The 56,887-nt window shown below is 65.2% G+C and carries 52 protein-coding genes and 3 pseudogenes (2 of these 55 cut by a window edge); 40 read left to right on the top strand and 15 right to left on the bottom strand.

Features of this window, described 5'->3' with window-relative positions; all coding sequences use genetic code 11:
- Both G3N61_RS02265 and G3N61_RS02260 read right to left on the bottom strand, forming a co-directional pair.
- Positions 1-672, bottom strand: the 5' portion of a protein-coding gene (locus G3N61_RS02265; RefSeq protein WP_043183972.1) for a branched-chain amino acid ABC transporter substrate-binding protein. It extends 483 nt beyond the left edge of the window; the window shows 672 of its 1,155 coding nt (coding positions 1-672); its start codon is at positions 670-672; the stop codon falls past the left edge of the window.
- 641 nt (positions 673-1,313) lie between these two features.
- Complete coding sequence (locus G3N61_RS02260; RefSeq protein WP_043183973.1) at positions 1,314-2,213, bottom strand: EamA family transporter; 900 nt, start codon at positions 2,211-2,213, stop codon at positions 1,314-1,316.
- Between the two features lie 57 nt (positions 2,214-2,270).
- Here G3N61_RS02260 and G3N61_RS02255 point away from each other — a divergent pair, with 57 nt between their 5' ends.
- From G3N61_RS02255 to G3N61_RS02240, 4 genes are all read left to right on the top strand, one after another.
- Positions 2,271-3,257, top strand: a complete 987-nt coding sequence (locus G3N61_RS02255) for a LysR substrate-binding domain-containing protein (protein WP_043183974.1) — start codon at positions 2,271-2,273, stop codon at positions 3,255-3,257.
- A 180-nt stretch (positions 3,258-3,437) separates the two neighbouring features.
- Positions 3,438-4,115: a hypothetical protein gene (locus G3N61_RS02250; protein ID WP_043183975.1), complete on the top strand. Its 678-nt coding sequence runs from the start codon at positions 3,438-3,440 to the stop codon at positions 4,113-4,115.
- Positions 4,116-4,227: 112 nt separating this feature from the next.
- Positions 4,228-4,683, top strand: coding sequence for a sodium:proline symporter (locus G3N61_RS02245; RefSeq protein WP_205821308.1), 456 nt, complete (start codon positions 4,228-4,230; stop codon positions 4,681-4,683).
- A gap of 209 nt (positions 4,684-4,892) precedes the next feature.
- On the top strand, positions 4,893-5,405 hold the full coding sequence (locus G3N61_RS02240; protein WP_205821362.1) for a hypothetical protein: 513 nt from the start codon (positions 4,893-4,895) through the stop codon (positions 5,403-5,405).
- 80 nt (positions 5,406-5,485) lie between these two features.
- Here G3N61_RS02240 and G3N61_RS02235 read toward each other — a convergent pair whose 3' ends face one another.
- The 3 genes from G3N61_RS02235 to G3N61_RS02225 form a co-directional block, all read right to left on the bottom strand.
- Positions 5,486-5,770 (bottom strand): transposase, encoded by a 285-nt coding sequence (locus tag G3N61_RS02235; protein ID WP_043183977.1) that lies wholly within the window; start codon positions 5,768-5,770, stop codon positions 5,486-5,488.
- Between the two features lie 70 nt (positions 5,771-5,840).
- Positions 5,841-7,478, bottom strand: coding sequence for a GMC family oxidoreductase N-terminal domain-containing protein (locus G3N61_RS02230; RefSeq protein WP_205821306.1), 1,638 nt, complete (start codon positions 7,476-7,478; stop codon positions 5,841-5,843).
- Positions 7,479-7,518: 40 nt separating this feature from the next.
- Positions 7,519-8,949, bottom strand: a complete 1,431-nt coding sequence (locus G3N61_RS02225; RefSeq protein ID WP_205821361.1) for an aldehyde dehydrogenase family protein — start codon at positions 8,947-8,949, stop codon at positions 7,519-7,521.
- Between the two features lie 206 nt (positions 8,950-9,155).
- Between G3N61_RS02225 and G3N61_RS02220 the strand changes: the two genes are divergently transcribed.
- Positions 9,156-10,088: a LysR family transcriptional regulator gene (locus G3N61_RS02220; protein ID WP_205821304.1), complete on the top strand. Its 933-nt coding sequence runs from the start codon at positions 9,156-9,158 to the stop codon at positions 10,086-10,088.
- Between the two features lie 127 nt (positions 10,089-10,215).
- On the opposite strand, the gene G3N61_RS02215 is transcribed toward G3N61_RS02220, so the two are convergent.
- The 3 genes from G3N61_RS02215 to G3N61_RS02205 form a co-directional block, all read right to left on the bottom strand.
- Positions 10,216-10,860, bottom strand: a complete 645-nt coding sequence (locus G3N61_RS02215; RefSeq protein WP_089454584.1) for a glutathione S-transferase — start codon at positions 10,858-10,860, stop codon at positions 10,216-10,218.
- Positions 10,861-10,972: 112 nt separating this feature from the next.
- A complete protein-coding gene (locus tag G3N61_RS02210) occupies positions 10,973-12,145 on the bottom strand; it encodes a porin (RefSeq protein ID WP_089454583.1) in 1,173 nt (390 codons plus the stop codon).
- A gap of 152 nt (positions 12,146-12,297) precedes the next feature.
- Positions 12,298-13,131 carry a helix-turn-helix transcriptional regulator gene (locus tag G3N61_RS02205; protein ID WP_089454582.1) on the bottom strand — a complete coding sequence of 278 codons (834 nt, stop codon included), beginning with the start codon at positions 13,129-13,131 and terminating at the stop codon, positions 12,298-12,300.
- Positions 13,132-13,417: 286 nt separating this feature from the next.
- Between G3N61_RS02205 and G3N61_RS02200 the strand changes: the two genes are divergently transcribed.
- The 9 genes and pseudogenes from G3N61_RS02200 (at position 13,418) to G3N61_RS02160 (ending at position 23,937) form a co-directional block, all read left to right on the top strand.
- Positions 13,418-14,491: a polyamine ABC transporter substrate-binding protein gene (locus tag G3N61_RS02200; RefSeq protein ID WP_230624399.1), complete on the top strand. Its 1,074-nt coding sequence runs from the start codon at positions 13,418-13,420 to the stop codon at positions 14,489-14,491.
- 73 nt (positions 14,492-14,564) lie between these two features.
- Positions 14,565-15,644 (top strand): annotated as a pseudogene (gene potA / locus G3N61_RS02195) (polyamine ABC transporter ATP-binding protein); the annotation flags it as partial.
- 10 nt (positions 15,645-15,654) lie between these two features.
- Positions 15,655-16,638: an ABC transporter permease subunit gene (locus G3N61_RS02190; RefSeq protein ID WP_089454578.1), complete on the top strand. Its 984-nt coding sequence runs from the start codon at positions 15,655-15,657 to the stop codon at positions 16,636-16,638.
- Positions 16,635-17,576, top strand: a complete 942-nt coding sequence (locus G3N61_RS02185) for an ABC transporter permease subunit (RefSeq protein WP_205821301.1) — start codon at positions 16,635-16,637, stop codon at positions 17,574-17,576. The genes G3N61_RS02190 and G3N61_RS02185 overlap by 4 nt, the downstream gene beginning before the upstream one ends.
- A 31-nt stretch (positions 17,577-17,607) precedes the next feature.
- Positions 17,608-19,188 (top strand): DUF3138 family protein, encoded by a 1,581-nt coding sequence (locus G3N61_RS02180; RefSeq protein ID WP_205821300.1) that lies wholly within the window; start codon positions 17,608-17,610, stop codon positions 19,186-19,188.
- A 26-nt stretch (positions 19,189-19,214) separates the two neighbouring features.
- A complete protein-coding gene (locus G3N61_RS02175; RefSeq protein WP_205821299.1) occupies positions 19,215-20,507 on the top strand; it encodes an FAD-binding oxidoreductase in 1,293 nt (430 codons plus the stop codon).
- 70 nt (positions 20,508-20,577) lie between these two features.
- Complete coding sequence (locus tag G3N61_RS02170) at positions 20,578-20,958, top strand: cupin domain-containing protein (RefSeq protein ID WP_089454574.1); 381 nt, start codon at positions 20,578-20,580, stop codon at positions 20,956-20,958.
- 47 nt (positions 20,959-21,005) lie between these two features.
- Positions 21,006-22,421 carry an amidase family protein gene (locus G3N61_RS02165; protein WP_205821298.1) on the top strand — a complete coding sequence of 472 codons (1,416 nt, stop codon included), beginning with the start codon at positions 21,006-21,008 and terminating at the stop codon, positions 22,419-22,421.
- Positions 22,422-22,446: 25 nt separating this feature from the next.
- Positions 22,447-23,937, top strand: coding sequence for an aldehyde dehydrogenase (locus G3N61_RS02160; protein ID WP_205821297.1), 1,491 nt, complete (start codon positions 22,447-22,449; stop codon positions 23,935-23,937).
- A 63-nt stretch (positions 23,938-24,000) separates the two neighbouring features.
- Here the strand turns inward: G3N61_RS02160 and G3N61_RS02155 are convergent, their stop codons facing one another.
- Both G3N61_RS02155 and G3N61_RS02150 read right to left on the bottom strand, forming a co-directional pair.
- Entirely contained in the window at positions 24,001-25,854 is a 1,854-nt protein-coding gene (locus tag G3N61_RS02155; protein WP_205821296.1) for an ABC transporter ATP-binding protein, read from the bottom strand.
- A 98-nt stretch (positions 25,855-25,952) separates the two neighbouring features.
- On the bottom strand, positions 25,953-26,972 hold the full coding sequence (locus G3N61_RS02150; protein WP_205821295.1) for an alpha/beta hydrolase: 1,020 nt from the start codon (positions 26,970-26,972) through the stop codon (positions 25,953-25,955).
- A gap of 148 nt (positions 26,973-27,120) precedes the next feature.
- Here G3N61_RS02150 and G3N61_RS02145 point away from each other — a divergent pair, with 148 nt between their 5' ends.
- From G3N61_RS02145 to G3N61_RS02115, 7 genes are all read left to right on the top strand, one after another.
- Entirely contained in the window at positions 27,121-27,717 is a 597-nt protein-coding gene (locus G3N61_RS02145) for a TetR/AcrR family transcriptional regulator (RefSeq protein ID WP_089454569.1), read from the top strand.
- A 117-nt stretch (positions 27,718-27,834) separates the two neighbouring features.
- The gene (locus tag G3N61_RS02140; RefSeq protein ID WP_205821293.1) at positions 27,835-28,401 is read left to right on the top strand and encodes a TetR/AcrR family transcriptional regulator; all 567 of its coding nucleotides are present in this window, start codon (positions 27,835-27,837) and stop codon (positions 28,399-28,401) included.
- 224 nt (positions 28,402-28,625) lie between these two features.
- Positions 28,626-29,051, top strand: a complete 426-nt coding sequence (locus tag G3N61_RS02135) for an organic hydroperoxide resistance protein (RefSeq protein WP_089454567.1) — start codon at positions 28,626-28,628, stop codon at positions 29,049-29,051.
- A 65-nt stretch (positions 29,052-29,116) separates the two neighbouring features.
- The gene (locus tag G3N61_RS02130) at positions 29,117-30,151 is read left to right on the top strand and encodes an alpha/beta hydrolase (RefSeq protein ID WP_205821292.1); all 1,035 of its coding nucleotides are present in this window, start codon (positions 29,117-29,119) and stop codon (positions 30,149-30,151) included.
- Positions 30,152-30,637: 486 nt separating this feature from the next.
- Positions 30,638-31,009, top strand: a complete 372-nt coding sequence (locus G3N61_RS02125) for a CidA/LrgA family protein (protein ID WP_043183999.1) — start codon at positions 30,638-30,640, stop codon at positions 31,007-31,009.
- Entirely contained in the window at positions 31,006-31,740 is a 735-nt protein-coding gene (locus tag G3N61_RS02120; protein WP_089454563.1) for an LrgB family protein, read from the top strand. Before G3N61_RS02125 ends, G3N61_RS02120 begins: the two co-directional genes overlap by 4 nt.
- 230 nt (positions 31,741-31,970) lie before the next feature.
- Positions 31,971-32,285 (top strand): hypothetical protein, encoded by a 315-nt coding sequence (locus tag G3N61_RS02115; RefSeq protein ID WP_043184001.1) that lies wholly within the window; start codon positions 31,971-31,973, stop codon positions 32,283-32,285.
- 96 nt (positions 32,286-32,381) lie between these two features.
- Here the strand turns inward: G3N61_RS02115 and wrbA are convergent, their stop codons facing one another.
- Together wrbA and G3N61_RS02105 are read right to left on the bottom strand one after the other, a co-directional pair.
- Complete coding sequence (gene wrbA, locus G3N61_RS02110) at positions 32,382-32,984, bottom strand: NAD(P)H:quinone oxidoreductase (RefSeq protein ID WP_043184002.1); 603 nt, start codon at positions 32,982-32,984, stop codon at positions 32,382-32,384.
- A 61-nt stretch (positions 32,985-33,045) separates the two neighbouring features.
- Complete coding sequence (locus tag G3N61_RS02105; RefSeq protein ID WP_205821291.1) at positions 33,046-33,771, bottom strand: pirin family protein; 726 nt, start codon at positions 33,769-33,771, stop codon at positions 33,046-33,048.
- A 128-nt stretch (positions 33,772-33,899) separates the two neighbouring features.
- Here G3N61_RS02105 and G3N61_RS02100 point away from each other — a divergent pair, with 128 nt between their 5' ends.
- The 14 genes from G3N61_RS02100 to G3N61_RS02035 all read left to right on the top strand — a co-directional run bounded on the left by G3N61_RS02100 (position 33,900) and on the right by G3N61_RS02035 (position 50,933).
- On the top strand, positions 33,900-34,817 hold the full coding sequence (locus G3N61_RS02100) for a LysR family transcriptional regulator (RefSeq protein ID WP_205821290.1): 918 nt from the start codon (positions 33,900-33,902) through the stop codon (positions 34,815-34,817).
- Between the two features lie 94 nt (positions 34,818-34,911).
- Positions 34,912-36,033: a Fic family protein gene (locus tag G3N61_RS02095; RefSeq protein WP_205821289.1), complete on the top strand. Its 1,122-nt coding sequence runs from the start codon at positions 34,912-34,914 to the stop codon at positions 36,031-36,033.
- Between the two features lie 238 nt (positions 36,034-36,271).
- Complete coding sequence (locus G3N61_RS02090; RefSeq protein WP_205821288.1) at positions 36,272-36,469, top strand: DUF3311 domain-containing protein; 198 nt, start codon at positions 36,272-36,274, stop codon at positions 36,467-36,469.
- 83 nt (positions 36,470-36,552) lie between these two features.
- Positions 36,553-37,947 carry a sodium:solute symporter family protein gene (locus G3N61_RS02085; RefSeq protein ID WP_043184007.1) on the top strand — a complete coding sequence of 465 codons (1,395 nt, stop codon included), beginning with the start codon at positions 36,553-36,555 and terminating at the stop codon, positions 37,945-37,947.
- Between the two features lie 36 nt (positions 37,948-37,983).
- Positions 37,984-39,651: an amidohydrolase gene (locus G3N61_RS02080; protein ID WP_205821287.1), complete on the top strand. Its 1,668-nt coding sequence runs from the start codon at positions 37,984-37,986 to the stop codon at positions 39,649-39,651.
- Positions 39,652-39,653: 2 nt separating this feature from the next.
- Positions 39,654-40,679: a GTP-binding protein gene (locus G3N61_RS02075; protein ID WP_205821286.1), complete on the top strand. Its 1,026-nt coding sequence runs from the start codon at positions 39,654-39,656 to the stop codon at positions 40,677-40,679.
- Between the two features lie 222 nt (positions 40,680-40,901).
- On the top strand, positions 40,902-43,373 hold the full coding sequence (locus G3N61_RS02070; protein WP_205821284.1) for a type VI secretion system Vgr family protein: 2,472 nt from the start codon (positions 40,902-40,904) through the stop codon (positions 43,371-43,373).
- 9 nt (positions 43,374-43,382) lie between these two features.
- Positions 43,383-44,129 (top strand): DUF4123 domain-containing protein, encoded by a 747-nt coding sequence (locus G3N61_RS02065; RefSeq protein WP_205821281.1) that lies wholly within the window; start codon positions 43,383-43,385, stop codon positions 44,127-44,129.
- A gap of 39 nt (positions 44,130-44,168) precedes the next feature.
- Positions 44,169-46,778 (top strand): T6SS effector BTH_I2691 family protein, encoded by a 2,610-nt coding sequence (locus tag G3N61_RS02060; protein WP_205821279.1) that lies wholly within the window; start codon positions 44,169-44,171, stop codon positions 46,776-46,778.
- 17 nt (positions 46,779-46,795) lie between these two features.
- The gene (locus G3N61_RS02055) at positions 46,796-47,845 is read left to right on the top strand and encodes a DUF6708 domain-containing protein (RefSeq protein WP_230624371.1); all 1,050 of its coding nucleotides are present in this window, start codon (positions 46,796-46,798) and stop codon (positions 47,843-47,845) included.
- 15 nt (positions 47,846-47,860) lie between these two features.
- Entirely contained in the window at positions 47,861-48,121 is a 261-nt protein-coding gene (locus tag G3N61_RS02050; protein ID WP_205821277.1) for a PAAR domain-containing protein, read from the top strand.
- Positions 48,122-48,132: 11 nt separating this feature from the next.
- Entirely contained in the window at positions 48,133-48,462 is a 330-nt protein-coding gene (locus G3N61_RS02045) for a hypothetical protein (protein ID WP_205821276.1), read from the top strand.
- A 352-nt stretch (positions 48,463-48,814) separates the two neighbouring features.
- Positions 48,815-49,819 (top strand): lysozyme inhibitor LprI family protein, encoded by a 1,005-nt coding sequence (locus G3N61_RS02040; protein WP_205821358.1) that lies wholly within the window; start codon positions 48,815-48,817, stop codon positions 49,817-49,819.
- A 466-nt stretch (positions 49,820-50,285) separates the two neighbouring features.
- Positions 50,286-50,933, top strand: a complete 648-nt coding sequence (locus G3N61_RS02035) for a hypothetical protein (protein WP_043184016.1) — start codon at positions 50,286-50,288, stop codon at positions 50,931-50,933.
- Between the two features lie 192 nt (positions 50,934-51,125).
- On the opposite strand, the gene fliD is transcribed toward G3N61_RS02035, so the two are convergent.
- On the bottom strand, positions 51,126-52,631 hold the full coding sequence (fliD, locus tag G3N61_RS02030) for a flagellar filament capping protein FliD (RefSeq protein ID WP_205821275.1): 1,506 nt from the start codon (positions 52,629-52,631) through the stop codon (positions 51,126-51,128).
- Between the two features lie 144 nt (positions 52,632-52,775).
- Positions 52,776-53,111, bottom strand: a complete 336-nt coding sequence (locus G3N61_RS02025; RefSeq protein WP_205821274.1) for a hypothetical protein — start codon at positions 53,109-53,111, stop codon at positions 52,776-52,778.
- A gap of 179 nt (positions 53,112-53,290) precedes the next feature.
- Here G3N61_RS02025 and G3N61_RS39370 point away from each other — a divergent pair.
- From G3N61_RS39370 to G3N61_RS02005, 5 genes and pseudogenes are all read left to right on the top strand, one after another.
- Positions 53,291-53,530: pseudogene (locus tag G3N61_RS39370) on the top strand (aminotransferase); the annotation flags it as partial.
- Positions 53,531-53,760: 230 nt separating this feature from the next.
- Entirely contained in the window at positions 53,761-54,510 is a 750-nt protein-coding gene (locus G3N61_RS02020) for an electron transfer flavoprotein subunit beta/FixA family protein (protein WP_205821273.1), read from the top strand.
- A 16-nt stretch (positions 54,511-54,526) separates the two neighbouring features.
- Complete coding sequence (locus G3N61_RS02015; RefSeq protein ID WP_205821272.1) at positions 54,527-55,474, top strand: FAD-binding protein; 948 nt, start codon at positions 54,527-54,529, stop codon at positions 55,472-55,474.
- 45 nt (positions 55,475-55,519) lie between these two features.
- Positions 55,520-56,383: a CoA ester lyase gene (locus G3N61_RS02010; protein ID WP_205821270.1), complete on the top strand. Its 864-nt coding sequence runs from the start codon at positions 55,520-55,522 to the stop codon at positions 56,381-56,383.
- Positions 56,343-56,534, top strand: a pseudogene (locus tag G3N61_RS02005) (4Fe-4S dicluster domain-containing protein); the annotation flags it as partial. The gene G3N61_RS02010 and the pseudogene G3N61_RS02005, both read left to right, overlap by 41 nt.
- Before the next feature lie 170 nt (positions 56,535-56,704).
- On the opposite strand, the gene G3N61_RS02000 reads toward G3N61_RS02005, so the two are convergent.
- Positions 56,705-56,887, bottom strand: the 3' portion of a protein-coding gene (locus G3N61_RS02000; protein ID WP_205821268.1) for an MFS family transporter. 1,140 nt of this gene lie beyond the right edge of the window; only the last 183 of its 1,323 coding nucleotides appear in the window; its start codon lies beyond the right edge, outside the window; the stop codon is at positions 56,705-56,707.

Here is a 56,887-nt window from a genome sequence, read left to right as displayed (position 1 = left end):
CTTGACCTTCGTCAGAATCGCGCGGAAGTCGACGGCCTTGTCGTTGGTCGCGTCGTGCGACAGCACCTTCAGGCCGAGCGCCTTCGCCTTCTTCTCGAACTCGTTCGCGAGGCCCTGGCCGTATGCGGTCGAATCGTCGATCACCGCGACGCTCTTCACGCCCTTCGACTGCGCATAGCTCGCGAGTGCCGGACCCTGCTGCGCGTCGGTCGCGACGACGCGGTAGGTCGTCTTGAAGCCCTGCTGCGTGTAGGTCGGGTTGGTGGCCGACGGCGAGATCTGCACGATGCCCGCGTCGCTGTAGATCTTCGAGGCCGGGATCGACGTGCCCGAGTTCAAGTGGCCGATGACGGCGACGACCTTGTCGTCGACGAGCTTCTGCGCGACCTGCGTGGCCTGGCGCGGGTCGGCCGCGTCATCCTGCGCGTCGAGTTGCAGCGTGATCTTCTTGCCGCCGATCGTGAGCCCCTTCGCATTGATTTCCTCGACCGCGAGGCGCGCGCCGTTCTCGTTGTCCTTGCCGAGGTGCGAGATGCCGCCCGTCGTCGGCTCGACGCTACCGATCTTGACGACCTGGTCGGCCATGGCGGTCGACGCGGCCGCAAACGCGGCGGCAGCCAGTGCAACGGTGATCAGGGGTTTGCAGCGCATGCCGACAGTGCTTCGTTCCATCTGCCATCTCCGAATTGAATGATCTTTCTATTGACGTCTCGACCGGCCGACGGCGAGGTCGGGGCGATCGGACGAGTCTCCATACCCATCATGGGCTTCACTTGCATCGCGTCCTGACCTGCGACGTGCCGCCCGGCTGAGCGGTCGAATCGGGGCCTGATACGGTGCAATTCGTACGAATATATATGAAGCCGATTTTGCGCGCTGCGGCGAATCGCATGGCGGGGCGGGCGCGGCACGGCCGGCGCCCGGATTTCGAAGGTGCCGGATGCCGGAAATCGTGCGCCGCAGCAGGCCGCAGGCTGCGATTCGCTGTCGACGGCCTTACGGCCGCATCCATTATTCGGCCGGCGGCCGGGACGAAGCCATGGACACTGATGCGCGGTCAATCCGGAACTGTTCGGTCGATTTGTCTGCACAGTTTGGACGGTTTCGATTGCGCATCCGGTTGCATGACCATGCTTCATCGGGATCGATGCCCTCATCTAACGCAACTAACGGTCAAGGCCGGCAACCTCGGCGAACTGGCGCGACGGCGACAGCCCGCGCCACGCATTCGGTTTCGCAGATGCCGGGGGCGTCCCGACCGGCTCGCTTGCGGATCGCCGGGGCGATCGTGCCGGCCCGATGACGCTGCGATCCTAGGAACGTCCGCGCAACGCCACGAAGATCACGCCGGCAATCGCCAGCAGGCCGCCGCACACCGTCTCGATACCGGGCCGCTCGCCCGTCAGCGCCATCGACAGGATCGTCGCGACCGCCGGCGTCAGATAGAGGAAGTTGGCGGCGCGTGCCGCGCCGAAGTAGCCGAGTGCGAACGTCCAGGTCGCATAACCCAGCGCGGCGGGGAAGATGCCGAGCATCAGGACGGCCAGCGTCGTGTCGCGCGACCCGCTGCCCAGCGCCACGAGCGCGCCCGGCAGCCAAGGCGAGAGCAGCAGCGCGCCGGCCAGCAGCGTGTAAGCGGTGCAGGCCAGCGCGCCGTACACCGGAATCAGCCGCCGCTGCAGCACGAAATAGCTGGCCGAACACAGGGCCGCGCCGAGGATCAGCGTGCTGCCTGCGCCGAGGACGAGGCCGCCCGGCTGTCCGCGCGCGATCACCGCGATGCCGGCGAGGCTGACCAGCGAGCCGAGCCAGCCCCAGCGATTGAAGCGCTCGCCCAGAAACACGGCGGCCAGCAGCGCCGTGAAGATCGGCAGGGTGTTCACGATGAAGCTTGCCGCGCCGGCCGATACGGTCTGCTCGCCGGTATTGAGCAGCGCGTTATAGAGCGCGATGCCGAGAAAGCCGCACAGCAGGAAGCGCAGCGCGTCGCCCCGTGTCGGCACGCGCGGCCGTCGCGCGATCAGCCACGCGACGATCAGCACGGCCGCGGTGGCGAAGCGCGCCGCCGCGAGCTGCAGCGGGGTCAGGCCATGCAGGCCGATCCGGATGAACGGGAAAGCGGACGCCCACGAAACGATCGTGAAAGCGACCGCGCCGGCCGCGATCAGCGGCTGCCGCGCAGGGCGCGACGACGGGGTGGAGAGCGTGTTCATGCGGCAATGATGCGGCGTGGCAAGATGTTAAGCTAGCGCACAGATCAGCACGCAGATATGACCATGATTCACAGCTCGGGCCGGCGGCCGGCCGGTGCTTCAACCCGCGCGAAGCGCGCGCCGGCGGCGTCGCCCGCCGCCGTGCCGGCGCCAGGTTCGCGGCCGCCGCTCGCGAGCCTGGAGACGGTGTGCACGGTCGCGCGCGAGGGTTCGTTCCTGGCTGCGGCCGACGTCTCCGGCGTGACGCACGGCGCGATCAGCCGGCGGGTGGCCGCCGTTGAAAACTGGCTCGGCCTGAGGTTGTTCGAACGTCATGCGCGCGGCGTGCGCCTGACGCCGGACGGGCAGCGCTTCGTCGGCCGGATCGAGCAGGCGTTCGCGATCATCGACAGTGCGGCTGATCAGTGGCGCTCGCCGCGTACGCCGCGGCTGGTCAGGATGAGCGTGGTGCCGGCCTTCGCGCAGCTCTGGCTGCTCGAGCGCCAGCATGCGCTCGAGAGCGAGGCGCCGGCGTTGCGGATCGAGCTCGGCATCGAGCTTCGCAACGTGGATATCGCCGGCGGCGAAGCGGATCTGTCGATTCGCTACGGGCGCGGCAACTGGCGTCAGCTCGAAACCCGTGCGTTCATGCCGGAGCGGCTTTATCCGGTCGCGCATCCGCGGCTCGCCGCGCAGCTGGCCACGGAGCGCCGCCGGCGCGGCGATGCCGCGCTGCTCGACCTGCCGTTGCTGCACGATTCCGACGTGACAGGCTGGCGCACGTGGTTCGATGCATTGGGCGTGCCGTTCAAGCCGCGCGCGCAGGATCGCCGTTTCGAGGATTACAACCTGGTGCTGGCCGCGGCCGAGGCCGGGCTCGGCGTGGCGCTGGCGCGCGTGCCGCTCGCCGACGCCTATCTGAAGCGCAGCGACCTCGTGCGCGTGAGCCCGCACGAGGTCGATTCGGTGCTCAGGTATTACTTCGTGCACGCGAAGGGGGAGAATCGGCCGGAGGTGCTCGCGTTGATGGAGCGGATGCGGGCGGCAGTGGGCGAAGGCCGCTAGCCGGCCCGCCGTGACGACCCGCCACGGGGGCCGATGGCGCCGAAGGAGGCGGTACGCGATTCGCGGCACTAGGCTCGGGCCGCCGGATCGACGACAATGCGACCGCGAAAAACGATGAGGTGGAGAGATGAACGAAAATCGAAAATGTGTACAGCCGTGCCGATGGAAAGGAGGTCAGCGATGAACAGGCCAGACAAGTCGTCGAAAGCGCGTGCGGCGCTCGACCAGCTGTTTTCGGGTATGGCGCCCGCGGATGAGACGCGCGCGTCGCGTCCGGGCAATCCGTTCAATCCGTTCGAAGCGGCGGGCGATGAAGCGTCCGCGGGTTCCGGCGGGCGCGGCGGTGTCGAAGTCACGCTGTCGACCCGGATCCAGTTGCGCGGCTATCCGAATGCGGACGCATTCATGAAGCGCATGGCCGAAGCCTGGGGGCTGGAGTGGGGGATGTACGACAGCGTCAAGGCCATCGCGACGCTGCCCGCCGGATGGCGAGCGCGCCGGCTGCCGGAAGTCACGCAGATCGTCGACGGACACGACGTGCTGCGCGCGGAGAGCAGCTTGCAGGGCGGCGAGATGTCGTACCTGAAGGTGCATCCGCGGTACTACATCGACGCACGCAAGGGGTTCGGCTGGGGCAAGTCGTCGAAGGCGTCCGACGATCCGGATCTGGACGGCCCCGACTGGAACTGCTTCGTGGTCGATCGCGAAAAGTCCGTCGAAGTGCATGAACTGACGACCTCGTCGCTGAAAGCCGACATGGACAATGCGCGGGCGACGTTGCTGAAATGGCTCGACGAGAATTATCCGAAACATCGTGATCCTTTCGCGTACTGGTCGGATTGCGAAGGGGCGTCGTAATTTTGCGTGGCCGCCCGGTTCGGTATCGCGGGCACATGTCGGCCGACCGGCGCCGGAGCGGGTGGGGCGCACGCCGCTTCGATGCATCGGCCGGTTGCGAAGGGAGCGCCCATTGAAGCGAGCCAGTCTCGTCCCGGTGCTCTGGGCCGCATTCGGTGCGGCGGTCGGCTCGACCGTCGTCGAGCTGCTGCTCTGGCCGATCGTCGGCGACGACGCCATCGGGAACCTGTTGCGCGACGCGCGCCTCACGGCGGCCATCGTGATGGGGCGCCGCGTGCTCGGCGCGCCCGGCGGCTTCGATCCGCTGGTGATGGCGGTGGCGACCCTCGTGCATCTGGTGCTGTCGCTGGCCTACGCGGCCGTGCTGGCGAAGGTGATTCGCACCCTGTCGCTCGCGGCCGCGCTACTCGCAGGCGGCGCGTTCGGCCTCATCCTGTACGGCGTCAACCTGTACGCCTTTACCACGATCTTCCCGTGGTTCATCCCGGTTCGCGGCGCGATCACGCTGGTGGCTCATCTGGTATTCGGGATCACCGCAGCGGCTGCCTATCGCTTCGCGAGACGCTAGGCCGGACGTCAAACGCGACAACGATTCATTCGAACCAGACCCCTGGAATAAGCAGGCGCGCTGCATCGTTTAGCCGGCAGGAGACCCTGTATGAAGCGGCGGCATGCGAGCGCCGCGTGATGAAGCGTGTGCAAGCAATCCGATCTGCCGGGCGCCGCCAGCGGCGCCACGCGATCGAGTGGTCGGGGGCAATCTGGCAGGAGCCGATCATGTGCAACTGGTTTCGATCCGGGATAGGTATCGTCTGTCTCGGCTGTTCCGCGGCGGTCTTTGCGCAAACGTACGACGATCAGGCGGACGCCGGTACGAACTGCCGTGCGGTCGTCGCGCAGGCGAACATCGACGGCACGGAGCAGCAAATCGTGGGGCGTGCGTGCCTGCAAGACGATGGCACATGGCAGTTCGTGCAGAGCCCCGACGGTAGCGTTCTATGGTATCCGGCGGCGGACTATCCGTATGCCGACCTGTGGTACTGGGGGCCGCCGCTTTTCATCGGCGCGGGCGTGGGCTTCGTCTTCGTCGATCGCTTCCACCACTTTCACCATTTCCACCACTTCGATCACGTCGTCCACTTCAACGGGATGGAACATCACCGCTTCGGCGTGCCGATCGGCGCCGGTTTTCACCATGGCGCGTTTCCGGTGGGTGCCGCCGGCCACGGATTCGGCGGCATGCATCAGTTCGGCGGCGCGAGCGGATTCGGTGGAATGCGGCGACATTAGGCGGAGTTTGCGGGCGGATCTGCCGCGCCAGGACATCCGCTCATCGAGCCGCCCGCGCAAGGCGTCGAACGGAACGGCCTTCAGTCAGCATCAGATTGCAGGTTCTTCCCGCTGACGACTTCCCAGAGCAGCTTGATATCGAGCGCCTGGTCCGCAACGAGCAGCTTCAGACGAGTGTTCTCGTCCTCCAGCTGTCTGACGCGTCTCGCTTCAGCGGTATTCCCGCTGCCGAGCCTGGCACGCCACGCGTCGAGGCCGTCGTCGGCGATGCCGTGCTTGCGATACAGCTTGCTGGCAGTCGGGCCGGCCTCGGCGTGGTCGGGCATTGCGTTGATCCGTTCGGCGTTGCTTTCATGCTTGCTCATGTTCGCTCAGGCTCCACGACATTCCGATTCATCTTTCAGCGACGTCTCTCAAGGACGCAAGGTGTCGCGCTCAGGCCGTATCGATCGAGAACGCATTGCGCTGCGCCGAACCGGCTTGCCCGGATTGCCGGAGAATCGACGCGGCAATCTTCTCTGCCAGCATGGTGACCGGTGAGTTGAGGTTGGCGGACGGGATGGTCGGAAAAATTGAAGCATCGACTACCCGGACGCGTTCGACGCCAAACACCCGGCCCTCCGAATCCGTCACCGTCCCCATGCGCAACGTGCAGGACGGGTGGTAATTGGATTCCGCCGTGGCTTTCGCCCACGCCAGAATGTCCGCGTCGCTGCGCGCTTGCGCAACGTCGTCTGCCTCCCCCTGAACGTACCTGGCCATGGCGGATTGGCTCATGATCTCGCGTACGGACTTGATCGCCTTGATCGCCAGTTTTTGGTCGTATTCGGTCGTCAGATAATTGAAGCTGAACGCGGGGGCTGCCAGTGGGTCGGCGGAACGCAACCATACCCGCCCGGTGCTCGTGGGCCGCTGCAGACTCAATGAGCAGTGGTAGCCGGGATTGATGCGTATGGCGTCGTGCCCGAAGTACGGTCGAAAAGCCACGCACTCCATCTGGACATCCGGTCGCCCCGAGCCGTCGGTGGAAATCATCGCGCCGGCTTCAAAGAGATTGGAGGCGCCAATGCCTCGGCGTGTCAGGAGCCATTGCGCGCCGATCAGCGGGCGGCGCGGCACGGACAACTCGCGGGCCATCGAATCGCGCTCGTTTCTGACATGCCAGTCGACGACGAGCGCCGTGTGATCGGATAAGCCACGTCCCACCTCCGGTTGGTGGACAACCGGCGCAATGCCATGGCTGCGGAGCGCGTCCGCCTCTCCGATGCCCGACAGCATCAGCAGGTGCGGGGACATCAAGGCACCCGCACAAAGAATCGCCTCGCGCCCTACGGCGATACGATGATTCCTGCCCTGGCGGCTGGCCTGGACGGCTACACAGGTCGTGCCCGAAAACAGCAGTCGCGTCACCCGTGTATGCAACATGACATCGAGGTTGCGCATGGGCTTTTGCCGCAAATAGGCATACGAAGCGTTGATGCGCCGGCCGTCGCAGATGTTGCGCTGGATTCGATGCATGCCTGCTTGCTTCTCCCCGTTGTGATCCGGATTCAGCGCATGCCCGGCTTGCTGCCCGGCCTCGAGGAATGCCTCGAACAGCCGGTTCCTGCAGGGTGCTCGCTCGACCTTGATCGGGCCGCTGCCCCCTCTCCAGCGATTCTCGCCATCTTCGAATGTTTCCATCTTCTTGAAGTAGGGAAGGACGTCCTGGTAATCCCACCCTGCCACCCCGAAATCGGACCAGGCATCGTAGTCCTCGGCGTTGCCGCGCATCCAGTTCATGCCGTTGACTGATGACGAACCGCCCAGCACGCGGCCTCGCGGCTCGTAAATGGGCCCCGGTCCATCATCCGAAAACAGCTTCCAGTTCGTCTTGTTGCTGAGCAACGGCAGCCCCATCGCACCTGGCATGACGATGCCGATATTGAGATCGGATCCGCCCGCCTCGATCAGAAGGATGCGCAACGAAGTGTCTTCTGCCAGTCGGCCGGCGATCGTGCTTCCAGCGGATCCGGACCCGATGACGACATAGTCGTAGCCATCGGCTGCTGGCTCCGAAACGATATTCAGCATGGCGCCTCCCGTGTATCGGAACTCACGTTTCATTCAAGGATCAACGCGCGCTTGCGGGCAGTTGCAAGCTCTTCAGTTCGAAGAACTCATGCATGCCGAAATCGCCGCACTCGCGGCCGTTGCCTGATTGCTTGTAGCCGCCCAATGGCGCTTCATAGCTGAATTCGCCGCCGTTGATCGAGCAGGCGCCCGCCCGGATCTTCCTGGCGATGTCGATTGCGTCCGTGACGGTTCCGGACCAGACCGCCGACGATAGTCCGTAAGGCGTGTCATTGGCCATGAAGATGGCATCCTCGATCCGGTCGTACGAAATCATGCAGATGACCGGTCCGAATATTTCTTCCTGTGCGATCGTCATCCTGTTGTGCACGTCACGAAAGATCGTCGGTCTGACAAAGGCCCCCTTGTCGATGTCTTCGGGAAGATCGGGGCCGCCGGTCACCAATCTGGCACCTTCCTCCAGCCCCTTGTTGATGTACGCGATGACGGTCTCTCGCTGGGATCGGGAGCTCATCGGGCCCATGTCGGTCGTTTCATCCGCCGGGTTGCCGATCCTGATGCGCTCGGCGATATGCTTGGCGATGGTGACCGCCTCTTCGTACCGGGAAGTCGGAATCAGCATGCGAGACAGGCAGACGCAGGTCTGGCCGGAGTTGATCATCACGTCTTCGACACCGAACCTGATTGCGGCCTCGAGATCCGCGCTTTCCGTGATGATGAAAGGACTCTTGCCGCCGAGTTCCAGGCAGACCCGCTTGATCGACCGGGCAGCAAGTTCCTGGATGCGGGCGCCATTGACCGTCGATCCGGTGAACGACACCATGTCCGCGGCCGGGTGGGTGACCAGCAGGTCGCCGAGCACGCTCCCCCTGCCGGTCAACAGGTTGAAGACGCCTTTGGGAAGGCCGATCGAGTCGACAATCTCCGCCAGTATCAGGCCTTGCAGCGGCGTGACCGACGATTCCTTGATCACGACCGTACATCCTGCGGCCAGCGCGGAGCCGACTTTGGTCAGCAACTGGAACAGCGGATAGTTCCACGGCGTGATGAGCACGCATACACCGACGGGCTCCCGGATGACCACGACATTGTCGACCTCCGTCGTCTCGTCGAGCATCGCGCTGCGCGCAGCAAAATTCCGGAAGGCACCGAGACAGGACGTCTGTATCTGTCGTGTCACTTCGATCGGGCAACCCATCGATGCCGAGATGGCGTTCTCCAGATCCTCGCGGCGGCTTTCCAGCGCATCGTGGATTTTCACGATCCAGTCATGACGCTCGCTGGATGGGGTTTTCGACCATGTGCCGAATGCTTGTCTGGCAGCACGGAATGCTTTATCCACATCTTCGGCGCTTGCATTGCATATCTCGGCGATGACTTCGTCGGTAGCCGGATTGATGACCGGACTGAAATCGCTGCCATGCGGGGCAATCCAGTCCCCATTGATGAACAATTTATCGAAGCGCCGAATCATCGGGAGTCTCCTTCGCTACTGGCTGGAATGGAAAATATTCGTTGTCGCCGTGCGTCTCGATTGCGCCGATATTGCGAGTTTATTCATCGCCAGGCGCAAAATTTTTCTGACCTTGAAATGGTATTCTCTTTCCCCCGGCAGCAGGCACTTCGCGCGTTCGAAAGGTGCCTTGCGCTTTGCGCAAAATATGATTCGAGTGATCCATGGACACCATCGCCGCAGTTCGACTGTTCTTCGACGTTGCCGATCAGGGGAGCTTTTCCGCCGTTGCGCGTACCCGTCAGGTCGCCATTTCCTCGATCACGCGCCTCATCAACCAGCTGGAGCAAAACCTGGGCGCGACGCTGTTCGTCCGTTCGACGCGTCAGCTATCGCTGACCGAAGCCGGGTACCGGCTGCTGCAGTCGCGCGTCCAGCTGACACAGCTGGACGAGACGCTGAAGGCGATCAGAGGCGTGACGGAAGATATGTCGGGGCGGATGCGTATCACGGCTCCCGAGAATTTCGGACGCCGCTATCTGATCGACATCATTCCGGCGTTGCTTGATGAATTCCCCGGGCTCGAGATAGAGCTTGATCTCAGTGATGAATACCGTGATCTGGTGACCCAGGGTTTCGATATGGGAATTCGAGTCGGGGAGGATCAATCCTTGTCGCTGATTCAGCACCGGCTCACGCCGAATACGCATGTGCTCTGCGCAAGCCCGACATATTTGTCACGACACGGCGTTCCGGAAGAAATCGATGATTTGAAAAAACACCGCTGCATACGGCACGAAATACTTGGGCTCGACAAGCATTGGGTATTCGAGGACAAAACAGGCGTGACTCACTTCCTGCCTCAAGGATCATTCTCGTCCAATATGTCGGATGCGGTTATTTCTGCGGCGATTTCAAATCAGGGCATTATTCTGATGCCGTATTGGCTGGTGGGTGCCGAGTTGGCCGCTGGAAAACTCGTTCCGATCATGGAAACCAGTTCCGCCAAACCCTTGCCAAAATACGGCGATTGGCTCTTTATCGCCTATCCGCCCCATAATCGCCATTCGATCAAGGTTCAGACCGTCAGGCAGAGATTGATCGCGTCGTTGCATGACGTCGGGCATCCGGTCGACGCTGCGTCAGAAAGCCGATAGCGGCCGCATCGCTCGCCCGGGTAATCGCATCACGACAACCGGCATCGTGCTCACAGCGCCATGCGGTGAGCACGATGCCGATGGCCAGATTTCCCGCGTCGAGACACCACCTCTTGACGCCTCACAGTCAATCGAGCCGCCCGCGCAACTCGTCGAACGGAATCATTACGTGCGTGCGATACGCGGGCCGCGCTTTCAGCCGTTCGTACCACGCTTGCACGTGCGGGATGTCCGGCCGCGCGATGTCGAGTTCGAAATAGCGATACAGGTGCGTGCCGGTCGCGATGTCGGCGAGCGTGAGCGCGTCGCCCGCGAGAAACGGTTGCCCGGCCAACACGGCATCGAGCGTCCGGAAGTGCTGCGCGCACTGCGCGATGCTTTGTTCGACGCGCGCCGTGTCGCGCTGCTCGGGCGGCGTCCGGAAGAAGCCGCGGAACACGCCGTTCAGGAACGTCGGCTGCAGCGTGGTTTGCGACCAGTCCATCCAGCGGTCGGCGCGCGACTGTTCGGCGGGATCGTCACGCCAGAAGCCGGGGCGTCCGTAACGCGCGGCGAGGTAGCGCAGGATGCTGTGCGATTCCCAGACGACCGTGCCGCCGTCGTCGATCACGGGCACGCGCCCGTGCGGGTTCATCGCGAGAAAAGCGGGCGTGTCGAGCACGCCGAACTGCCCGCCGGCCGGCACGTGCCGATGCGCGAGCGCGAGCTCGTCGACGAGCCACATCACCTTCTGGACGTTGAATGCGTTGCGGCGCCCCCATACGGTCAGCATGCCGGCCTCCTTGTGTCGTACGGAATGGAATCGCGGACAGTGTAAACGCCGCAGGCGCGCACCGCGGTGCGCGCCTGCCGGCTGTCGTCGATGTCGCCGAGCGGCGACGCGATCAGAACTTGTGGCGAATCCCGACGATCGCGAGTTCCTGCGTATCGGTGCCGGAGTTCACGCCATACGAGCCGACCGACGCAGCAGCCTTCACGACCGCGCCGTTCGCGTTGAGCGTGTTGCCGCTCGCCTTCTGGTAGCCGAACAGCGCATACAGGTCGGTGCGCTTCGACAGCGCGTAGTCCGCACCGAGGTTGACCTGGTTGTAGTGCGCGGACGCCGGGCCCGTCAGCGACGTGTAGTTGTAGCCGACGCCCGCGCGCAGCGCCGGCGAGAACTGCCAGTTGAAGAACGCCGAGCCGTTGTTGAACTTCGCGTTCTGGCTGAAGGCCGACAGCGTGTCCGCGCCGTACTGCGTATTCGAATACGCGAGGCCGAAGGTGGCCGGCCCGGCCACGTACTGGCCGGCCACGCGCACGATCTGGATCGACTTCGCGCTCGAGAAGCCCTGGTTGATCACGGTGTTGAACAGCGTGTCCGAGCTGCTCGACCAGTTGCGCACGCCGTTTGCGACGGTGGAGCCGCCGTTCGCGTAGAAGAAGCCGGCACCGAGCGACAGCGGCCCGTTCGCGTAGCTTGCGCCGAAGCTGTACGTGCGGCCGCTGCCGGTGGCGCCCGCGACACCGCCGAAGCCGTACAGGCCCTCGAACTGGAAGCCCGAGATCAGCGGGCTCGTGTATTTCACCGAGTTGCTGACGCGCAGGCTGTTGTCGTAGTTGTCGAGATCGCCCGGCGTCGCGAACACGCCGCCGAAATAGTTGTCCTGCGTGAGACCCTGCACGAGATCGACGACCGGATCGTACTGGCGGCCGAGCGTCACGGTGCCGTACGTGCTGCTCGAGAGGCCGACGACGGCCTTGCGGCCGAATTCGCGCTGGCCCTGGCCGAGTGCGCCGGTGCCGATGTTGAAGCCGTTCTCGAGCTGGAACAGCGCGGCCAGGCCGCCGCCGAGATCCTCGGTGCCGCGCAGCCCCCAGCGGCTGCCCGACAGGTTGCCGCTGCTGAACTTGACGAGGCTCGACGCGTTGCTGCCGTTCGCGTTCTGCGCGTTGTGCACGTATGCGATGCCGGCATCGACGATGCCGTACAGCGTGACGCTGCTTTGTGCGTGAGCGCCAGCGGCATAGAGCGCGGCCGGCAGCGTGAGCAGTGCGAGTGAACGGATCTGTTTCATTGTTGGATTCCCCCGTTGGTCGAATGGTCTGACGAGTCGGTGAACGATACGGACAGCGCATCGTCAAGGGAACCAATAAATTGTCGGATCGTTATGAGGCGGCGCGGGGATGGATGCGTGCGCAACCGGCCGGCGGCCGGTGCGCGGGAAACTCATGCGTCGTGTCGTCGCGACGCGTTTCTCAGCACGAGCGTCATCAACTGCCGGCGTGAATCGACGCCGAGCTTCGCGAATGCGCGCTTCGCGTACGTGTCGACGGTGGACGTCTTGAGCCCCATCGACTGCGCGATCGCAGCCGAGGTCATGCCCTGGATGAACGACGCGCACACGTGCATCTCGCGCGCGGTCAGCCGTTCCTGCCATTCCGGCAGCCATTGCGCGACGTGGTCGAGATCGAGTTCGTCGCACTCGCCGCCGTCGGCCGACACCGCGCCGAGCAGCCGCTTGTGCGCGGACGCCAGCGGCAGCACCACCTGCGACAGTTGCTTCAGCAGGCTCAACTCCTTCAATGAAAACGGCGGCAGCCGCCGCGAGCGCGCGATCGAGATCGAATAGCGCGTGCCGAGCGTGACGCCGGCGATCACGCATTCGTCGTGGATGTCGCCGCTGTCGAAGAACTGATGGCGGATCTCGCTCGCGACGCGCTGCGCGGACACCTGTACGAGCTGCATGTCGCTTTCGCTGTCGATGGCCGCGTAGGTCGCATCGTCGCTCGCATAGCTCCGGTAGTAGTGGCGCATCACCTGGGTGATGAGTTCCGGCTCGCGGCCGAAGCTGCCGATCCAGCCGACGCTGCGCCGGCCTGACGACGCGACCCGTTCGTAGTCGAGGTGCACCGCGTCGAAGTCGGCGTAGCGCACGAGCGTGTCGTAGACGGCGCGCATGAACTGCGGCGTGCCGACGGCCTGCGCGATATCGCCCAGCGTTTCGGTCACGAATGCGACGTGACTCAGCGGCAGATCGGGGGAGGGGAGCGCAGCGTCCATGGCCTCGGGTATCAGGAAATTTCAGGTGGCGCTACTCGTATCACGACGATTTTCGATTGCCTAGATGGGAATCCACTCAAACGGCCCCGGCACGCGACATCGCTTGTCCCGGTTTTCGGGACTGACGGTGCGAATCGCGATCTCTACATTGACCCCTGTGCCGAAACCGTCTGACGGCGTTGCCGCGAGTCCGCCCGAGCGTGATGCAACAGCCGATTACAACTCTCTGGAGATCCCCATGCGTGTCCGATTTCGCTGTCGTCCGGCCGTCCGTGCCATGTTCTTCATGTCGGCGGGCCTTGCCGCCGCGGCAAGCCTGCCGGTGCGTGCCGGCGATGCCAACCTGAACGTCTACAACTGGTCCGAATACATCGCGAAGGACACGGTGCCGGTGTTCGAGAAACAGGCGGGCATCAAGGTCCGCTACGACAGCTACGACAGCGACGACACGCTGCAGACCAAGCTGCTGGCCGGCAGCTCGGGCTACGACATCGTCGTGCCGACGTCGAACTATCTCGCGCAGCAGATCCAGGCCGGCGTGTACCAGAAGCTCGACAAGTCGAAGCTGCCGAATCTCGCGAACCTCGACCCGGTGCTGATGAAGATGGTCGCGAAGGCCGACCCGGGCAACCAGTACGGCGTACCGTGGGCGTGGGGCACGACGGGCATCGGCTACAACGTCGAGGCCGTCCGGAAGCGGCTCGGCGACAACGCGCCGACCGACAGCTGGGCGCTGCTGTTCGACCCGGCGAACGCGGCGAAGCTGAAAGGCTGCGGCATCTCGCTGCTCGACGCGCCGGACGCCGCGTTCGCGGCGGCGCTGCAGTACATGGGCAAGGATCCGGAGAGCAAGAATCCGGCCGATTACCAGGCGGCCTACGACGTGCTGAAGAAGATCCGCCCGTACGTCACGCAGTTCAGCTCGGCCGGCTATGCGGACGACCTGGCGAACAACGACGTGTGCGTCGTGCTCGGCTGGTCGGGCGACGTCGGCATCGCGCGGCGGCGCACGCTGGACGCGAAGCGCGCGTACGAAATCCGCTATGTGAATCCGAAGGAAGGCGGCCTGCTGTGGTTCGACGTGATGGCGATCCCGAAGGATGCGCCGCATCCGGAAGCCGCGCTGAAATGGATCAACTACATCGAGGATCCGAAGACCAACGCGGCGATCACGAACGAAATCTTCTACCCGAGCGCCAACAAGGCCGCGCGCCCGTTCGTGACGCCGGCGATCGTGCAGGACCCGGGCATCTACCTGTCCGATGCGACGATCGCGAAGACGTCGCTTGCGATGCCGCGCAGCGCCGAGATCGCGCGGATGCAGAACCGTCTGTGGCTGCAGTTGAAGTCGGGCGGTTGAGGAGGCGGCCATGAACCACACCCTGCCCGATGCGCCGGCCGCGGCCGGCGCCACCCGCGCGACGAACGACGCGTTCGTGCGCATCGAAAACGTCGTGAAGAAATTCGGCGACAGCACGGCCGTCGACAACGTGAACCTGACGATCGCCAAGAACGAGCTGTTCGCGCTGCTCGGCAGCTCGGGCTGCGGCAAGTCGACGTTGCTGCGCATGCTCGCCGGGCTCGAGACGGCCACCTCCGGCAAGATCTTCGTCGATGGCGAGGATCTTGCGTCGCTGCCGCCGTACCGCCGCCCGGTGAACATGATGTTCCAGTCGTACGCGCTGTTCCCGCACATGACGGTCGAATCGAACGTTGCGTTCGGCCTGAAACAGGAAGGCACGCCGAAGCACGAGATCAAGGAACGCGTGGCCGATGCGCTCGCGCTGGTGCAGATGAGCAAGTACGCGCAGCGCAAGCCGCATCAACTGTCAGGCGGCCAGCAGCAGCGTGTCGCGTTGGCCCGCTCGCTGGTCAAGCGCCCGAAGCTCTTGCTGCTCGACGAGCCGATGTCCGCGCTCGACAAGAAGATCCGCCAGAAAACCCAGCTCGAACTCGTGAACATCATCGAGAAGGTCGACGTGACCTGCGTGATGGTCACGCACGACCAGGAAGAGGCGATGACGATGGCCAGCCGCCTCGCGGTGATGAGCGAAGGCAGGATCGTGCAGATCGGCTCGCCCGGCGAAGTCTACGAATACCCGAACAGCCGCTTCTCCGCCGAATTCATCGGCTCGACCAATCTGTTCGAGGGGCGCGTGGTCGAGGACGAGCCCGATCACATCTTCGTCGAAAGCGACGATCTCGAAGCACGCATGCATGTGAACCATGGCGTGACGGGCCCGCTCGGGATGCCGGTCGGCATCTCGGTGCGTCCGGAACGCGTGCACGTGTCGCGCGAGAAGCCGGGTTCGAAACACAACTGGGCGCGCGGCGTCGTGACCGACATCGCGTACATGGGCAGCTACTCGCTGTACCACGTGCGCTTGCCGAGCGGCAAGACGGTCGTGTCGAACCTGTCGAGCTCGCACCTGATGAACGACAACGCACCGGCGTGGAACGACGACGTGTTCGTGTCGTGGTCGCCGGCGAGCGGCGTCGTGCTGACGCAATGAGGACGCCACGATGAGAACCTCCGCTTCCACGCCGTCCGCGCCGGTGTCGACCGGCGCCGCGAGCGCCGGCACCGGCCGCGCGCGCCCGGGCCGTTTCGCGATGCTGTCGCGCTTCCTGCCGTCGGGCCGCAGCGTCGCGATCGGCGTGCCGTTCCTTTGGCTCGCGATCTTCTTCGCGCTGCCATTCGTGCTGGTGCTGAAGATCAGCTTCGCCGACCAGATGCTCGGCATCCCGCCGTACACCGCACTTGCGCGGCTGGAGGCGGGCACCGTGCAGGTCGCGCTGTCGCTGAAACATTACGCGCTGCTGCTGCAGGACGACCTGTACCTGAACACCTATGTCAGCTCGCTGAAGATGGCCGCGGCGTCGACGCTGATGTGCCTGCTGGCCGGCTACCCGATCGCGTACTTCATTGCACGCTCGACGCCGGCCCGCCGCAACCTGCTGATGATGGCCGTGATGCTGCCGTTCTGGACGTCGTTCCTGATCCGCGTCTATGCGTGGGTCGGGATCATGAAGGACGACGGGCTGCTGAACCACGTGCTGGCGGCGCTCGGCGTGATCGCGACACCGCTGCGCCTGTATCACACCGACGCGGGCGTCTACATCGGGATGGTCTATTCGTACCTGCCGTTCATGGTGATGCCGCTGTACGCGCACCTCGTGAAGATGGACCTCACGCTGCTCGAGGCCGCGAACGATCTCGGCGCGACGCCGTGGTCCGCGTTCTGGCGCATCACGCTGCCGTTGTCGCGCAACGGCATCCTCGCGGGCAGCCTGCTCGTGTTCATCCCGGCGGTCGGCGAATACGTGATCCCCGAGCTGCTCGGCGGCGCGAACACGCTGATGCTCGGCCGCGTGATGTGGGATGAGTTCTTCAACAACATGGACTGGCCGATGGCGTCCGCGGTGACGGTGACGATGGTGCTGCTGCTGCTCGTGCCGATGGCATTGCTCCATTACAGCCAGACCGAAGCGGAGGCCAAGCCATGAACCGCGCAAATCGCATCCTGTCCGCGTGCGTGCTGGGCGCGGGCTTCCTGTTCCTGTACATCCCGATCGTCAGCCTGGTCGTGTATTCGTTCAACGCATCGAAGCTGGTGACGGTGTGGTCGGGCTTCTCGCTGAAGTGGTACGGCGCGCTGCTGCACGACGACGAGCTGCTCACGGCCGCATGGCTGTCGCTGAAGATCGCGCTGCTGACGGCGACCGCGTCGGTCGCGATCGGCACCTGGGCCGGCTTCGTGCTGGCCCGCATGGGGCGCTTTCGCGGCTTCACGCTGTACGCCGCGATGATCAACGCGCCGCTGGTGATTCCGGAAGTGATCCAGGGCATCTCGCTGCTGCTGCTGTTCGTCGCGATGCAGCAGACCTTCGGCTGGCCGGTCGGGCGCGGCTGGCTGACGATCTGGATCGGCCACGTGATGCTGTGCCTGTCGTTCGTCGCGGTGATCGTGCAGTCGCGCGTGAAGGAGCTCGATCGTTCGATCGAGGAAGCCGCGCTCGATCTCGGCGCGCGGCCGTGGAAGGTGTTCTTCGTGATCACGCTGCCGCTGATCGCGCAGGCGCTGGTGTCCGGCTGGCTGCTCGCGTTCACGGTGTCGATCGACGACGTGATCCTGTCCGCGTTCCTGTCGGGCCCCGGCTCGACGACGCTGCCGCTCGTCGTGTTCTCGCGCGTGCGGATGGGGCTCAACCCGGAGATGAATGCGCTCGCCACGGTGTTCATCACCGTCGTGACGATCGGCGTCGTCGTCGTGAACCGCGCGATGCTGGCCCGCGAGCGGCGGCAGGCGCGCGACACGCGGATGTGGCACGCGGCATCCGCGTCCGAGGCATCCGGCACGCCCGCGTCGCCCTCCGCCATGCCGCCCGCGCGCCCGCCGGCCGCGCCGCCGCTGCACGACCGTATCCCGCATCCCACGAAGTGACGAACAAAGACGAACGACAAGGAGACATTCCATGAAAAAGAAGATGCTCTGCGCGCTGATCGCAGGAGCGTTGCCGGGGCTGGCCGCGGCGAACTCGAGCACCGACCAGATCCGGACGCTGCAGCAGCAGATCGCGGTGCTGCAGCGGCAGATGAGCGCGCTGCAATCGCAGCTCGGCGCGAAGCCTTCGGCCGTACCGGCCGCGGCAAACGCGGCGAACGCGTCCAACGCGGCGACCGGCGCGGCGGCTGACCCGTCCGCACCCGGCTACGGGCAGGCAGCGGCCGTGCTGACCAACGACGACGTGTCTGAAATCCGGCAGCAGGTCGCGAACCAGCAGTTGAAGGTCGATTCGCTGACCGATGCCGCGCGCACGGGCCCGATCGCGGGGCTGTCGGTGACGGGCTATCTCGATCCGACCTACCTGTACAACCGGGGCGCCGGCACGTCGTCGTTCCAGTTCGCGAACCACGAGAACGCGTACACCTATTACAACAGCACGTTCGGCGACGTATTCCTCGACATCAAGAAGACCTTCGGGGTCGGCCCGACCGCGCCGTCCGCGGAAATCACGCTGATGCCGAACCGCGGCGCGGGCCTGTCGATGATGACGGGCAGCGGCTCGAGCGGCCTGAACATCATCAACACGGCCGTGCTGACCGTGCCGTTGTCGGGCACGACGGCGCTCACCGGCGGCCTCATGACGGGCTTCGGCGGCTACGAGTACCAGCAGTCGAACATGATGCTGACGCTCACGCACAACCTGCTGTACGACTTCTCCGATCCGGGTTCGTCGATCGGCGCGGGCCTCAACTACCAGAGCCCGGACGGCCACTGGGCGTGGAAGTTCTTCGTCGGCAACGAGCAGTTCCGCAGCGCGGGCGCGGTCACGCAGACCGGCGTGAACGCGCTCGGCGACCCGATCACGACCAGCAACAAGGTGCCGACCTTCACCGCGCGGGTCGATTACCTGCACGGCAGCGCGCTCGACGTCGGCGGCTCGATCAGCATCGGCCGCCAGACGCTGCCGAGCGCGGTCGATCCGGCGACCGGCAACGTGCGCTACGGCGTCGGCGGCAACGCACCGAGCGCGTACGGCGCGTTCTTCTTCGGCGAAGCCGATGCGACCTACACGCTCGCCGATGCGCAGTACAACGCCGAGTTCGACTACGGCCAGCAGCAGCACGGCGCGTTCAACGGCGGGCTCGCGCAGTGGTTCGGGCTGTCGCTGCTCGCGCACCGCAAGTTCAACGCGCCGGTGGTCGGCCGCATGGGCGCGACGCTGCGCTACGACCTGCTGGTGAACCGGAAGAACGGCGGCGGCGGCTCGTCGATCGGCCTGAACGGCAACGGGATGGATCCGTACAACGGCTTCGGCATCGATGCGGACTGTCTCGCGATGTCGAAGGCGAACGGCGGCGTCGGCTTCGAATGCAAGGGTGCGACGCGGCAGGCCGCCGTATTCGACGTGCTGTTCTACCCGACCCAGCAAGTGACGGTGAAGGTCGAATACCGGCACGACTGGGCGAGCAACAAGGTGTTCCTGCGTCACGACGGGTCGTACCAGAAGTCGAACGACCTGCTCGCCACCCAACTCATCTACGCGTTCTGACGCGACGCCGTTCGCGAGTCTTGCACATGCTCAAGTTCGAAAACCAGCAACATGTTCAGTCCTACTACGCAGCGACGGCCAACAACCGTGCGCAGCATCCGTCGCTCGACGGGGCCGTGACGGCCGACGTCTGCGTGATCGGCGGCGGGCTCACGGGCCTGTCCGCGGCACTCGATCTCGCCGAGCGCGGCCATTCGGTCGTGCTCGTGGAGGCGTCGAAGATCGGCTGGGGCGCGAGCGGACGCAACGGCGGCCAGCTGATTGCCGGGTACGCGTGCGACATCGACACGTTCTCGGCTTACCTGCCGGAAGACGACGTGCGGCGCGTATGGGCGATGGGGCTGGAGTCGGTCGAGATCGTCCGGCAGCGGGTCGAGCGGTACGGCATCGATTGCGACCTGACCTCCGGCTTCCTGACTGCCGCGAACAAGCCACGCCATCTCGATGCGCTGCGCGCGTGGCGCGATACCGCCGCGAGTCGCTTCGGCTATCGCGGCTACGAGGTCGTCGAGCGCGCCGACATGCCGCGCTTCGTCGCGTCGGACCGTTACGTCGGCGGCCTCCGCTACGAAGGCAGCGGCCATCTGCATCCGCTGAACTACACGCTCGGCCTCGCGCGGGCGGCGCGCGAAGCCGGCGTGACGATCCACGAGGACACGCCCGCGCTCGCGCTCGATCGTGCCGCGCCGCATCACCGCGTCAGGTGCGCGCGCGGTCACGTGGATGCCCGTCATGTCGTGCTGGCCTGCAACGCGTACCTGGGGCAGCTGGCGCCGGCGCTCGCGCGCAAGATCATTCCGGTCGCGACGTACCTGATCGCGACGGAGCCGCTCGGCGACGCGCGCGCGGCCGAGACGATGCCCGCCGATGCGGCGATCTGCGATACCAATTCCGCGCTCGACTATTTCCGGCTGACGCGCGACCGACGGCTGCTGTGGGGCGGCAAGGCCAGCAGCTCGACGAACGCGCCGCGCGACCTCGCGGCCGCGATGCGGCGCGACATGCTGAAGACGTTCCCGCAGCTGGCCGATGTGCGGATCGACTACGCGTGGGGCGGCCTGATCGACGCGACGATGAATCGCGCGCCGCATTTCGGCCGGCTCGAGCCGACCGTGTATTTCGCGCAGGGCTTTTCCGGGCACGGCGTCAACGTGACGGGCCTCGCGGGGCGGCTGATCGCGGAAGCGATCGACGCGCAGGCCGCGCGCTTCGACCTGTTCGGCCGGATTCGCCATCGCGACTTTCCGGGCGGGCGCGCGCTGCGCACGCCGATGCTGGCGCTCGCGATGACCTGGCACCGGATGATGGACCTGCTCTGACCCGCGCGGGCGGTTCGCCCCGCCGCGCGGCACCGAAACGTTTCGAATCTCTCATGCCCTGGAGGCACTCATGACCAACATCACGAATCTCGTCGACCTGATGCGGGCACCGGCGAAGCTCACGCAGAGCCGCGTGCCGAGCGGGCTGCTGCTCGACGGCAATCCGCTGCAGACGCTGTCGCATCACTACATCAGCCCGTGCGGGCAGTTCAGCTGCGGGATCTGGGAATGCACGCCCGGCCGCTGGACGATCGAGTACGACGAGTCGGAGTATTGCGAGATGCTGAGCGGCGTCGCGATCGTGCGCGATGCGGACGGCCGCGAGCGCGTGCTGCGCGCGGGCGACCGCTTCGTGATTCCGCCGGGTTTTCGCGGCACGTGGGAAGTCGTCGAAAAGTGCCGCAAGATCTATGCGTCGCACGCACCTCAGGCAGGGCAGCCGGGCGCGTAACGCGCGGCCGGTTCAGCACAACCATCGAGATCAACGAGGAGCAACCCATGACCCAGGAATTGTGGCGTCTCAGCGCGGCCGAGATGGCCGAGCGCGTCGCGCGTCGCGACGTGTCTGCCACCGAACTCACGCGCAGCTGCCTGCAGCGGCTTGAAGCGGTGAACCCCGTCATCAACGCGATCGTCGACGTGATGGCCGACAGCGCGTTGCAGGCCGCGTCCGATGCCGACGCCGCGATCGCGCGGGGCGCGCCGGTCGGCCCGCTGCACGGCGTGCCGGTGACCGTGAAGATCAACGTCGACACGGCCGGATGCGCGACGACCAACGGCGTGCGCGCGTTTTCGGACCTGATCGCGCACGAGGACAGCCCGGTGACCGCGAACCTGCGCAAGGCCGGCGCGATCGTGATCGGGCGCAGCAATGCGCCGGCATTTTCGTATCGCTGGTTCACCGACAACGACCTGCACGGCCGCACGTCGAATCCGTGGGATGCGTCGTTGACGCCGGGCGGCTCCAGCGGCGGTGCGGCGGCTGCCGTGGCCGCCGGCATCGGCGCGATCGCGCACGGCAACGACCTGGGCGGTTCGATCCGCTACCCGGCCTATGCGTGCGGCGTCGCCGGGCTGCGTCCCAGCACCGGGCGCGTGCCGGCGTACAACGCCACGCAGTCGAAGGACCGCACGCTTGCGGTGCAGCTCGCCTCCGTCCAGGGCCCGCTCGCGCGCACGGTCGGCGACCTGCGGCTCGCGCTCGATGCAATGGCGGCAGGCGACGCGCGCGACGCATGGTGGATGCCGGTCGCGCCGACTGCGCATGAAGCCGCGTTCCCCGCGCGCGTGGCCGTGTGCCCGGCGCTGCCGGGCGTGCCGTCCGATCCGGTGGTGGTCGACGCGATCCGGCAGGCCGCGCGCTGGCTTGAAGAAGCAGGCTGCATCGTCGAGGAAGCAGTGCCGCCGCGGATCGCCGAAGCGTGCGAACTGTGGCTGGACCTGGTGACCAACGAGGCGCGCGGCGGCCTCGGCGACGTGATCATGCAGCACGGCGACGCGGCGATCCGTACCGCGTTCGCGAGCCAGCGCCATCTCGCGAAGCCGCTGGACCTCGAGGGTTACATGAACGGCCTCGCGCGGCGCACGGCGTTGCTGCGCGACTGGCAGCAATTCTTCACGCGCTATCCGCTGCTGCTGATGCCGGTGTCGTGCGCGCAGCCGTTCGCGATCGACGCCGATCAGCACGGCGACGACGCGATGCGCGCGATCGTCGAGCAGCAGGGGCCGCTGCTCGCGACCGCACTGCTCGGGCTGCCGGGGCTGTCGGTGCCGACCGGTATCCGCGACGGCGTGCCGACCGGCGTGCAGCTCGTCGCCGGACGCTTCCAGGAAGCGCTGTGTCTCGCCGCAGGCGAAGCGATCGAGGCGCGTGCGGGCATCTTTACGCCGATCGATCCGGTCACCGGGTCGTGACGCGCGACTTTTCACGAGTAAACGCATGAATCAACCGACATTCGAAGACTGGCAGGCGCGCGCGGCCGTGTTGCGGATCGACGGGCGCGCATTCATCGACGGCGAGGCGCGCCACGCGCAAACCGGCGCGACCTTCGCCAGCGTGAGTCCGATCGACGGTTGCGTGCTCGCGCACGTGGCCGATTGCGGCGCCGACGACGTCGACCTCGCGGTCGCGGCCGCGCGCCGCGCGTTCGATGCGCGGAGTTGGGCCGGCATGAACCCGCGCGCCCGCAAGGCGGTGCTGCAGCGCTGGGCCGTGCTGATGCGCGAGCATCTCGACGAGCTCGCGCTGCTCGAGACGCTCGACACCGGCAAGCCGATCGCCGATACCACGGCGATCGACGTGCCGGCCGCCGCGCATTGCGTCGACTGGTATGCGGAAGCGATCGACAAGGTCGGCGGCGAAGTCGCGCCGGTGGACCCTCATCTGGTCGGGCTCGTCACGCGCGAGCCGATCGGCGTCGTCGCGGCCGTCGTCCCGTGGAATTTCCCGCTGCTGATGGCCGCATGGAAATTCGCGCCGGCGCTCGCGGCCGGTAACAGCGTCGTGCTCAAGCCGTCCGAGAAATCGCCGCTCACCGCGATTCGCGTCGCGCAGCTCGCGTGCGATGCGGGCGTGCCGCCCGGCGTGTTCAGCGTCGTGCCGGGCGGTGCGGAGCCGGGCAGGGCGCTCGCGCTGCATCCCGACGTCGACTGCATCGCGTTTACGGGATCGACCCGCACGGGGCAGCAGATCATGGCGTGCGCCGCGCAGTCGAACCTGAAGCGCGTGTGGCTCGAGCTCGGCGGCAAGTCGCCGAACATCGTGCTGCGCGATTGCCCCGATCTCGACCGCGCCGCGCAGGCTGCCGCCGACGCGATCTTCTTCAACATGGGCGAAGTGTGCACGGCCGGGTCGCGCCTGCTCGTGCATCGCGACATCAAGGACGCATTCGTCGCGAAGCTGGTCGATGCGTCGCGGCGCTTCGCACCCGGGCATCCGCTCGATCCGTCGGTGACGATGGGGGCGATCGTCGATCGCACGCAGCTCGATCGCGTGATGGGGTATATCGGCGCCGGGCGCGACGAGGGCAAACTCGTCACGGGCGGCGCGCGCGTGCGCGAGGAGACGGGCGGGTTCTATGTCGAGCCGACGGTGTTCGAGGTGAAGCCCGACGCGAAGATCGCGCGTGAAGAGATCTTCGGGCCGGTGCTGTCGGTGATCGTGTTCGACGATGTCGACGAGGCCGTGCGGATCGCCAACGACACCGAGTATGGACTGGCCGCGGCCGTATGGTCGGCGGATCTCTCGACCGCGCATGCCGTTGCGCGGCGGCTGCGCGCGGGCACCGTGTGGGTCAACTGCTATGGCGACGGCAGCGACGACATGAACTTCCCGTTCGGCGGCTACAAGCTGTCGGGCAACGGCCGCGACAAGTCGCTGCATGCGCTCGACAAGTACACCGAGCTGAAGTCGACGGTCGTGCGGTTGTAGCGTGGAAGGCAACGCGCGGCCTCGATAACGAGGCCGCGCGTCTCACGCATCCGGATGAGCGCCTTACTGCTCCGCTTGTTCCGCGTCCGCCGTTTCACCGAGGAACCCGCCGCTCTGGTGCGTCCACAGGGCTGCATAGATGCCGCCGGCCTGCAGCAGCTGCAGGTGCGTACCTTCCTCGACGATGCGCCCTTCGTCGAGCACGATCAGCCGGTCCATCGCCGCGATGGTCGACAGCCGGTGCGCGATCGCGATCACCGTCTTGCCGCTCATCAGATCGTCGAGGCTGCGCTGGATCGCGACTTCGACCTCGGAGTCGAGCGCGCTGGTCGCTTCGTCGAGCACGAGGATCGGCGCGTCCTTGAGCATCACGCGCGCGATCGCGACGCGCTGCCGCTGGCCGCCCGACAGCTTCACGCCGCGCTCGCCGACCTCGACGTCGTAGCCGCTGCGGCCGTGGCGGTCGCGCAGCCGGTCGATGAACTCGGACGCTTCCGCGCGCACGGCCGCGTCGTGCATCTCGCGCTCGGTCGCGTCGGGGCGCCCGTACAGCAGGTTCTCGCGCATCGTCCGGTGCAGCAGCGACGTATCCTGCGTGACCATCCCGATCGCACTGCGCAGGCTGTCCTGCGTCACATGCGCGATGTCCTGCCCGTCGATCCGGATCGTGCCGCCGCCCACGTCGTAGAAGCGCAGCAGCAGGTTCACGAGCGTCGACTTGCCGGCCCCCGAGCGGCCGATCAGGCCGATCCGCTCGCCGGGCCGGATCGTCAGGTTCAGGCCGTCGAACACCGCGCGGTCGTTGTCCTCGTGCGCGAACTGCACGTTGTCGAACACGATCCCGCCGCGCTGCACCGCGAGCGGCTTCGCGTCGGGCGCGTCGACCACGCTGCGTACCTTCGTCAGCGTGTTGATGCCGTCCTGGATCGTGCCGACGTTCTCGAACAGCTCGGTCATCTCCCACATGATCCAGTGCGAATAGCTCGACAGGCGCAGCGCCATCGCGATCACCGCCGCGACCACGCCCGCGCTCACCTCGCCGTGCATCCACAGAACCAGCGCGAGGCCGGTCGAGCCGACCAGCAGCAGCGTCGACAGCAGGTGGTTGACGACCTCGAACGCACTGACGAGGCGCATCTGCGCGTCGCCGGTCGCCTTGAACGCTTCCATCGCGCGGCGCGCGTGGTCGGCTTCCCGCCGCGTGTGCGAGAACAGCTTCACGGTCGTGATGTTCGAATACGCGTCGGTGATGCGGCCCGTCATCAGTGCGCGCGCATCGGCCTGCCGGCTGCCGACGGCACCGAGGCGCGGCACGAAAAACGCGCACGCCAGGCCGTAGCCGAGCGCCCACAGCGCGAGCGGGATCATCAGCCGCCAGTCGAAGCTGGCCGCGAGCGCGAGGATGCCGATCAGGTACGCGGCGACGCCGATCACGACGTCGACCGACATGAACAGCGCGTCGCGCACCGCGAGCGCGGTCTGCATGATCTTGGTCGTCACGCGGCCCGCAAATTCGTTCGCGTAGAACGACAGGCTCTGGTCGAGCATCAACCGGTGAAACAGCCAGCGCAGCCGCATCGGGAAGTTGATCGCGAGCACCTGGTGCTTGACCATCGTATGCAGCGCGATCAGCAGCGTACTGCCGGCGAGAATCGCCGCGAAACCGGCGAGCGTGCCGTAGTGCCGGCCGCCGAAATTGGCTGGCGTCGCGGACGCGAGCCAGTCGACCACGCGGCCCATCATCGCGAACAGCGCGGCTTCGTACGCGGCCAGCGCGGCCGACGTCAGCGCGATCAGCAGGACCCAGCTGCGCGCGCCTTTCGTGCACGCCCAGACGAACGAGAAGAACCCCCGCGGCGGCGTGGCGGGATCTTCGAGCGGGAAAGTCGGCAGGCGCCGTTCAAACCACGAAAACATTGAAACCTCTCCTTGATGCGGCCACGCCGACCGGCGCGGCCCGTATTGCCCGTTTCATGCGCGACGCCCTGCGCGGCGCCGTCGTGTTGCACACGTGTTCACTGCGCGCGGATCCACGTTTCGATCGGGCCGAGCGTGCCCGGTGCATAGGCATGGCGCCCGAGCGCCGTGTACAGCCACTGCTTCCACGTCGGCCAGTCGGACTCGAGCTGGTAGTCGAACCAGCTGCCACGCAGCAGCGCATGCGTCGCACCGGGCACGACCACCACGCGCCGGTCGGGCCGGTTCGCGAACGCATGCGTATAAGCGTTTGCCTCGTCGACCGGATCGACATTGCGGTCCAGCGCGCCCCACACGGCCAGCACGGGCCCCTGCATGGTCGCGAGCGCCTGTGACGCGTCTTCCAGGTAGTTGCGCGCGATGAAGCCGAAGCGGCGCGGCTCGATGTCGGGGCGGCGGCGCGGATCGGCCGGCACGTCCGCCTGGCCGAAGATCGCGTCGTTGTCGCGTCGCTCGGCGGCCAGTGTCGCATCGATTCGATCCGGCTGCAGGCCGGTTGCCTGGAGCTGCTGTCGCGTCAGGTAAGTGCCTTGCCGGCGCCAGCTGACGGCGCCGCCGACGATCACCGAAAACGCGGGCCGCACCGCATTCGCGACGCGCGGAATGACCCAGCCGCCCTGCGAGAAGCCGAGCAGGCCGATCTTGGGCGCTGGACCGACGGCGGCGCGCACGCGCGCCATCGCGGCGATCGTTTCGTTCGCGCGGTCCTGCATCGATTGCGTGAGCCAGTCGCCGCTGCTGCGGCCGGTGCCTTGCTTGTCCCAGGCGAACACGCCGATGCCGGCGTCGAGCAGGCTGTTGACGAGCGGCAGCATCGCGTCGTCCGAGAAGCGCGTGCGCGGCCCGTCGCCGTGGACGAGCAGCACGATCGGCGCATTGGGTGCGTGGGCCGGCAGCGCGAGCGTGCCGACGAGGGCGGCGTCGCCGGCGCGGAATGCGAGCGTCGAAACCTCCGCGCCCTTCAGCTCGAAGTCGGACAGGCCGCGCAACGCGATTGCGCCGACCGCTGCGAGCAGGAGCAGGACGAGCGCGATGCCGGCAATGACGGTTCGTTTCAAGAGGCCCTCGGAGCGGTGGTGTGAGCGGAGGTCGCAGGCGGCACGTACGCGGGCACGATGCCTTGACGCCTGCATGACGTCGCCACGATAATAGATCGACTAATCAGTCTAATAAAGATTTGAGCCAACGTCGAGCACGGAGTTCCTGTTGAGAAAGATCGACCCTGAAAGAGTGGAAGCGAAGCGGCGCCAGATCCTGGACGCCGCGATCGACTGTTTTGCGCGCGACGGCTTCCACGCGACGTCCACGGCCGCGATCTGCAAGGCGGCCGGCATGAGCCCCGGCAACCTGTTCCACTATTTCCCGACGAAGGCGGCGATCATCGAGGCGGTCGCGCAGGAGGACCAGCGCGAGATGGCCGAACTGTTCGCGCGGCATGCGGACGTCGACGATGCGCTGACCGCGATCGAGGAGATCGCGCTGACGTTGATGGAACTGTCGAGCGATCCCGTCTATGCGCGCATCAGCGTCGAGACCGCGGCGGAGGCGACGCGTAATCCGGACGTCGCCGCGCTGTTCGCGGCGAACGAGGCGCAGGTGAAAGGACGGATGGTCGCGCTGATCAAGCGCGGCGTCGCGCAGGGGAAGATCGATGGCAGCCTGAAGCCCGATCTCGTCGCGACCTGGCTGCTCGCGCTCGCGGAAGGCGCGGTCGGGCGCGTCGTGTTCGAGCCGGGGTTCAAGCCGCGCGCACACCGGGCAATGCTGCGGACGATCATTCAGCGGATGTTGAAGCCGCAGTAAGTGTGGCGGCGCCGGTTCGACGCACGCCGGGTTCGGGCGTTATCCGAACCGGGCGCGCGCATCGTGCCCTCAAAAAAATCCTTGACTGTCTATCTATGAGTAGATAAAGTTCGCTCCATGGAAACGAAACCGACCGTCCGCGAACAGCTTCTCGACCACGCGATCACGCTGATGATGCTGCGCGGTTACAACGGCTTCAGCTATCGAGACCTGTCCGATCTGGTGGGCGTGAAGACGTCGAGCATCCACTACTACTTCCCGTCGAAGGACGATCTCGTGCTGGAAGCGGTGTCGGTCTACAGCGACGACGTCCTCTCGGCGATGCGGGCGATCGATCCGGCGCTGCCGGCCGACGTGAAGCTGAGCCTGTACACGAAGATGTTCGGCCGCACGCTCGGCGACGGCAACATGATCTGCCTGTGCGGGATGCTCGCGGCCGATATCGAATCGTTGCCGGAGAATGTGCGGCAGGCCGTGCAGGCGTTCTTCAAGGCCAACGAGAGCTGGCTTGCGGAATTGCTCGCGCAGGGCGCGAAGGAAGGCACGCTGCAGTTCAGCGGCCAGCCCGACACGGCTGCGCGCACGTTGTATGCGGCGTTCCAGGGCAGCGTGCTGGCCAGCCGGCTGTTCCACACGCGGGCGCGTCTCGAGGATGTCGAGGCGGTCTGGAAAACGCGGCCCTGACGGGCGGCGCGAGCGGTCAGGCGGTTCGCCGCCTTTTTATTGGATCTGGTTATCTATCTGGTGATAGATAGATGGCTTGGGCAGGTGGATCAACCGCCTGCATTTTTTGGGGATGTTTATCTATCTATGAGTAGATAAATTGGCGCGAAACCGACTGCCGAGCAGCCGGCACGCGGCCCCGGGTTGGAAGGCTGTTTCACTCACTGATTGAAAAGGAGTTGGTCATGTCGATCGAAAAAGTGCTGTACCGCGCCCATGCAAAAGCCACCGGCGGCCGTGACGGCCGCGCCACGGTGCCCGAGAGCAACCTCGACCTGAAGCTGGCCACGCCGCGCGAACTCGGCGGCGCGGGCGGCGCCGGCGCGAACCCCGAGCAGCTGTTCGCCGCCGGCTACAGCGCGTGCTTCATCGGCGCGATGAAGTTCGTCGCGGCCCGCGACAAGATCGCGATGCCCGCGGACGCCTCGATCGAAGGCAGCGTCGGCATCGGCGCGATCCCGAACGGCTTTGGCATCGAAGTCGAACTGAAGATCGCGCTGCCGGGCCTCGATCGCGATACCGCGCAGACGCTGATCGATCGCGCGCACCTCGTGTGCCCGTACTCGAACGCGACGCGCGGCAACATCGACGTCACGCTCACGCTCGTCTGATCGTACGCATTGCGAATCATCTACCGCCCCATTGTCATTCACAGATTGAGCCAAGGAGTTACACCATGAAGATCGTCAAGCCGCTGCTGATCGCTGCCGCCGCCGCGCTGTCCGCCACGACCACCGCGTTCGCCGCTGGCGCCGGCGCCGAAGCCGTCCGGCCCGATGCGACGACGAGTGCCTTTCTCGCCGCGCTGAACGGCCAGAAAGGCCCGGGCCTCGAAACGCTGAGCCCCGCGAAGGCACGCCAGGTGCTGGTCGATGCGCAGAACGGCGCGAAGGTCGACCTGTCGGGCATCGACGTGTCGAACCGCACGATCGAACAGGACGGCTTGTCCGTGCCGGTCACGATCGTCCGCCCGCAAGGCGCGACGGGCACGCTGCCGGTGTTCATGTTCATTCACGGCGGCGGCTGGGTGCTCGGCGATTTCCCGACGCACGAACGCCTCGTGCGCGACCTCGTCGTGCAATCGGGGGCCGTCGCGGTGTTCGTGAACTACACGCCGTCGCCGGAAGCGCATTACCCGGTCGCGATCAACCAGGCGTATGCGGCGACGAAGTGGGTGGCCGCGCACGGCGCGGAGATCGGCGTCGACGGCAGCCGCCTCGCGGTGGTCGGCAACAGCGTCGGCGGGAACATGGCGGCCGTGGTGGCGCTGATGGCGAAGGACAAGGGTGGGCCCGCGATCCGCTTCCAGGGGCTGATGTGGCCGGTGACCGACCACAACTTCAACACGGGCTCGTACAACGCGTATCAGCAGGGTCACTTCCTGACGCGGCCGATGATGAAGTGGTTCTGGGATGCCTATACGAAGAACGAAGCGCAGCGCAACGAGATCTACGCGTCGCCGCTGCGCGCGAGCACCGCGCAGTTGAAGGGCCTGCCGCCCGCGCTGATCCAGGTCGCGCAGTTCGACGTGCTGCGCGATGAGGGCGAAGCGTACGGCCGCAAGCTCGACGCGGCCGGTGTCGATGCGACGACTACGCGCTACGACGGCACCATCCATGATTTCGGCCTGCTGAATGCACTGGCCACGGATGCACCGACGAAGGCCGCGATGAAGGCGATGGCGAACGAGATCGCGACGCGGTTGAAGTAACGTGACGGGTTCGCACTCGCGCGGCCCCTGGGGTGGCGGCCGCGCGAGTGCCGATGACGACCGACGAGGCGGGCACATGCCCGCGTTCATTGCATGCGGCGGGGGAGCCGGGCGAATGTGCCGGCTTGCACGCAGCACGCAGCACGCAGCACGCAGTGCCCCGCACCCCGCACCCCGCACCCCGCACCCCGCACCCCGCACCCCGCACCCCGCACCCCGCACCCCGCACCCCGCACGAGCACACCGCGACATCAGCGCTTTCCCGTCGTTGTTCAACCGCACGATTTCTTTCTCGATCCGCGCCCCATCGCCGGTTTCGCGCGGTGCTTCACGTCGCGGCTCTGCCCGTACGCGTCGCCGGCCGCAGCGCCCGCGCCGCATGCATTGTTGGTACGATCGCGCGTATCGTCCACGCCGGCACCACAACCCGCCGGCCACCGGTCGCGCGGTCGCACGCTGCGCGGCCACGTTCGGGAGAAACGGTTCATGCTGCAGGCGTTCGCGGTCTTGCTGACCTTCCAGTGTCTCGGGGAAGGCGTGTCCTATCTGTTCGGCCTGCCGGTGCCCGGCCCCGTGATCGGCATGCTGTTGCTGTTCGGCTTCGTGATGCTGCGCCCGCAGGTGGCCGACGCGATCGAGCCGACCGCGCTCGAGCTGCTGCGCCACCTGTCGCTGCTGTTCGTGCCGGCCGGCGTCGGCATCATGGTGTCGGCCGACCGCGTGCGCGGCGATGCGGTTGCGGTCATCGTCGCGCTGGCCGTCAGCACCACGCTCGCGATCGCCGTGACGGCCCTCGTCACGCGTGCGCTGCTGCGGCGCCAGCGGCGCGCGGGCGGCACCGCGGAGGGCGCGCAATGACGGCCTTCCCGAAACTCGGCGCGATCTGGGTCTATCTCGCCGCGACCCCGCTGCTGGGCCTGACCATCACGCTGATCGCGTATCTGTTCGCGCAGGCCGTTTATGCGCGGGCGCGCTTCAACCCGCTCGCGAACCCGGTGCTGATCGCGGTCGCGCTGATCGTGGTGCTGCTGACGATCACGCATACGCCGTATCCGACGTATTTCGAAGGCGCGCAATTCGTCCACTTCCTGCTCGGCCCCGCGACCGTCGCGCTCGCGCTGCCGCTGTACCGCCAGTGGTCGAAGTTGCGCCGCGCCGCGGTGCCGCTGCTGGTTGGCCTGCTCGCGGGTTCGTTGACCGCGATCGTGTCGGCGGTCGGCATCGCGGCGCTGTTCGGCGCGTCGCACCAGACGATCGCATCGCTCGCGCCGAAATCGGCGACGACGCCGATCGCGATGGCCGTCGCGGCGGAAATCGGCGGGATTCCGTCGCTCACCGCCGTGCTCGTGATCTCGACCGGGATCTTCGGGGCCGTGTGCGCGCGCGGGATCCTCAACGCACTGCGCGTCGACGAGCCGGCCGTGCGCGGATTCGCGCTCGGCGTCGCGTCGCACGGGATCGGCACTGCGCGTGCGTTCCAGGTCAGCGAGGAGGCCGGCGCGTTCGCCGGGCTCGGGATGGGGCTGAACGGCGTGCTGACGGCCTTCGTCGTGCCGATCCTGCTGCCGGTGCTGTCGCGCTGGATCTGAGCGCCGGCCGGGCCAGGCCGGGTTATCGGTTTCCCTGATGGCGCACGCGCGGTGCCGGAACGGCGGCGCACGCGGTGCGCATGTATCGTGGCCGTTATCGGGAGAATTCAGGAACGCACACGGACAAGTGCATACTGATCGGCTAACGTTGCATCGGCTCCGATGTCGCAAGCGGTCGCGTGCGCGCCGGTGTCTGACCCACAACCAACAATCGACAAGGAGATCCGGCCATGAAGAAGTCTCGCGTGGTTTCGGTGGCAGTAGCAGTAACGGCGTCGTTCGGTCTGCTGTTGACCGCGGCGCCGGCGGCATACGCGCAGGATCAGGCGTCCGCGCCGACGCAGAAGCAGGTCGACAAGGCGCAGAAGAAGGCGGCCCGCAAGGCCGCCCGGGCACGGCACGCGTCGGACCTGAAGGCGATCGGCACGGGTAGCGGCTACCGGCTGACGAACGACCAGAGCAACTATCCGCAGAACGCCGCGCAGAAGGCGCCCGCGACGAAGGCGACGAAGGCGGCGCCGGCCGCGCCGGCGTCGGGCCAGTAACGGCCGGGTTCGGGCCCCGGCACAGCGCAAACGGCGCCGGATCGACCGGCGCCGTTTGCATGTGTGCGGGGCCGCCCGAACGGTCGGGCCGCCGCGTTACGACGCGAGCTTGCTCGCGATTTCCGCGACGTGCTTGCCCTGGTAGCGCGCGATGTCGAGCTCGTTCGCGCTCGGCTGGCGGCTGCCGTCCGCGCCCGCGAGCGTGCTCGCGCCGTACGGCGAGCCGCCGGTGATTTCGTTCATGTTGACGAGGCCGCTGCACGCATACGGCACGCCCACGATCACCATCCCGTGGTGCAGCAGCGTCGTGTGGAACGACGTGATCGTCGTTTCCTGGCCGCCGTGCTGCGTGCCGGTCGACGCGAACACGCTGCCGACCTTGCCGACGAGCGCGCCCTTCATCCACAGGCCGCCGGTCTGGTCGAGGAACGTGCGCATCTGGCCGGCCATGTTGCCGAAGCGGGTCGGCGTGCCGAAGATGATCGCATCGTAGTCGGCGAGTTCGTCCACCGTCGCGACCGGTGCAGCCTGGTCGACCTTCACGCCGATTGCCCGGGCCTGGTCGGCGGGGATCGTTTCCGGCACGCGCTTGAGCGTGACCTCGACGCCCGCCACCGATTTCGCGCCTTCCGCGATGTGCTGCGCCATCGTTTCGACGTGCCCGTAGGACGAGTAGTAAAGAACGAGTACCTTGGCCATCTTGCGAATCTCCGATTAAAAGGGCCCCGCGTTCAGCGGGGCCCGGTTTCCCGAACGGGCTTTATGCCCACTCGGCCGTTACTTCGACCGGACGCAGGTCGAATACCAGCACTTCGGCATCCTTCCCGTCGGCGAACGTCAGCACCTGTTCGTCGCGGACACGCGCGCCGTCGCCTTCGCCGAGCGTCACGCCGTTGACCGTCACGCTGCCGCGTGCCACGTGCACGTACGCAAAGCGGTTCGGCGCCAGTTCCAGCGTCGCGCGTTCATCGCCGTCGAACAGGCCCGCATAGATCCGCGTGTCCTGCCGGATCTGCAGCGAACCGGCGTCGCCGGTCGGCGATACGACGAGCGCGAGCTTGCCGCGCTTGTCGCCGGCCGTGACATTCGTCTGCTGATAGCGCGGCTCCGCACCTTTTTCAGCCGGCCCGACCCAGATCTGCAGGAAGTGAACCGGCACTTCCTTCGAGTGGTTGAACTCGCTGTGGCGCACACCGGTGCCGGCGCTCATCAACTGCACGTCGCCCGGCACGATCACCGACCCGGTACCCATCGAGTCCTTGTGTTCCAGCGCGCCCTCGAGCACGTACGACAGGATTTCCATGTCGCGGTGCGGGTGCGTGCCGAAGCCGCCGCCCTGCGCGACGCGGTCGTCGTTGATCACCAGCAGGTCGGAGAAGCCGACTTGCTTCGGATCGTAGTAGTTCGCGAACGAAAACGTATGACGGGAGCTGAGCCAGCCATGCTCCGCACGGCCACGTTGGTTTGCTGCACGGATTTCGATCATGATTTTTGTCCTTCAAGACGCCGAACCTCGGAAGTGGGCGCGGCTGTTCGTTGAGAAGCATCTTAGGTCAATCGATTTGACAAATAAATGACTGAGGAGATAATGACTGTCGCTATGGAGTGGACAATATGGAACTCAACGATCTGAGGATCTTCGTCGCGACGGTCGATGCGGGCAGCTTCACGGCGGCGGCCGATCAACTGATGCTGTCCAAGCAGTTCGTCAGCCGGCGCACGATGGCGCTGGAGGCGTCGCTCGGCGTGCGGCTGTTGCATCGGAACACGCGCAATCTCGCGGTGACCGAATCGGGGCAGGAGTTTTATGCGCGCGCGCAGCGGATCCTCGCGGAGATCGCCGACGCCGAGCAGGCGATGTCGGTGCGCAGCACCGAGCTGCACGGGTCGCTGAAGATCAGCGCGCCGCTGTCGTTCGGGATCACGCACGTGTCGCCGCTGATCGCCGAATTCCTGTCCGCGCACCCGGCCGTGCGGCTGAACCTCGACCTGACCGACCGGCGCGTCGACGTGATCGGCGAGGGCTTCGATCTGGTGCTGCGGATCGGCTCGCTCGAGGATTCGACGCTGATCGCGCGCTCGCTCGGCGCGTGGCGGATGATCGCGTGTGCGAGCCCCGCCTATCTGAAGCGGCAGGGCGCGCCGGCGACGCCGGCCGATCTCGCCGGCCATACGTGCCTGCTGTACGGGCGCGAGCGGCGGGTTGGCTGGGAATTCCGCATCGACGGCACGCCGCGCACCTTCGACGTGCAGGGGCCGCTCGTCGCGAACAACGGCGAAGTGGTGCGCGACGCGGCGATCGCAGGGCTCGGCATCGCACTGCTGCCGCACTTCATCGTCGGCGCGGCGCTCGACAGCGGCGCGCTCGTGCCGGTGCTCGACGCGTATGCGCCGCCGCCGATCACGCTCAATGCGGTGTTCCCGCAGCATCGGGAAGGGTTCGTCACGCTGCGCACGTTCATCGCGTTTCTCGCGGAGCGGCTCGGGGAGGCTGCGCCGGCGGCGAAGGGCGGGGCCGGCCGGGCACGGTAACGGGCGGGTTTGCGGGGAATGGCGATGTTATTCTCCGCAAAAATTGCGGAGAATATTGAGCCGTGCGGTGAATGGGTGAGATAATCTCCGCATCATGAGCGGAGATTACACCTACATCTGGGAGTCGGCCGACTGGCCCGCGTGGCGCTTCGACCTCCCGGCGCTGGCGACGCCACTCGCCGATGTCAGCCGTGCGCAAGGCATGCTGGCCGGGCGGCTGGCGGATGTCGGCCTGGCGCTGCGCGACGAGGCCAGCCTCGCCGCGCTGACGGAGGACGTCGTCAAGACCAGCGCCATCGAGGGCGAAAGCCTGAACGTGGCATCGGTCCGGTCGTCGATTGCGCGCCGGCTCGGCGTCGACATCGGGGCGCTGGCGCCGGTCGATCGCCATGTCGAAGGCGTGGTCGACATGGTGCTGGACGCAACGACCCACGCGGCGGCGCCGGTCACGGACGCCCGTTTGTTCGGGTGGCATGCGGCACTGTTCCCGACCGGCTACTCGGGGATGTCGCGCATCACGGTCGGTGCGTGGCGGACGGATGCAAGCGGGCCGATGCAGGTCGTGTCCGGGCCGATCGGCCGGCAGCGCGTGCATTTCGAAGCGCCTCCCGCCGCGCGCCTGACTGGCGAGATCGCGCGCTTTCTCACGTGGCTCAATGCCGCGCCGGTCGAGCCCTTGCTGATCCGGGCTGGCCTGGCCCATCTGTGGTTCGTCACGCTCCATCCGTTCGACGACGGCAACGGCCGGATCGCGCGCGCGCTCGGCGATCTGGTCCTGGCGCGCGCCGACCGGAGTCCGCAACGCTTCTACAGCCTGTCGGCGCAAATCCAGCGCGAGCGCAACGCGTATTACGACGTGCTCGAGCGTACGCAGCGCGGCACGCTCGACGTCACGGAATGGCTCGTGTGGTTCCTGACCGCGCTCGGCAGGGCCATCGATCATGCGCACACGACGCTCGATGCGGTGCTGGTCAAGGCGCGCTTCTGGCAGCGCAGTGCCGGCTTCGCGATGAACGAACGTCAGGTCAAGGTCATGAATCGCCTGCTCGACGGCTTCGAGGGGAAGTTGACGAGCACCAAGTGGGCGGCGCTCGCGAAGTGCTCGCAAGACACGGCGCTGCGGGACATCACGGAGCTCGTCGAGCGCGGCGTGCTGCGTCGCTCGTCGTCCGGCGGCCGCAGCACGAGTTACGAGCTGGCGCCGTTCGACGGCTGACACCGGCGCGTGTCGTGACCGGCAAGCGTCGAGCGTGACGGCGCGGGGCGCGTGGCCGCTTCGACCATTTTCGCAATCACCGGCCAGCAGGCCGCTGGCCCAAGCGATTGCCCGCGTCTGGCACTATCCCGCGCCTTTTTGTCTTCGAATACTGGATTCCACGCCGGATGTCGTACAGGCGACATCTGCCGCCCCGCGTACGACCCTTCCGCACGAACCCGTTTTCGAGGAGACACGCATGCTCAGGTATCTGATCGGCATCGGTATTCCGTATCTCGGCGTGATGGGCCTGCTGCCCTGGGTGGCCGCACAGGACCGCTACGTGCTGGGCGTGCCGTTCATCTTCATGTGGATCTTCGGGTGGTTCGTGCTGACCTCCGGCTGCCTGTTCGCATGCTGGATGCTGTTCGACCGCCGCGCGAGCGGCGCCGCCTAGCGCGCATCCGCTGTTCCGCGGACCGCCGGCCGCCCGCGCTTTCCGGCGAACCCTACGCTTTCCGTTCTTTCGCAGAGGTGCGCATGTCAACGGTCGTCTTCGCCGCGCTGATCGCGCTGTCGCTCTATCTCGCCATCCGATCCGGCCGTGGCCGCGGCAAGCAGAGCGTGCATGATTTCTTCGTCGCATCGCGCCAGTTCGGCACGGCGCTCGTGTTCTTCCTGACCGCCGGCGAGATCTACAGCATCGGCACGATGGTCGGTTTCCCCGGCGGTATCTACGCGAAGGGGCCGACCTATGGCGTGTGGTTCCTCGGCTATATCCTGCTCGCCTACCCGATCGGCTATTTCGTCGGCCCGAAGATCTGGGAGGCCGGCAAGCGTCACAACGCGATCACGCTGCCCGACCTGTTCAAGGGCCACTACCGCAGCCGCGGGCTCGAGCTGGTCGTTGCGTGCGCATCGATCCTGTTCCTGATCCCGTGGGGGCAGCTGCAGTTCACCGGGCTCGTCGCGGCGCTGAAGGGGCTCGGCTGGCATGTCGAGCCGCTGTACCTGATCCTCGTGTGCGCGGCGCTCGCGTTCACCTATATCGCGATCTCCGGCGTGCGCGCGTCGGCGTACATCGCGATCCTGAAGGACATCCTGATGCTGCTCGCGATCGTCGTGACGGGCGTGGCCGTCGCGTGGCAGGTCGGCGGCGTGCATCCGGTGTTCGACGCCGCGAGCCGGCAGGTCAGTAACACGATGAGCGGATCGCAGCTGCGCTTCTCGATGAGCACGATGCTGTTCCAGTCGCTCGGCTTCTACCTGATGCCGTTCGCCGCGCAGAATTTCTTCACTGCGCGCGGGCCGAACGCGATTCGCCGCACGCAGGTCGTGATGCCGCTGTACATGCTGATGTATCCGTTCCTCGTGATCGCGTCGTACTACGCGATCACCGCGAACCTGACGCTTGCGTCGCCGAACGATGCGTTCTTCGCCGCCGTCACGCACCTGCTGCCCGGCTGGCTGATCGGCCTCGTCGCGGCCGGCGCCGCGCTGTCGGGGCTGCTCGTGCTGGCCGGCATCTGCCTCGCGATCGGGCCGATTGTCACGCGCAACCTGATGCCGAACCTGCCCGAATCGCGCCAGAAGCGTGCGGCGAAGTACGTGATCGTCGGCTACCTGTTGCTGTCGATCGCGACCACGCTGCTGACGCCGAACCTGATGCTCACGCTGATCAACACCACGTACTACGGCGTCACGCAGTTCCTGCCGGGCGTGTTGATCCTGCTTGCGGGGCGCCAGGTGCGGCCTGTCGCGGTCGGGGCCGGGATGATCTGCGGCCAGGTGCTCGCGATGATCTTCTACGTGTTCCATGTCGACTTCGGCGGCATCAACCTCGGCCTCGTGTGCCTCGTCGTCAACGTGCTCGTCGTCGCGGCCGTGCATGTGATGCTGCACGGCCGTCCGGTGAAGCAATACGCCGTATCCTGAACCAGCGGCGTGCCGCCGCAAGGAGAACCGCATCCCATGCAAGCATCCGCAATCCCGGCCGCACCCGTGACGGTGTTCACGGCGCGCCGCATCCTGACGATGAACCCGGCGCAGCCGTCGGCCACGCACGTCGCCGTGCGCGACGGACGCATCCTCGCGGTCGGCGACGCCGCCGACGCGGCCGCATGGCAGGCGCGGTTCGGCGCGTATACGACCGACGACACGCTGCGCGACAAGGTGCTGATGCCGGGGCTCGTCGAAGGGCATTGCCACCTGATGGAAGGTGCGATGTGGGACGCCGTTTACGTCGGCTACTACGATCGTCGCGGCCCCGACGGCACGCTGTGGCCGGGGCTGCGTTCGCTCGACGCGGTGCTCGAACGGCTCGCCGCCGCCGAGCGCGCGATGACCGACGACGGGCCGCTGCTCGCGTGGGGCTTCGATCCGATCTTCTTCGGCACGGCGCGGCTGACGACGCGCGAGCTCGATCGCGTGTCGGCGCAGCGGCCGATCGCGATCCTGCATGCGAGCGTGCATCTGATGAACGTGAACGGCGCGATGCTCGCGCGCGCGGGCATCGACGAGGACACCGACATCGACGGCGTGACGCGCGATGCCGACGGCCGCCCGACCGGCGAGCTGCAGGAGTTCGCGGCGATGCTGCCGGTCTATCAGACGATCGGCGGCAAGCTGGCGATTTCCGCGAGCGAGAAACCGCACGCGATCTGGAATTTCGGGCGCGTCGCGCAGCTCGCGGGCGTGACGACGGCCACCGATCTCGTCAACGACCTGTCGGCCGACGGTAACCGCACGCTGCATGACGTCACCGCCGATCCGGACTACCCGGTGCGGATCGTGCCGGCGTTCGCGCCGCAGCGCAATCCGGCCCGCTCGGCCGACAGCGTGCTCGCGGAGATCGAGCGCAATACCGACAAGCTGCATTTCGGGCCGGTGAAGTTCATCGTCGACGGCTCGATCCAGGGTTTCACCGCGCGCGTGCGCTGGCCCGGTTACGCGGGCGGGCAGCCGAACGGGCTGTGGCTGATTCCGCCCGCACAGCTCGTCGACGTGTTCGAGCCGTTCCATCGCGCGGGGCTGCAACTGCATGTGCACACCAACGGCGACGAAGCGACCGACGTCGTGCTCGATGCGATGACGACGCTGCTCGCGCGCCACCCGCGCCCCGATCATCGCCATACGCTGCAGCATTGCCAGATGGCGGACGCCGCGCAGTTGAAGCGCGTTCGCGCGCTCGGGATGTGCGTGAACTTCTTTGCGAATCATCTGTACTACTGGGGCGATGCGCATTACAGCCAGACCATCGGCCCCGATCGCGCGAACCGGATGGATGCGGCCGGCTCCGCGCAGCGGCTCGGCATTCCGTTCGCGCTGCATTCGGATGCGCCGATCACGCCACTGAATCCGCTGTTTACCGCATGGTGCGCGGTGCAGCGCGAGACGGCATCCGGGCGCGTGCTCGGCGAAGGCGAGCGGCTGGCGGTCGACGATGCGCTGCATGCGATCACGCTCGGTGCGGCCTATACGTTGCGGATGGATCATCTCGTCGGCAGCATCGAGATCGGCAAGTTCGCGGATTTTGCGGTGCTCGACGACGATCCGTCGGTGTGCGCGCCCGCGCGCCTGAAGGAACTCGCCGTGTGGGGCACCGTGCTGGGCGGGCGCGTGTTCCGGTCGCCGCGATGAGCATGCCGGTTGCGCCCGCCGAGGCCGCGCGTGCACCGATCGACCTCGCGGTGATCGGCGGCTATCTCGGCGCAGGCAAGACGACGGTCGTCAACGCGATCCTGCAGGCGCCGCATGGCCGGCGCATCGCGGTGCTCGTCAACGATTTCGGCGCGGTGAACATCGATGCGCGGCTCGTGCGTGCGCGTGGTGACGACGTGATCGAGCTCGACAACGGCTGCATCTGCTGCACGATCGGCGGCGCGCTTGTCGATGCACTGACGCGCGTCGCGACACGCGACGTACGGCCCGAACTGCTGCTCGTCGAAGCGAGCGGGGTGGCCGATCCCGCGAAAATCGCACAGATCGGACTACTGAACGGTGCATTCCGGCTGACGTCGGTGCTCGTCGTCGCCGATGCGATTGCGTGGCGCGACACGCTCGCCGATCCGCTCGTCGGCGCGATGGCGCAGCGCCAGCTCGATGGCGCGGGTGCGATCGTCGTGACCAAGCTCGACCGCGTGGCGCCCGCACAGCGCGACGCGGTGCTCGACGACGTGCGCGCGTGCGCGCCGACCGATATCGTCGTTGCCGCGCGGCATGGCGAAATTCCGCTCGCGCTGCTGTTCGACGCAGCCGTGCCCGATCGCATGAGCGTGCCGGATATCGCGCGTGCGCACCGGCCGATCGGACATGACGCGATGCCGGCGTTCGCGAGCGTCACCGTCGCCGCGCCGGATGTGCTCGACAAGGCGCGGCTGCGCGCGTGGCTGAAGGCGTTGCCGCGCACGATCCTGCGCGCGAAGGGCATCGTTCGCGTGGCCGATGCGAAAGGGGCGGTCGCCACGCGGGTCTGCCAGGTCGCGGCGCGGCGCATCCGGCTTTCATCGATGGAGGACGAAGGGCTGGCTCCGCTCGACGGGGACGGTGTGATGGTCTTCATCGGGATCATCGACGCGGCTGCGCAGGCCGTGTTGCGCGACGGCATCGTGCAGTGCAGCGTGACTGCCGAAACGGTTGCGCCGACATGCTTCCAGTCAACCAAGTAAGGCATCCGTAATAAGCGATGCCGAGTGACGGAAGGCGTGAATCCGCCTTCAATCTGCGTAACAATTTTCCCAGTGGGTCTTCGCAGGGCTTTGTGGTATACGTCTGAGCTTATCGCGGCACGTTGCGGTGGGCACGGGCATCGACCGGCCCTACTTTTGATGACGCACGTCAGGCGTACGAAGGGCCCGCGGCACTTCGCGCCCGGATAAGGGATAAGAACAATGGAGAACACAGCACAAGCCCTGAGAGACCTTGCGCTGGGCCCGCAGCACAACCGGCAAGTGCAGATCAGCTTTCCGGACGATAACGCGCCTTACAGAATCCTTCTGCCGAACGCATTCGATGGGGTTGAATCCTTATCGAAGGATTTCGCTTACACGATCGAAATCCTGTCGGACAACGACCATCTCGAATCGAAGGATTTCATCGGCAAGCGCGTGACGGTGAGCCTGTTGCGCGGCGACGGCACGCAACGATATTTCAATGGGCATATCTTCGCGTTCCGGCACGTTCGCACGGACGGCGGCTGGGTGTTCTACGAGCTGCAGGTCGGGCCCTGGCTGCGCTATCTGAAGTACGGCAAGCACAATCGCCTGTTCCTCGACCAGAATCTGCACGATCAGACGGCGACAGTATTTAAGGACTACGGCATATTGCCCGAGTGGGCGTGGAAGGTCGGCGAGAACGATCCGCCGATGACGATGGCCTGTCAGTTCGACGAAGACGACCACAACTACGTGCATCGGCGCTGGGAACACGCGGGTTATCTGTACTGGTACGAGCACACGGCTACGTCGCACAAGCTGACCGTCTCCGATCCGACGCGTCCCGCACCCACGATCGACGGCAGGCATCATGAAATCCGCTTCCACAATGGCATGGGCGCGGAGGAAGCGGACAGCATTCTGAGCTGGTCGCCATTCCAGCAGACAACGTCGACGCATGCGGAACTGTCCCGTTTCGACTTCAAGGCCCCGACACCGACCCATGTTCAAACGGGCCTGTTGAGCCCCGACGCCACGCTGCCGCCACTCGAATGGAACGAGTATGTCGGCGCGTACGGCTACCGGAACATGGACCACGGCTATCAGGTCGTCAATCGCCGGATGGAGGAAATCGAAGCGACGATCAAGCGCTTCGATGCAAAGGGCAACAATCGCTTCGTGCAGCCGGGCCGCTGGTTCAGGCTCACGGACCGTTACGGGTCGGCGCTGAGCCGCGAGCAACGCGACGACGAATACCTGATCGTCTCGGTCCGGCACGTGGCGACCAACAACTATCTGCAGGACACGGGTGTGCTGGCGGAATACCGCAACGCGTTCACGTGTGTTCCCAAGGCGACCCCATGGCGGCCCGGGCGCGGCTTCAACAGCGTCCAGACGAAGATTCTCGCGCCGCAGACAGCGACCGTTGTCGGTCAGTCCGGCACGAGCATTCACACGGACGAACACGGCCGCGTGCTGGTTCAATTCCACTGGGATCGCGACGGCAAGTATTCGACCTGGGTGCGGGTCGCGAGCGGCTGGGCCGGCGGCGGCCAGGGGATGGCGGCGCTGCCCCGGATCGGGTCCGAAGTGATCGTGCAATGGCTCGACGGCAATCCGGACCACCCGATCATCACGGGCCGCATGATGAACGCGCGCAACGTGCCGTCATGGAAGCTGCCGGACGAGCATGCGCTGATGGGCATTCGCAGCCGGGAACTGAACGGTGCCGACGGCAACGCATCGGGCGGCCGCAGCAATCACCTGATTTTCGACGATACGGCGAACGCCATTCAGGCGCAGCTTCGGTCCGACCATGCGGCGAGCCAGCTCTCGCTCGGCAAGATCACCCGCATCGAGGATTGGCAGGGTCGAAAGGATGTGCGCGGCGAGGGCTTCGAACTGCGTACCGACCAGGTGGGCGCGATCCGGTCCGGCAAGGGCATGGTCATCAGCACCGAGGTGCGTCCTGCCGCGCAAGGGCACCTCTCGGACGTGAGTGAGCCAGCGTCACGCCTGACCAAGGCGCAGACGCTTCATGCGCAATCGGCCAAGCTCGCGCAGCACTATCAGGCGCAGGACAGCGGGGCGGACCAGACGCCGATTGCCGATGCGCTGAAATCGCAGGTGGACGGCATTCAGGGTGCGGGGGCGACGGGCAGCAGCGACAAAGGGGACTTCCCGGAGCTCGACGAAGCGCACCTGCTGTTGGCCGGCGCGGCAGGCATTGCCGTCACGACCCCCGCCACGGTGCACGTCACGGGTGGGCAGCACGTGGGCGTCACGGCCGGCGATAGCCTGTCGGTCGCGACCGGCAAGTCGTTTTTCGCGAGCGTGTCGGACAAGTTCTCGCTGTTCGTCCACAAGATGGGAATGAAGCTGATCGCCGCGAGCGGCAAGGTGCAAGTGCATGCGGAAAACGACGAGCTGGAATTGCTGGCGAAGAAGGTTGTCGCGATCATCAGCACGACGGACTGGATCAACCTCACCGCCAAGCAGGGGATTCGCCTGACCGCGGGTAATAGCCAGTTCGAGGTCAGCGCGAAGGGAATCGTGGGCTACACGCCCGGCGAAAACAGGATTCACGCCGGCAGTCACGATACGGTCGGGCCGCAGAGTGTGCCGGCGAAGTTCCCGGGTTCGGATTTGTGTGCACCGGTCGCGGGCGACGCTGCGCAAGCCGGTCAGGCGTCGGTTTCGCTCTCCTGACGGATGAACATGTCTTCCCCCGCCATGCAAATCGCCGTGGATCAGCCGGGACCGCTCACGTCGGGCTATCTGCTGGTCGAGCCGGCGACGCTCGACTATGCGCCCGATCTTGCTGCACTGGATATGCGTCCCTGCACGCCGCGCGTGCTGGCACATCGCGAAGAACTGATGCCAAGGCTGATTGATCTGGGTTCGCTCGATCCGGACGCCCAACAGACGGTCACGCGGTACTGGCATGAAGAAATCGACGCCGAACGCCCACCTGTTGCTTGCGCATGGATCAGGAGCGCCGTTGAGATCGACGGCGTCGCCGCGCATATTGCGCGCTATCTGGTCGGCCCGGATGCGGGTGGCGAGCCTGTTTTCTGGCGGCACTACGATCCGCGCGTGTTCGCCCTGGCGTTGGCGATTTTCAGTCCGGACCAGCAGCAAGCGCTTCTGGGTCCCATACAGGCGTGGCAGTTCGCATGGGCGGGTCACATATGGCACGTCGACGGCCCCGGTGTCGAATCCGATCCCGCCGGGCAGTCGCTTGGCTGGCCGCGCGTCGATCAATGGCCGCGCATCAATCGAAGCGAGATCGTCGATCGGATACGCCGCCGATTTTCAGGTTTCTCGGTGGGGCAGGCCTCTAGGTTTCCGTCCATGGCCGATTCGTTTCTCAACGCCGCTGCGGCGAACGGCCACCATTCCGCTACCGATGAACTGGTTGACGCCGCGTGGCAACAGCTGTCGCATGAGCTTGCGAGTGAGTAATACCTGTCAACTCACTTGACCTAATTCCGAGGATCGACCATGCCCAGGAAAGGCTGTCCGATGTGCGACCGAGAGTCGCTGCTGATCTATCCGGTCCGATACGCGATCGCTTGTCCGCTGGGGGCGGCCAAAGCACCCGCGCTATCCGGTCAATTCAAGATCGATGCCAACGCGCCACAGTCGGTCGGATCGGCCAAATACACGCTTCGCGCGTTGCGTCAGGGATACCTGTACACCTACGACGAGAAGCGAAAGCAACTGTTCGCATACATGGTCCTCGACGGCGGCGTGTTGTTCAAGTTTGCGCCGGATATCACGCCGCCCCTTGCGCAATCTGCAGAACGCCTCGCCGAGAGTAGCTGCCCATCCGGCAAGGATTGGGCCGGCTCGTACGGGCGTTGCGTCAATGTTCAACACACGCCGGGCAGCGACGAAGCGGGCAACTTCTGGATCGGCTGGTCCAATGTGTTATGGACCAAGGACCTCGTCTATAACAAGATCAAGGACGAGAAATGGCGCAAGCTGCATATGCAATGCATCAACGTTCCAGCGATGGTCGCCGGCAACGCGACCGATACCGGTGAATTTCAGGCCAGCCAGAAAAACATCGCGCATTTCGTGATGGACGGGCCGGCGATGAAGGACGCATTCGGGTTCAGCAACCGCGCACCCAAGGACGAGATCGCATTGCGGCGGAAGGACGTCGCCAAGATCATCCAGGGTGCGATGACCGAATCTCCGCTCAAGAAAGGTTTCGTCATCGCTGTCAACGATCCCGTTGGCATGACCAACGACCTTGCCGAACTGACCGTCCCCAACACGAACAGCGGTTTCGATAACGAGACCTACTGGAAATTCATTTCGGCCCAATTGCTGGAGCGCGCCGAAGCCAGCGTTCGATTGAACGCACGGGAAGAAACCCGGGCAAGTTACGCGTCGAGTGAGCTTGCAGCGCAAGTCGACGTCGATCCGATGGCGATGGCGCCCGGCGGGGGCGGCGGTGCTGGCGACATCTCGGGTGCATACCGAATCGTGAAGGGGTGGTTCAGTACCGGTAGTCTGTCAAAGGCGCTGGATGAAGACGCCCGCCAGGCGCGGGATGTTCCCGGCGCGCAACGGAAGGCGGCTGACGAAGCCTGGGAGGAAGCGTCAACCAAAAAAGGAGCGGACAACAAACCCGTCAGCGTCATCGACATGAGTGCGCGTGACAAATTTCTCAACGAGGAGTACCCGCACAAGCTCGATGCGTTCAAGCCCTTCTGGCAACCGCTCGTGCAAGCGCATGTCGGCTGGCTCAAGTCAAAGTTGCTCGCGGACTGGATGGCGGGCACACATGACCCGAAGGACATCCGCAGCGGATATGCCTATAGCGAATCGTGTGCGCAAGCGATCGGTACGGCGGCGGGTACCGAGGAGTGCCAGAAGGTACTCAACGACTGGTTGAGCGGTCGGGCATCGGACACCGGCAACCTGTACGCACGTGCGTTGATGTTCAATCATGAGCAGCTTATCCAGGCCGCAGACGCGCAAGTGCATGGCTCCGATATCCAGTACGAAAATTTTATGAATATCTACAAGAATGCATTCGAGGATATAGAAAAGAAGCATCAGGGGGCAAACCTGATCGACCGCCTTGTCTTTACCACCGCGAATACTTTCGTAAACATTCTTGCAAAGGGGCTGAAAGGACCCGCAGTCGGATTCGTGACCATTCGTCTGGCGCTACACGCGGGCACCCCAATCAAGGCCGCGCACATCACGCCAGCCCAAATGCGAAACTGGATCGTCAATCAGGGGGAGATGCTCGGTTTGCCAGTGGACAGCGACCAACTCAGCCAACAGGCCGCCGCAGCCAATATCCGCAAGGAGGTCGTGAAGGCGTCTCCGCCATCGGACCCGGCTGTGTTCGCGTACGAACTCGACACGGACGCATGGGTAAAGGCGGGCACGCTTGACGCGAGCGACGTCAAGGTCATCAAGGTCCCCGGTGTCGAAACGACTCGGAAATGGTTGGGCTCGTCGTCACCGTACAAATTCAACCAGGGGGTAGCCACGGCAATTTTCCAGCTTGCCACCCTCACGTTTGCGTACAAGGATTACGCCGGCAGCGATCAGTTCAACCGCGGCGAAAACCTGTTGAAGCTCACGGGCTCGCTCGTGTCGATTCTCGGCAATATCGTTGAATCCGTCTCTGAAACAGTCAAGGCCGCGCCTGCTCATCCGCTCTCGGCATACCTGATGAAGCAATGGGCCGGTGCCGAAGGCTGGGCCGAGACAGGCGCGCGGGTAGGACGAACAATCGGCGCCGTCGCAGGCATAGTGCTCGCCGGCTATGATTTGTTAAAGAATATGCCCGAGGCTTATGCGAATAAAGAAAAAGGTCTTGCCAGACTCTATGCCATTGGCGGAGTTCTCGGTATTTACATATCACTATCGCCGTTCTTCTCGGTTTTGCCGGCAGTTATCGTTGCATGGCTCCCTCCTTTCTGGATTGTTTTTGTTGCTGCGATCATCGTCGGTATCCTGATCGCTCACTTCAAGGCAGCGGCAATCAAGGACTGGATATCCCGATGCAGGTTCAGCAAAGGCGAGCACTATAGTTCATTGGATGATGAGCTGAAGGCATTCGATTCGGCAATCGGGGGGTGATGATGGATGAGCGTTTGATGAAGAAATGCATTGGCATGCCAGTTCCCGAGTGGGACTTGGCACATCGTCTGTCGATAAAACAACCTTCTGGCCCTGACATCCAGGATTTCGGATCGATCTTCAGCATCAACTCCGTATTCATGGATGTGATCGAACCTTCATTTCTGGAAAAGCAGTGGTTTATTACCGGTGTTGCGATCGCTTTTGTCGCGATGGGAATTGGGCCATATATTTATTATGTCACCCATCGCGATGGATCATCCGGTGATTTCGTGATGAACGGCATTGCCATTTTTGCAGTGTTGCTGTTTGGTTCGATCGTTTGGCAGCTAGGCCGCGGCCTGTTTTTCGGCCTGCGATACCGTCCGATTCGATTCCACCGTGAATCGCAAAAACTATATGCGATCCGGGCGCGACGCTTTTCCGCGAAGCAGGGCGAGGGGGATGTGGTCTGGGAGGCTCCCTGGACCGAAGATTCCATTTTTTGCCTGCATCGTGAAGACAGCCCGTTCGGAACGGTCTTTCACATCAGACATTACACGGTCGACGAACAAGGCAACGTGACGCAGGTGTTCTCCATCGGACGTGAATGGAGCGGCAAGATTCAGGTCAAGATGGCCCTGGCCGAGTGGAACTACTGGCGCAAATACATGAACAGTGGTCCCAACGGTTTGCCCAAGCCGATGTTGTTTCATACCCAGAATGAAACACCACGCGAGGCATTCCTGTTTTCGCTCTACAGCTTCGGGATGCGTGCGCCTGTTTTCGTCCGTCTGTTGATGATGCCGATGATCCTGGTTTTCACGGCAATGCGAATGCTGGCGAACGCGACGTGCCGCGATCCGGTCTGGCCGAAATCGATCGAAGCAATCTCCGTGGTCGCTTCGAACGATCCGTATGCCGAGCCTCGCGCGGGCACCCCGGTCGGCTGGGGCGATACCGTCCTCGCACAGCAGCGCGGCGAATATCCGAATGATCCCAAGGCCCAGGTCGAGAACTGGACAAGTCGGGCCGACGGCATGGCGTATGCGGAGACATGGCTCGACGATCCAGCCGCCGAGATTTGAGAAGGTGGGAAGACGATGAAGGACGAGAACGGACGTGGCGTGATCCGACTGCACGACAAGACGACCCACGGTGGCGAAGTGATCACGGCGAGCGACGATTTGACGGCACTGGGCGTTCCGGTTGCGCTGAAGGGGCACCTGACATGGTGTCCGAAGTGCGGCGGGCAGTTCAGGATTCTTCCGCAAGACAGTACCCGCAGCCATCACGGCACGCCGGTCGCCTTTCATGACGATTTGACGGAATGCGGCGCGCAGTTGATTTCGTCGCTCGAATAAAGGTGTTGCGCGTGAGCGGTTCGGTGGATCGGATGAACGGGACCGTGCATGATCGCGCTTGCTCGAACGCTCCGCGACCATTTTCGCGGCTCGGCAAGCGAAAGCGTACCGGACGGCTCGCGGCGCTCGAACGGCGCTTCGTGCTGGACGGGCCGATGAACTGTAATGTTCAGTGGCCGGTCCGTTCGGCGCAGACCGGCCGGGAGCTGACGCGACGCGCGGCCAGGCCCGGCATGCAGTTGTTTGATCCGATCGCGAGCAGGCCGGATCGTCGCGACACGGCGGCGGCGCCGCGCGGTCCGTTGGCTCGTATCCTTCTCGCTACGCAAGACGATCGATGACGGCGCGTGACGGCCGTCAGGTCATGCCGGAGCCAGGCTGTCCGAAACAGATCGAGGCTATTGCAGTGGGCCGCCGATCAACGCGTGTGCAGATGTCGGTTTCGTCGTGATCCTGTCCGAACCGATGGCACCTGGTGCGAAGGCCGATGGCCGTTTGGATCGCAGCAGACTTCATTTGCGTGACACGGTCCTGACTGTTTCTCGTCCGGGCGGCGTGCATGACGTTGCCGCTGGCCGCATCCGCATCAGCGCCGTGTGGGCGCGCTCGCGGGGCGCTTGGTGCGTGACGGCGTTTGGGGGTCGAATGTTTCTTTTGTACGGTTCTTATTGAAACGAGGCAATCAAGTTGAACATGCCATTCCTGCGCGTGACAGCCGCGCTGCTGCCGCTGTTGCTGCCGCTGGCCACGCACGCGGCCGGCTTCGACTGCGCGAAAGCCGCGTCGCCAACCGAGAAGACGATCTGTGCGGATGCGGCGCTGTCGAAGCTCGACGGCGAACTGGCGGCGGCGTGGAAGAAGGCGCTCGCAAAGGGCGGCGATACGGCTGCGCTGAAGGCCGCGCAATTGAAGTGGCTCAAGCAGCGCGACCAGTGCGGCGGCGACGAGCAGTGCCTCGGCGACCGCTACCGCGAACGGCTCGCGAGCCTGAACGGCACGCCGCTGGCCGCTGACCGTTGGCAGCAGACGTGGTATCGCGACAGCGACAACCCGTCGTTCGACGGCATGCTGACGTTCACCGGCACGGCACCGCATCTTCATTTCGAACTGAGCGGCAACAACGGCGCGAACACGGGCGAGCTTGGCGGCGATATCGAACTGCACGGCAACAGCGGCACGTACCGCCACGATCAATGCCGGCTCGATTTCAGTCGCAAGGGTGCACGCGTGCAGGTTGCCCAGCACGGCGACGATGGAGATTGCGGCGCCGGTGCGGGCGTCGTCTACTCGGGAGACTACGTGACGGCGGCGCAGGCACAAGCGAAACCGCCCGCGGATCTCGTGAGCCTGGCCGTGCTGGCCAATGCGCAGCAGAACGCGACCGCGCACAAGCTGCTCGGCGCCGATTATCAGACGCTCGTCGACATCGTCAATTACGGCGCCGACGAAAAGGATCTCGACGGGCTCAACACGCACGTGACGAAGTACTGGGTGCGTGGCATCGCGACGACGAATGCAGCGATCGTGATGCGGCGCGGCAACGATCTATGGATCGGGCTGCTCGTGTTCGACGCGCAGAACAACGTCCGGATGCGCTATTACACGAACGTACCGGCGTGGAAGAAAACCGTGCCGAAGACCATCCTGGCGTGGCATGACAATCTCGACAAGACGCTGCCGGTCGACGTGATGCGGTGACGGGCAGGCAGGACGGCCAGAGCTGCTCGGCCTACCTTCATTCTTTTCGCGCCGCGCGCGCCTGCGCCAGCGGGGCGGCCGATTCCCGTGTGCGTAACTCGGGCAGGGCCGCATGACCGGGCCCGTTGCGCCATGCTCGAGCGCATCGGGCAAGGCCCGCGCGGCCGGGCGCCCGATTGCACCGACGTCGCACCCCGTCGGCGTGCCGGCATGCTGCCGACACGGCACCGCCGCACGACGCCATCTTGATCCGTCCCATTGCGCCATCGCGCCGCCCGCAAGCCCCAAGCTGCTGCGCGTCGCGATCCGCCACCGCCACCGCCACCGACTGACCGGCGTATGTTCACGTCGGACGACAAAAGCACACAAATCTGATCAAACCACCTCGACGCTCTTGTAACGATTAGTAATATTATGCGGCGGAGCGTTTTTTACCGATGAACTGTTGAATCCGCATCCGCTTCCCATGCAACACGTAATGACGACAAGCCAGCCACCGATCCTGGCGGCACCGGTTGATGCGGTGCTGCACGCCGTGATCGATGAGGTCGTCCACCGGAGCGTGTCGGAAGCGACGACGCGCAATGGCTACATGCGATGTGCCGACTACGCGATCGTCGGTGCGCGGGTGCTGACGCTGCTGACCGGCCAACCTTACCGGCCGTTCGCGGGTGGGGAAGTGCTGGATTTCGGCGGCGGCAACCTGTATGCGCTGTGCACGACGCGCGAGCGACGCCGCACCGCGCGGCATCTGTCGCAACTGGCGAGGTATCACTGCTGGATCGAGGCGCGTCACGACGATATCGACGGTCGCGCACGCAAGGAAATCGTCGATTTCACGCTGCGCCATGACGAGACCGTGGCAAACAATCTGGGGATGCCGTTCGCGCGCCCGCACCAGGCGTATTTCTGGGGCTGGGACGACGAACACACGGTACCGGCCGAGCTGCACGACCATCCGGTGTTCGCGAAACAGGGCCCCGTGTGGCGCTGGGCGGAGCGTGAATGCACGTCGCTGCTGCGCGCATACGAGCGCGAGCGGCCCGGTTATTTCGGGCGTCAGGTGTCGCGTGCGATCGACTTGTTCGCCGATCGCGTCGAAGGTCTCGGCTGACGGCCCCCCGCTTCTGGCGACCCGTGGGCAGGCCGTTTGCCGCACTTGCGCGAACCGGGGAAGGAAGCCCGGCGCGCTTGTCCACCGCGGGGCGTGAGCGACGTGTGCAGACGCGACACCGTGCGCGGCGGCGCGAGCCGGTCGATCCGTCAACCGGCGGCCGCCACTACGCTCATCGAGCGGCCCGGACACTCATCCCTTGTTCGCCAGCGTGCCGTTGCTGTTGGCGCCGCCGAACAGCCGCGTCAGGTACTGCGTGTTCGAGTTCATCTTGGCCATCAGCGCGTTGAGCGCCGTGAACTGCGCCTGGTACTGCCTGGTCAGTTGCGACGCGTAGTCGGCCAGATCGGACTGCTGCTGCGTGACGCGCTTCAGGTCGCTGCTCAGCGCGTTCGTGCGCACGTCGATCATTCCGCCCTTCTTCGTGAAGGGGGCGATCTGCTCGGCCATGCGCGTGCCCATCCCGTTCTTCGGGTTGAACAGGTGCGCGACGCCCGACGGGTTGGCGGTCAGCGCAACGTCGAGCTTCGCGCTGTCGAGCTTCAGCGTGCCGTCCTTCTCGAGCGAGATGCCGATCGACATCAGGTTGGTGTGCCCGTGGCCGCTGCTGTTGCCGACGCCGCGCGCGACGACTGAAGCAAGCGCGTTGCGGATCGTGTTCAGCGTCGAATCGCCGAGCAACACCCCCTGCGAGCTCGCCCCTGGCGTGAAGCTCGACAGCGTGCCCATCGTCTTGACGGCGGTGTTGTACAGGTTCACGAAATTCGTGATCGTCGTTGCCTGCGACTTCGTGTCCGTGCTGACCGTCAGCGTCTGCGTATCGGTCGCGCTGACCGCGGCCGCCGACAGGTTCAGCGTGACGCCGTTCAGCACGCCCGACACCGCATTGCTGGCGCTGGTCGACGCGATGCCGTTGAGCGTGAACTTCGCATCCTGCGCGACGGTGCTCTGCCGCCACGCGGCGGCGCTGTTCGCCGACTGGATCTTCGATGCGCCGCCGGACGTGTCGGCCGTCGACGTGACGCCGAGGCTCGACAGCCCGTTGTCGTTGGCCACGTTGCCGACCGCAACGCTGATCGCGTTCGCCGAGCCCGTCTTGGTCGACGCGAGCACGAGGTGCGCGCCGTCGGTGCCGTTGATGACCGTTGCGCTGATTCCCGGGTTGTTCGCCGCGGTGTTGATCGCGGCCGCGATGCCCGGCAGCGTGTTGTTCGAGCGGTTGACGTCGACCTTGAACGACTGGCTGCCGAGCGATAGCGTCAGCGTGCCGGTGCCGAGCGCCTTGCTTGCATCGACGCCCGACGAAGCCAGCGCCTGCGCGGTCGCGATCTGCGTGACGCCGACCGTGTAGATGCCGGCGACCGCCCCCGCACTGGTCGTCGCGGTCAGGCCCTTGCCGCTCGCAACCGCGGTGAACGTCGACTGCAGCCCACCGTTCGTCAACTGCGTGAGTCCCGCCTCGAGCGCCCCCAGCGCGGACGACAGCGCGCCGAACGCGGAAATCCGCGTGGTGCCGGTGGTCTGCGACGCGGCAAGCGCGGCGGCCCGGCCGGCCGTTTTTGCGTTCACCAGCGTCTTGACGAGCGTGCCGACGTCCATCGACTGATTGCCGGTCGAGCCGTTGATGATCGATTGCGCCGCCTCTTGCATCAGGCTGCTCGCGTTCGCGCTGCTGCTCACGGGCGTGTTCGTTGCCATGGGAGGTCTCCGGTTGAAAAGCGATCCTGTGACCAGCGGCTGCCGAGTCGGCCTGCAGGCTGTTTCCGGTGCGACGCGTTCCGGCGTTCGCGGGCGGTGTCGGGGAAACGTAAGGACGTGCGCTATCGTATATTTAAATCGGTATTACTTGGTAATTTTTTGTAATGATTGTTGAGAAAAATGCGGATGGGCGAGAGGCGGGGTGATTCGAGATAGAAATTGGCGTTTTTTGGCAGGAAAAACATCATTTTGATTGTATTTTCTTAGGGACTTTTGCCGGCATTGAAAACTTGCGGATGGCGTGAATATTTGATGAAATTTTTTAGCTTGCCTTGCTAAACATCGGGTCGATAGACCGTGCCCCTGCCGAAAATCGAGACCGCGAGGCTTGGCGGCTCGACAGGGGCTTGCGAAGAAAATTGGAAAAACCCAGTCGATGCGTAAACGGCCACTGACATTAGCGTTGTCATGGTTGTTCAAGAATTTTCCCGGGTCAGAATCTTGCCGACTACAAGAGCTCCGGCGAAATTCATAGACATATGCGCGCACTGTAGTTGAAGGGAATTTCCGAAGACTCGTTATGTCGTCTTAATAGAGATCGCAGTAGTGGCCAGACGGAACCAGTCGATCGATTTCTAGCTGGACCGACATGCAGTCGCCGCGGATCGGGCATCTCGTGGCTGTCACCACGTGCGACAGCGTTGCCGCATCACCGGCTTTCGACCAAACAGGCGGGCGAATGGGAACTCGGCCGCCCGGCGCCCGCGCAGTTTGCGGTGGTCACGGAGATCGTCGACTCCGTGACGTGGATCGGCCGGTATGTCACTGATTCGAATGACCGTCGCGCGCAATTCATCGAGGGGATGCACCGGATCGAGTGGCACGAACGTGCATTGCTCACGGTACTGCCCGAACGATCACTCACTGCTCCGGGGATGCCCGCCGGGTCGTTTCGAAGTGAGCGCTCGACATAGGTTCATCCTATGGCTGGCAGTGCGATCGAATATTTGCGCAACCCTCGGCGACGGGTTCAAATGCCATTTCAATCAGCGCATTCAATCAAGCCCAAAGCGTGAGCGTGCCTGTTGCGGCAGGCGGCACATCGTACGGGCGACCGAGGAGATAGCAGGTGCGAATTCTGGTGGCAGTCAAACGTGTCGTCGACTACAACGTGAAGGTCCGCGTGAAGTCGGACAACACGGGTGTCGACATTGCGAACGTGAAGATGTCGATGAACCCGTTCGACGAAATCGCGGTTGAAGAAGCGGTGCGCCTGAAGGAAGCGGGCGTGGCGACCGAAGTGATCGCCGTGTCGGTGGGCGTCGCGCAAGCGCAGGAAACGCTGCGTACGGCGCTGGCGATCGGCGCGGATCGCGCGATCCTGGTCGAATCGACCGACAGCGTCGAGCCGCTGGCCGTCGCGAAGATCCTGAAGGCGCTGGTCGACAAGGAACAGCCGCAACTGGTGATCCTCGGCAAGCAGGCGATCGACGACGATTCGAACCAGACGGGCCAGATGCTGGCTGCGCTGGCAAGCCTGCCGCAAGCGACGTTCGCGTCGAAGGTCACGGTGGCCGACGGTAAGGCAACGGTCGCACGTGAAGTCGACGGCGGCGCGGAAACGCTGTCGCTGACGCTGCCGGCGGTGATCACGACCGACCTGCGCCTGAACGAGCCGCGCTACGTGACGCTGCCGAACATCATGAAGGCGAAGAAGAAGCCGCTGGAAACCGTGACGCCGGAAGACCTGGGCGTGGACGTTGCGCCGCGTCTGAAGACGCTGAAGGTGGTCGAGCCGCCGAAGCGCGCAGCCGGCGTGAAGGTGCCGGACGTGAAGACGCTGGTCGAGAAGCTGAAGACCGAAGCCAAGGTACTGTAAGAGGGAGCGGAAAGAAATGACGATTCTGGTGATTGCAGAACACGACGGCGCATCGATCAAGGCAGCGACGCTGAACACGGTGGCGGCGGCAGCCGAGGTAGGCAAATTCGTCGGCGGCGACATCCACGTGCTGGTCGCGGGCCACAACGCGCAAGCGGCAGCGAACGCAGCAGCGAAGATCGCAGGGGTGTCGAAGGTACTGCTGGCCGACGCGCCGCAGTTGGCCGATGGTCTTGCCGAGAGCGTCGAAGCGACGGTGATGAACATCGCGAAGGACTACTCGCACATCCTCGCGCCGGCCACGGCCTACGGCAAGAACATCGCCCCGCGTATCGCCGCGAAGCTGGACGTCGCGCAGATCTCGGACATCACGGCGGTCGATTCGGCCGACACGTTCGAACGTCCGATCTACGCGGGTAACGCGATCGCGACGGTGCAGTCGAGCGATCCGATCAAGGTGATCACGGTGCGTGCAACGGGTTTCGATCCGGTGGCAGCGGAAGGCGGCAGCGCGTCGGTCGAGAAGATCGAAGCGGCAGCCGACGCTGGCAAGTCGCAATTCGTGAGCCGTGAAGTGACGAAGCTGGACCGTCCGGAACTGACGAGCGCGAAGATCATCGTGTCGGGCGGCCGCGGTCTGGGCAGCGGCGAGAACTTCGCGTTGGTGCTGGAGCCGCTGGCATACAAGCTGTCGGCAGCCCTGGGTGCATCGCGCGCGGCCGTCGACGCGGGCTACGTGCCGAACGACTACCAGGTCGGCCAGACCGGCAAGATCGTCGCACCGCAGCTGTACATCGCAGTCGGCATCTCGGGTGCGATCCAGCATCTGGCCGGCATGAAGGATTCGAAGGTGATCGTCGCGATCAACAAGGATCCGGAAGCACCGATCTTCAGCGTGGCCGACTACGGCCTCGTCGGCGATCTGTTCACCCTCGTGCCGGAGTTACGCGAAGCATTGCAGTGATCGGCGAGTCTTGCCTCCTGTTCGTCCCCTTTACAGAAGATTGCCATGTCACCCGAAGTTGCCTTCTCCGCCCAGTCATATCTTTTTGTTCCGGGTAATCGGCCGGAGCGTTTTGCGAGCGCGCTTGCGAGTGGCGCCGACGCGGTCATCATCGATCTCGAGGATGCCGTGGAACCCGCAGCCAAGGACAGCGCCCGGGAAACCGTGAGGGCATGGGTATCGCGCGACCAGCCGGTTCTCGTGAGAATCAACGGACGTGGTACGCCCTGGTTCGAGCAGGATGCAAAACTCGTCGGGCTCGAAGGTATCGCGGGTGTCGTCATTCCCAAAACGGAGGGGCTCGACGATATCGTCGAAGTCGTATCGAACGCGAAACGTAAGATCCCGGTTTTTCCTCTCATTGAAACGGCAAGAGGGATGTGGTCGGCGATGGACATCGCAAAAGCGCCTTATGTGAAGCGCTTGATGTTCGGCACGCTCGACTTCATCGCGGAGATGGGAACCGATGACGATGGCGAGGCGTTGAATCCCTACCGGGCCCAGCTTGCCCTTGTGTCGCGTGTCGCCGGGATTGAGCAGCCGGTAGACGGTGTCACGCCTGATATCCACGATACGGAGCGGCTCGTGGCGGATACGCAGAACGGCAAGCGTCACGGCTTCGGCGCGAAGCTCTGTATCCATCCCGGGCAGATCGCGGCGGTACACGCGTGTTACTGCCCGAGCGCTCGCGATGTCGAGTGGGCGACTCGCGTGGTCGATGCGGTGTCTCGTGCAGACGGTGCTGCAACGACGGTGGATGGAAAGATGGTCGACCGTCCGGTTTTGTTGCGTGCGCAGAAGGTCCTCGCATTTGCGTCGCACCGCAGGAGCGGGGCCGGAGGGGCGGTTCTGCCCGGCGGCCGCGTATGAGTTCGTGAAGAACGGCGACGACAGCGACCGCCTGGTGATCAACGCGCAGAACTGCGTGCGCTGCAAGGCCTGCGACATCAAGGACCCGACGCAGAACATCGTGTGGGTCACGCCGGAAGGTGGCGGCGGCCCGAACTACCCGAACATGTGAAGCGGAAGAGACAAACCCGCTCATGACGAAAGACGAGGGGTTTGCCAACAATCGGAATCACGAGACTGCGCGCAGTACATCGATGACCGTGCCGTCGCGATATTGCTGCAACGCGACGCCCCGACCTTCCCGATGCTCGGCGATGCGCGTGTGGCGCGGGCTTCTGGCCGCTACTTCCGCTCGTCGAGGTGCGTCGCTTCACCCGCGCGTCGGAGACACATCGAGCAAATCAGCAGCACGACGCTCATGGCGCTCACGTACCAGAAGAACGTGGACTCGATTCCACGTGATTTCAACCACAGTGCGACATACTCGGCTGTTCCGCCGAACGCGGCGTTGGCGATGGCATAGGG

Origin of the sequence: Burkholderia sp. Ac-20349 (genome assembly GCF_017104865.1) — a bacterium.
In the GTDB taxonomy this organism is placed as follows: Bacteria; Pseudomonadota; Gammaproteobacteria; order Burkholderiales; family Burkholderiaceae; genus Burkholderia; species Burkholderia aenigmatica.
Note: the sequence above shows the minus strand (reverse complement) of the source record. Positions and strands in the feature narration are given on the sequence as shown.

What these genes read in the sequence shown, in the direction of transcription:
- G3N61_RS02260 (WP_043183973.1), bottom strand. Translation starts at nt 2,213, where the DNA reads ATGAACACGCTCTCCACCCCGTCGTCGCGCCCTGCGCGGCAGCCGCTG.
- G3N61_RS02255 (WP_043183974.1), top strand. Translation starts at nt 2,271, where the DNA reads ATGACCATGATTCACAGCTCGGGCCGGCGGCCGGCCGGTGCTTCAACC.
- G3N61_RS02250 (WP_043183975.1), top strand. Translation starts at nt 3,438, where the DNA reads ATGAACAGGCCAGACAAGTCGTCGAAAGCGCGTGCGGCGCTCGACCAG.
- G3N61_RS02240 (WP_205821362.1), top strand. Translation starts at nt 4,893, where the DNA reads ATGTGCAACTGGTTTCGATCCGGGATAGGTATCGTCTGTCTCGGCTGT.
- G3N61_RS02235 (WP_043183977.1), bottom strand. Translation starts at nt 5,770, where the DNA reads ATGAGCAAGCATGAAAGCAACGCCGAACGGATCAACGCAATGCCCGAC.
- G3N61_RS02230 (WP_205821306.1), bottom strand. Translation starts at nt 7,478, where the DNA reads ATGCTGAATATCGTTTCGGAGCCAGCAGCCGATGGCTACGACTATGTC.
- G3N61_RS02220 (WP_205821304.1), top strand. Translation starts at nt 9,156, where the DNA reads ATGGACACCATCGCCGCAGTTCGACTGTTCTTCGACGTTGCCGATCAG.
- G3N61_RS02215 (WP_089454584.1), bottom strand. Translation starts at nt 10,860, where the DNA reads ATGCTGACCGTATGGGGGCGCCGCAACGCATTCAACGTCCAGAAGGTG.
- G3N61_RS02210 (WP_089454583.1), bottom strand. Translation starts at nt 12,145, where the DNA reads ATGAAACAGATCCGTTCACTCGCACTGCTCACGCTGCCGGCCGCGCTC.
- G3N61_RS02205 (WP_089454582.1), bottom strand. Translation starts at nt 13,131, where the DNA reads ATGGACGCTGCGCTCCCCTCCCCCGATCTGCCGCTGAGTCACGTCGCA.
- G3N61_RS02200 (WP_230624399.1), top strand. Translation starts at nt 13,418, where the DNA reads ATGTCGGCGGGCCTTGCCGCCGCGGCAAGCCTGCCGGTGCGTGCCGGC.
- G3N61_RS02190 (WP_089454578.1), top strand. Translation starts at nt 15,655, where the DNA reads ATGAGAACCTCCGCTTCCACGCCGTCCGCGCCGGTGTCGACCGGCGCC.
- G3N61_RS02185 (WP_205821301.1), top strand. Translation starts at nt 16,635, where the DNA reads ATGAACCGCGCAAATCGCATCCTGTCCGCGTGCGTGCTGGGCGCGGGC.
- G3N61_RS02180 (WP_205821300.1), top strand. Translation starts at nt 17,608, where the DNA reads ATGAAAAAGAAGATGCTCTGCGCGCTGATCGCAGGAGCGTTGCCGGGG.
- G3N61_RS02175 (WP_205821299.1), top strand. Translation starts at nt 19,215, where the DNA reads ATGCTCAAGTTCGAAAACCAGCAACATGTTCAGTCCTACTACGCAGCG.
- G3N61_RS02170 (WP_089454574.1), top strand. Translation starts at nt 20,578, where the DNA reads ATGACCAACATCACGAATCTCGTCGACCTGATGCGGGCACCGGCGAAG.
- G3N61_RS02165 (WP_205821298.1), top strand. Translation starts at nt 21,006, where the DNA reads ATGACCCAGGAATTGTGGCGTCTCAGCGCGGCCGAGATGGCCGAGCGC.
- G3N61_RS02160 (WP_205821297.1), top strand. Translation starts at nt 22,447, where the DNA reads ATGAATCAACCGACATTCGAAGACTGGCAGGCGCGCGCGGCCGTGTTG.
- G3N61_RS02155 (WP_205821296.1), bottom strand. Translation starts at nt 25,854, where the DNA reads ATGTTTTCGTGGTTTGAACGGCGCCTGCCGACTTTCCCGCTCGAAGAT.
- G3N61_RS02140 (WP_205821293.1), top strand. Translation starts at nt 27,835, where the DNA reads ATGGAAACGAAACCGACCGTCCGCGAACAGCTTCTCGACCACGCGATC.
- G3N61_RS02135 (WP_089454567.1), top strand. Translation starts at nt 28,626, where the DNA reads ATGTCGATCGAAAAAGTGCTGTACCGCGCCCATGCAAAAGCCACCGGC.
- G3N61_RS02130 (WP_205821292.1), top strand. Translation starts at nt 29,117, where the DNA reads ATGAAGATCGTCAAGCCGCTGCTGATCGCTGCCGCCGCCGCGCTGTCC.
- G3N61_RS02125 (WP_043183999.1), top strand. Translation starts at nt 30,638, where the DNA reads ATGCTGCAGGCGTTCGCGGTCTTGCTGACCTTCCAGTGTCTCGGGGAA.
- G3N61_RS02120 (WP_089454563.1), top strand. Translation starts at nt 31,006, where the DNA reads ATGACGGCCTTCCCGAAACTCGGCGCGATCTGGGTCTATCTCGCCGCG.
- G3N61_RS02115 (WP_043184001.1), top strand. Translation starts at nt 31,971, where the DNA reads ATGAAGAAGTCTCGCGTGGTTTCGGTGGCAGTAGCAGTAACGGCGTCG.
- wrbA (WP_043184002.1), bottom strand. Translation starts at nt 32,984, where the DNA reads ATGGCCAAGGTACTCGTTCTTTACTACTCGTCCTACGGGCACGTCGAA.
- G3N61_RS02105 (WP_205821291.1), bottom strand. Translation starts at nt 33,771, where the DNA reads ATGATCGAAATCCGTGCAGCAAACCAACGTGGCCGTGCGGAGCATGGC.
- G3N61_RS02100 (WP_205821290.1), top strand. Translation starts at nt 33,900, where the DNA reads ATGGAACTCAACGATCTGAGGATCTTCGTCGCGACGGTCGATGCGGGC.
- G3N61_RS02095 (WP_205821289.1), top strand. Translation starts at nt 34,912, where the DNA reads ATGAGCGGAGATTACACCTACATCTGGGAGTCGGCCGACTGGCCCGCG.
- G3N61_RS02090 (WP_205821288.1), top strand. Translation starts at nt 36,272, where the DNA reads ATGCTCAGGTATCTGATCGGCATCGGTATTCCGTATCTCGGCGTGATG.
- G3N61_RS02085 (WP_043184007.1), top strand. Translation starts at nt 36,553, where the DNA reads ATGTCAACGGTCGTCTTCGCCGCGCTGATCGCGCTGTCGCTCTATCTC.
- G3N61_RS02080 (WP_205821287.1), top strand. Translation starts at nt 37,984, where the DNA reads ATGCAAGCATCCGCAATCCCGGCCGCACCCGTGACGGTGTTCACGGCG.
- G3N61_RS02075 (WP_205821286.1), top strand. Translation starts at nt 39,654, where the DNA reads ATGCCGGTTGCGCCCGCCGAGGCCGCGCGTGCACCGATCGACCTCGCG.
- G3N61_RS02070 (WP_205821284.1), top strand. Translation starts at nt 40,902, where the DNA reads ATGGAGAACACAGCACAAGCCCTGAGAGACCTTGCGCTGGGCCCGCAG.
- G3N61_RS02065 (WP_205821281.1), top strand. Translation starts at nt 43,383, where the DNA reads ATGTCTTCCCCCGCCATGCAAATCGCCGTGGATCAGCCGGGACCGCTC.
- G3N61_RS02060 (WP_205821279.1), top strand. Translation starts at nt 44,169, where the DNA reads ATGCCCAGGAAAGGCTGTCCGATGTGCGACCGAGAGTCGCTGCTGATC.
- G3N61_RS02055 (WP_230624371.1), top strand. Translation starts at nt 46,796, where the DNA reads ATGAAGAAATGCATTGGCATGCCAGTTCCCGAGTGGGACTTGGCACAT.
- G3N61_RS02050 (WP_205821277.1), top strand. Translation starts at nt 47,861, where the DNA reads ATGAAGGACGAGAACGGACGTGGCGTGATCCGACTGCACGACAAGACG.
- G3N61_RS02040 (WP_205821358.1), top strand. Translation starts at nt 48,815, where the DNA reads ATGCCATTCCTGCGCGTGACAGCCGCGCTGCTGCCGCTGTTGCTGCCG.
- G3N61_RS02035 (WP_043184016.1), top strand. Translation starts at nt 50,286, where the DNA reads ATGCAACACGTAATGACGACAAGCCAGCCACCGATCCTGGCGGCACCG.
- fliD (WP_205821275.1), bottom strand. Translation starts at nt 52,631, where the DNA reads ATGGCAACGAACACGCCCGTGAGCAGCAGCGCGAACGCGAGCAGCCTG.
- G3N61_RS02015 (WP_205821272.1), top strand. Translation starts at nt 54,527, where the DNA reads ATGACGATTCTGGTGATTGCAGAACACGACGGCGCATCGATCAAGGCA.
- G3N61_RS02010 (WP_205821270.1), top strand. Translation starts at nt 55,520, where the DNA reads ATGTCACCCGAAGTTGCCTTCTCCGCCCAGTCATATCTTTTTGTTCCG.